Raw genomic sequence first — 56056 nt, forward strand, 5'->3', positions numbered from 1 at the left:
TCGACCAGATAGAACTCGATTTCCGGCGCGACGATGGGCTTGAGCCCATGCTTCGCATATTCGGCGACGACGCGCTTCAAAACGTTGCGCGGGCTGAAGGCGACATCGCGCCCGTCCTGATGGACGAGGTCGCAGATGACCTGCGCCGTCGGGTCGCTTTCCCACGGAACGGAAGAGAGCGTGGAGAGATCGGGCAGAAGCTTCAGGTCGCCGTCATCCTCCGGGTAGACGAAGTCACCGCCATCTTCGGGATATTCGCCAGAGATCGTTGTCATGAAGACAGCCGAAGGCAGCGCCAGTGAGGTGTTGGACGTGAACTTCTTCGACGGCATCATCTTGCCGCGCGCAACACCGGCCTGATCGGGCGTGATGCACTCGATGTCTTCGATGCCGCGCCATTCCAGCCAGGCGGAAACCTGCTTCCAGTCCTTCACACCGCGAAGGTTTTTCAGAAATGCGGGCGCACGAACGGAGTTACCTCGACCGTTGCGGCGGGTTAGCTTTTTCCTGTCAGGCATCAAACACCAGGGATCGTTGGTTGGATGCGTGAGTATAGACGTGGGCGTGAAGGGAAGGGAAGGCCCCGCGTCAGGATTGCACACCCGCAACAAGACGGTCGATGACCGGCTGCAATGCCTCCGGCGTGACCGGGCGCACGACCCGGGCGTCCACGGGTGATTCGGCCAGCGTGTCCTTGTGGCGCGAGGCGACAATGGTGATGACGAGCGGCAGGCCGCGCGGGGAGGCGCGGCGGTGGCTTTCCAGATGGGTGAACAGTTCGCTGGTGGCGCGTGTCTGCGCGTCGATGTCGACAATCACCACGCCGGGCCGGGAGAGCGGTGTCGGGGCAGACAGGATGCGCGTTGCCTCGGCGGGTTCGAGCGCATTGGCCTTCAGATAGGCACGCTGCGCGATGCGCGAGAGCACAATCCTGTTCACCGGAGATGAGGCGACAACCAGTGCCTGGGACAGATCTGCAACGCAGCTGTTGGAGACCGCCTCGCATGCATCGATGGTCGGCTGATCGGTTACAGGTCTGTCTGCCATCATGTCTTCGCCCACGGTTAGAATAAGAAATTCAATGCCCGGTTGAAATCTGACGGGAATGAATGTCACCGCGGTTGAAATGTCAAGTTACAAATAAGTCAGAATTGTTATGTGCCTGTTTCTTGTTGGTGAAACCGGTTTTTTCAAGAAAGAACCGGAAATTAGGTCGGGATTTCAGATATTTGTATTGTTTGATCACAAGATCGAATGACCGTTTTCTGTTCAAGAAAAAACGCCCGCGCAGGAGACAGTGCGCGGGCGCTTGACGGGAGATCAATCAGGCTGGTGTCAGGAGCCAGCCAGACGGTTGGTGACGATGACAGGCACCAACAGATCTCCCCAGTTGCCTTCTCCACCATGATGACGCGCCGAGCGGACCAGTTCGACGGACACACCGGAATCGACCGCTTTCATGACCGACTGGTTGAGGCGGTGCAGGTCGTTTGCCACCATGCGGATGATGGCCTGCTGGTCGGAAGACATGGCGCTTGCCTGCTCTTCTGCACGTTCCTTGACGCGGGTGTTCGGTGTCATTTCCGTTCTCCTTTCCCGGCGATTTGCCGTTGGTGTTATTCCGCTGCTGGGCGGAACTGGTCAGATTCGGTGGATTCCTTCATGGCGGTGGTCGAAGACTGGCCGCCAGTGATGGCCATGGACACGGCGTCGAAATAGCCGGTGCCGACTTCGCGCTGGTGCTTTGTGGCCGTGTAGCCGTTGGCCTCTGCGGCGAACTCCGCTTCCTGCAACTCCGAATAGGCCGCCATCTGCCGGTCCTTGTAGCCACGGGCCAGCTCGAACATGCCGAAGTTGAGCTGATGGAACCCGGCCAGCGTGATGAACTGGAACTTGTAGCCCATGGCGCCCAGCTCGCGCTGGAACTTGGCAATGGTTGCGTCGTCCAGGTTCTTCTTCCAGTTGAAGGACGGCGAGCAGTTGTAGGCGAGCAGCTTGCCCGGATGCGCCTTGTGCACGCCCTCGGCGAATTTGCGCGCCTGCTCCAGATCCGGCTTCGACGTTTCGCACCAGATCAAATCCGTGTGCGGCGCATAGGCGACAGCGCGGGCAATGCAGGCGTCGAGCCCGTTCTTCACCCGGTAGAAGCCCTCGACCGTGCGGCCTGCCTCGTAATCGACGAAGGGCTGGTCGCGCTCGTCGATATCGGAGGTGAGCAGCTTGGCGGCCTCCGCATCCGTGCGGGCGATGACCAGGCTCGGCACGCCCATGACGTCGGCTGCAAGACGCGCGGCATCCAGATTGCGGATATGCTGCGCCGTGGGGATCAGAACCTTGCCGCCCAGATGGCCGCACTTCTTTTCCGATGCGAGCTGGTCCTCGAAGTGGACGCCGGCAGCGCCCGCCTCGATATAGGCCTTCATCAGCTCGAAGGCGTTGAGCGGGCCGCCGAAGCCGGCTTCCGCATCCGCCACGATCGGAGCGAACCATGTGTCGACCGAAAGGCCATTGCCTTCCGCAGTCTCGATCTGGTCAGCGCGCTGAAGCGTGCGGTTGATGCGCTTGGCGAGCTCCGGGCCGGCATTGGCCGGGTAGAGCGACTGGTCCGGATACATGGCCGAAGCGGTGTTGGCGTCGGCGGCGACCTGCCAGCCGGAGAGGTAGATCGCCTTCAGACCGGCGCGGACCATCTGCATGGCCTGGTTGCCCGAGAGCGCGCCGAGCGCGTTGACGAAGTCCTCTTCGTGGATGAGCTTCCAGAGGCGCTTTGCGCCTTCCTCGGCCAGCGTGTGACGGACGGTAACCGAGCCGCGCAGCCGCTGCACATCCTGCGGCGTGTAGGGGCGTTCGATGCCATCGAAGCGACCTTCCGCAGCGCTGGGAACAAGGTTGTAAAAATCCGTCATTATTGCCTCCGTACAGGATCTGTTTCGCGGTAGGGGCTGTCTGGCGTGATGCTTCTGTGCCCCGCTTTCGTTACAGGATTTACATTGCGCCGCAGCGAAAGCGGAGAGAAAACCGGGTTTTGTGGGATATTTTCGTGTCAGCATGTCTGGATTTTGACAGGGCGGGCGTGTAAATTTGTAAAAGATGTAAGGGCGAGTTTGCGGGGTCGTTTTGTAAAGGTGTGTAAAGTGGTGGCCGTTCAGGCATGGATCCTTGGGTCAGGCCCAAGGATGACGATGGGGACCACGGACACGACGGGGGCGGCTCAGGCTCAGGCTCAGGCTCAGGCTCAGGCTCAGGCTCAGGCACAGACACGGGCGCAGACGCAGACGCAGACGCAGACGCAGACAAGGGCACAGGCACAGGCACAGGCGTTGATCCAGTCGGCTATGGTTCTCATGATCCACCGTCGGTGCTGGTTGGCTTCATAGCGGTCCCGCTTCGTCATCCTCGGGCTTGACCCGGGGATCCATGCCGGAACGGCCGCGCCTCGCCGGGGACGCAGAAAACAAGGGGGCCGACCATGGCCAATCAGAAGATATTCGCCGGAGCCCGTATCAGGCGGGTACGCACCGCCAAGGGTCTGACCCAGACGGCTATGGCCGAGGGGCTGGGCATTTCGCCCTCCTATCTGAACCTGATCGAGCGCAACCAGCGGCCGCTCACCGTGTCGCTCATTCTCAAGCTGGCCTCGGTCTACAAGGTCGATCCCGACGAGTTGCAGGGCGAGACCGGCCTGTCGCTTGCCGCGCTTCGCGAAGTGTTTTCCGATCCGCTTCTGGTGGGCGAGCTGCCGGGCGAGCAGGAGCTTGTGGATGTGGCGGAAGCCGCCCCCAATGCGGCTGCGGCGCTGGTCAAGCTCTACCGCGCCTATCGCGAACAGGCCGACCGCATGTCCGACCTCTCCGAAATGCTGGCGCGGGAAGGGCGCACCACCGCCATTTCGGCAACGCGTCTGCCGATGGACGAGGTGCGCGAGACCTTTGAGCGGCATGGCAACCATTTCCCGGCCATCGAGGAGGAGGCGGAGAGCTTTCACAAGCTCATGGGGCAGATGGGGCTTATGGGGCCGGGGGATGATCTTTCCGGCGCGATCCGGGGCTGGCTGAAACAGGAGCACGGCATCGTGGTGCGGGTGCTGCCGGTGGCGACCATGCCGAACTGGCGGCGGCGCTATGACCGGCATTCGCAGCGTCTCTTCATCTCGGAGCGGCTTTCGCCGGCCGATCAGTTGCGCGAGATCGCCATGGAGGCGTGTCTTCTGCGTATGTCGGTGGCGATTGCGGCGGAGATCGAGGCGCTCAAGCTCTCAAGCAATGAGGCGCGCCGGCTGGCCCGGTTCGAACTCGGGCGCTATGCGGCGCATGCGCTGATGATGCCCTATCAGGCGTTTCTGTCGGCAGCCGAGCGCGCGCGCTACGATGTGGACGTGTTGAAATCGCGTTTCGGGGTTTCGTTCGAACAGGCGGCCAACCGGCTCACCACGCTGGCCCGCCCGGGCGCATCGGGTGTGCCGTTCTTCATGCTCGAAGTGGATCATGCGGGAAACCGCTTCCGCAAGGCAGGCGCGCAGGGCTTTCCGCAGGCGCGTTTCGGCGGCGGCTGCCCAAAGCTTGCCGTTCACGCTGCCTTTGCCCAGCCGGGCCAGATCCTCGTCGAGGCGGTGGAGATGCCCGACGGCGCGGAATTTCTGACGATGGCGCGCACGCTGGAAGGGCCGCAGGGCTCGTTTGCGGAGCGTCCGCGCCGCACGGCGCTTCTGCTGGGGTGCGATCTCGGCTTTCGTGACGGTGTCGTCTATGGCGATGCGCTGCCGGGTGCGCCGGGCAAGGCAGGGGCTGCGCCCACGCATGCGCTCACACCGGTCGGGCCGGCGTGCCGCCTGTGCGAGCGCGCCGGCTGTCTCGCCCGCGCCGAACCACCGGTCACGCGGCCGCTGGGGCTCGACGAGATGGTGACGGGGCTGAGCGCTTTCGATTTTCAGTAGAGCGCGATGCGTGTCATGCGATGTCGAGGATCACATTGCCAATGATGTCGCCGCGTTCCACCGCTTCGTGGGCGGCAACGATGTCGCGCAGGGCGAAGCGTTCGCCGATCGCGTGTTTCAGGCTGTTTTTCTCAAGCATCGTGGTGAGCTGGGCGATGGCTGTTTCCCGGTCTTTGGAAAGTAGCTCGTAGACCACGAAGACCTGCAATGTGAGGCTGTTCCATAACAGGGTCGGGAAGGAAACCGGGATGTCGCCCTGCATGCTGGAGCCGTAGCACACGATCTTGCCGTGCGGCGCGAGCGCGCCATTGGAGATGATCGAGGTGGTGGAATAGAGATCCATGTCGATCAGGCCGTCCGCGCCCTTGCCGGCGGTGAGGCCCTTCACGGTGGCGGCCACGTCCTTGGCCTTGTAGTCGATCACGAAGTCCGCGCCGGCAGCGCGTGCATGGGCGGCGCGGGAGGCAGATGCGGTGGCGATGACACGCGCGCCGCGCGCCTTGGCGATCTGGGTGACATAATGGCCGACCGAAGCGCCGGCGCCGATGACGATCAGCGTCTTGCCACGCACATCGCCGAACAGATTGACGGCATGAATGGCAGTGAGGGCGGGAATGCCGAGACATGCGCCGGCGGCGAAATCCACATTGGCTGGAAGCGGCACGGCCTGCGCTTCCGGCAGCGTGATCATCTCGGCGGCGGTGCCGAAGGGGCGTCGCCACTGGCCGTTCCAGATCCAGACGCGCTGGCCGACCCGGCCATGGTCCACGCCGGGGCCGACGGCGTCGATCTCGCCAGCGCCATCGCTGTGGGGGATGATGCGTTCGGCATTGAGCGGCCGGCCGCGCCGCGCCTTCACGTCCGACGGGTTCACGCCGGAGGTGGCAAGCCGCACGCGCACTTCGCCGGGACCGGGCGTGGGCGTCGGCATGTCGCCCAGTTCGAGCACGTCGCGGGCTGCGCCATTGCGCTCATACCATGCTGCTTTCATTGCCTTCTCCCCTCGATCAGATGCCCTGCAAGCGTGCCGACCGGCGCTCTCCCGCCATTGACAAGGCCCAAATTTGCGGCGCACGCTTCGTCATCCGCAACGAAGATGCAGGTCAATCTTGAATCGTCCCGAAAGCGTCACCGACCACGACCGTAAGCACAGTTCTCCCGTAGCGCCAGCGTCCGGGGGAGGAATTTCAACAGACGGAGCGGAGGCGATGGGGGATTTCATCTCGCCCGAGCACGAGGCCGAATATCGCTCCTTCGTGGAGGAGTATCCCGACCTTGAGGCCGTGGAATTCCTGATTGTCGATCCCAATGGCGTCATTCGCGGCAAGTGGGCGCCGGGCGACAGCCTCAAAAAGGCGTTTCAGGAGGGCGTGAATTTTCCCATGTCGCTGCACGGGCTCGATGTCTGGGGGCGCGAGGTGGAGGAGACGGGCCTGCACATCGAAACCGGCGACAAGGACGGCTATTGCCGCGCAACGCGCGGATCGCTTTCCATCGTGCCATGGGCGAGGCGCAAGACGGCGCAGGTGCTCCTGCAGACATTCACCCCCGAGGGTGAGCCTTTCATGGCGGATTCGCGCCAGGTGCTGAAGCACAAGGTGGCCGAGGCCAATGCGCGCGGCTTCTTCCCCGTGGCGGCCTTCGAGCTCGAATTCTATCTGCTCGACCCCGAGAAGCAGGATGCCGCCGGCATGTCGACGCCGCTTGGGGCGGGCGAGGGGCCGGATCGTCTGCGCATGTACGGGCTCGACGATCTCGCCGAGAACGCCGCGCTGTTCGACATGATCCGCGATGCGGCGGACGCGCAGAACCTGCCCATCGACACGATCATCAAGGAGGCGGCGCCCGGCCAGTTCGAGGTCAATCTCAAGCATCGCTCCGATCCGCTCCGGGCCGCTGACGATGTGATCCTCCTGCGGCGGATCGTGATGGGCTGCGCACGTGCGCACGGGCTGACGGCCACCTTCATGGCCAAGCCCTTCATCGATTATGCGGGCAATGGCATGCATGTGCACACCTCCATGCTGGATGGTGAGGGGCGAAACGTGTTTGCGGGGGATGAGGGGCAGGCGCGGCTGCTTTCGGCGGTGGCGGGGCTCATCGACACCATGCCGGAATCGCTCATTCTCTACATCAACACCTGGAACGGGTTCCGCCGGATCACACCCGGCTCCTACGCGCCGACCCATGCGGTGTGGGCGGAGAACAACCGCTCGGTGGCGCTGCGCATTCCGGTTTCCAATGATGAGAACCGCCGGGTGGAGCATCGCATATCCGGCGCGGACGCCAATCCCTATCTGGTGATGGCCGCCATCATTCAGGGCATGATGGAGGGCATGGAGAGCGGCGCGAAGCCGCCGCCGCCGGTCGAGGGAAGCGCCTATGACGAGACGGCGGATCTTGGCCGTGAGCTGCCCGACGACATGGATGACGCGTTGCAGCTCGCCTCCAGAAGCGGCTTCATGGAGCGCGCGCTGGGGCCGCTTCTGGCAAAGGTCTATCGTGATTTGAAGCGGGCGGAAATCATCGCCTTCTGGAGCGAGATCACGCCCCTCGAACGCACCACTTATCTTTGAGCTGAAACAGAAAAATCCCGCTTGTCGCAGTTTGGAAACGACAATAGGGTTGAACCCAAATATGCGGGTGCCGGCGGTGATTTGAACCGCGGCAAACACAGTCCCCAAGGGAGAGATTTCATGCTTCGTAAGACCCTTCTTGCTTCCTGCGTCTCACTCGCCGCGATTGCCGTTTCCACGGCTGCCGGCGCGCAGGACCGCGTCGTCAATGTCTACAACTGGTCGGACTATATCGACGATTCCATCCTTGAGGATTTCACCAAGGAAACGGGCATCAAGGTCGTCTACGACGTCTATGATTCCAACGAAATTCTTGAGACCAAGCTGCTGGCTGGCGGTTCGGGCTATGACGTTGTGGTGCCGTCGGGCGAGTTCCTCGGACGCCAGATCAGCGCCGGCGTGTTCCAGAAGCTCGACAAGGACAAGCTGCCCAACCTCTCCAACATGTGGGACATGATCAACGAGCAGGTTGCGGTCTACGATCCGGGCAACGAGTACTCCATCAACTATATGTGGGGCACCACCGGCGTCGGCTACAATGTCGGCAAGGCCGAAGAAATCCTTGGCACTTCCAAGATCGACACCTGGGATGTGATGTTCACGCCGGAACTGGCAGCGAAGTTCAAGGACTGCGGCATCTACATGCTCGATTCCGCCAGTGAAGTCGTGCGCTCCGCACTGATCTATCTGGGTCTTGAGCCGAACACGCCTTCGGCTGAAGAACTCGCAAAGGCCGAGGAACTGCTGATGGCGGTTCGCCCCTTTGTGCGCAAGTTCCATTCGTCGGAATACATCAACGGTCTGGCCAATGGCGACATCTGCCTGGCGCTTGGCTATTCGGGTGATGTGTTCCAGGCCCGTGACCGTGCGGCGGAGGCCGATCAGGGCGTCGAGGTCGGCTATGCGATCCCGAAAGAGGGCGCGATGCTGTGGTTCGACCAGATGGCCATTCCCGCCGATGCCAAGCATGTCGACGAGGCGCATGAATTCCTCAACTACATCATGCGTCCCGACGTGATCGCCAAGGCTTCCAATTATGTCGTCTACGCCAATGGCAACAAGGCTGCCCAGGCGGAAATGGACGAAGAGGTGGTCGGCGATCCGGCTGTCTATCCGGATGAGGCTACCATGGCCAAGCTCAAGGCTCCGCTGCCCTACGACATGCGCACGCAGCGTCAGGTCACGCGCATGTGGACCAAGGTTGTGACCGGCCAGTAAGGCGCTACAGGGCAGGGGACCGCCGATGAAGTCGCTCGGCAGCACACGTCGCAGCTTCGCGCCCTGGGCCGACCCCCAGGCGAAGCCCTATATCTCTTTCGAGAACGTGACCAAGACGTTCGGTGACTTCACGGCGGTCGATGACCTGTCGCTAAACACCTATGAGCGCGAGTTCTTCGCGCTCCTGGGCGCGTCGGGGTGTGGCAAGACCACGCTCCTGCGCATGCTTGCGGGGTTCGAGCAGCCCACTTCGGGCCGCATCCTGCTCGACGGGCAGGACCTTTCCGGCATTCCGCCGCACAAGCGGCCGGTCAACATGATGTTCCAGTCCTATGCGCTGTTCCCCCACATGACGGTGGAGAAGAACATCGCCTTCGGTCTGAAGCAGGACCGGATGCCGGCGGACGAGATCGCCGACCGCGTGGCCGCGATGCTCAAACTGGTCAAGCTGGAGCCCTTCGCCAAGCGCAAGCCGCATCAGCTTTCCGGCGGTCAGCGGCAGCGCGTGGCGCTTGCCCGCTCGCTTGCGAAACGGCCAAAGCTCCTGCTTCTGGATGAGCCGCTGGGCGCGCTCGACAAGAAGCTGCGCGAGGAAACCCAGTTCGAGCTGATCGATCTGCAATATGATCTCGGCCTCACCTTCATGGTCGTCACGCACGATCAGGAAGAGGCGATGACCATGGCCGACCGCATCGCGGTGATGGACAAGGGCAAGGTCATCCAGGTGGCAACGCCGGCTGAAATCTATGAAGCGCCGAATTCGCGCTTCGTTGCCGACTTCGTCGGCTCGATCAACATGTTCGAGGGAACGGTGACGGCGGCCGACCGGGAGAAGGTGCGGATCGCCGACGCATCCGGCTTCGAACTTTCCGTCATGAACGGGGCGGGCGCCGAACAGGGGGCGACCGTCTGGTTCGCCGTCCGGCCCGAAAAGATCGACATTTCGCGCAATCGCCCGGATGGCGCGGTGAACGCGGTGGAAGGCGAGGTCTGGGACATCGCCTATCTCGGCGACATGACCATCCACCATGTGAAGCTCGATGACGGGCGCATCGTCAAGGCCAGCAGCATCAACCGGCGGCGTGCGGTGGAAGACGTTCTGACCTGGCATGACCGGGCTTGGGTGTCCTTCCCGGCGGATGCCGGTGTGGTGCTGACGCGGTAGGCGGCGATGGCTCGTTTCCTCTCCGCCATCGCGGCCCGTCTGGTCATTGCCGTTCCCTATCTGTGGCTGCTCGTCTTCTTCCTTGCGCCGTTCCTGATCGTCTTCAAGATCTCGCTGTCGGAACCGGCGCTCTCCATGCCGCCCTATATGCCGGCCTTCGATCTGGCGGACGGTATTTCGGGGTTGATCGAGAAGATCCGCACACTGTCCTTCGGCAACTATTTCTGGCTGCTGGACGATCCGCTCTACACGAACGCCTATCTGTCGAGCATCTGGATCGCCGGCGTCTCGACGTTGATCACGCTGGCCGTGGGCTATCCCATTGCCTACGGCATGGCGCGCGCGCCGGCCGCGATCCGCCCGACGCTTCTGATGCTGGTGATCCTGCCATTCTGGACCAGCTTCCTGATCCGCGTCTATGCGTGGATCGGCATTCTGAAGCCCGAGGGGTTGCTCAACCAGTTCCTGATGTTCACCGGCCTTATCGACGAGCCCCTGATCATCCTCAACACCACGACCGCCATCTATATCGGCATCGTCTATTCCTACCTGCCGTTCATGGTGCTGCCGCTCTATTCGACGCTGGAGAAAATGGACGAATCGCTGATCGAGGCTGCGCGCGACCTTGGCTGCTCGCGCACATCGGCGTTCTGGAAGGTGACGTTCCCGCTCTCGCTGCCGGGCGTCGTTGCCGGCTGCATGCTGGTGTTCATTCCGGCGGTGGGCGAGTTCGTCATTCCCGATCTTCTGGGCGGTTCGCAGACGCTGATGATCGGCAAGACGCTGTGGACCGAGTTCTTCAACAATCGCGACTGGCCCGTATCGTCGGCGGTGGCGGTGATCCTGCTTCTGATCCTGATCGTGCCGATCATGCTGTTCCAGCGGTCGCAGGCGCGCTCGCGTGAGGCGGGGAGGTAGAGATGGCTGGAAGCTGGGGACGTTTCAACATCGTGTCGCTGGTGCTGGGCTTTGCCTTTCTGTACCTGCCGATCGTGCTTCTGGTGGTCTACTCGTTCAACGAGTCGCGGCTTGTCACCGTCTGGTCCGGCTTCTCGACCAAATGGTATGTGGAGCTGTTTTCCAATCGCGGCCTGATGGACGCGGCATGGGTGACGGCGCGTGTCGCCTTCCTTTCGGCCACGGTCGCCACCGTGCTCGGCACGATGGGGGCCATCGCGCTCACCCGCTACACGCGCTTTCGCGGCCGGCTGCTCTTCTCGGGCATGGTGTTCGCGCCGCTGGTGATGCCCGAAGTCATCACCGGCCTGTCGCTGCTGCTGCTCTTCGTGGCGATCAATTTCGACCGTGGATTCTTCACCGTCACCATCGCGCATATCACCTTTTCCATGTGTTTCGTGGCGGTGGTGGTGCAGTCGCGGCTGATGAGCTTCGACCAGTCTCTGGAAGAGGCCGCGCTCGATCTCGGCGCAACGCCGCTCAAGGCGTTCTTTCAGGTCACGCTGCCGGTCATCATGCCGGCTGTGGTTTCCGGCTGGATGCTGGCGTTCACCCTGTCGCTCGACGATCTGGTGATCGCAAGCTTCACCTCCGGTCCGGGTGCAACCACGCTGCCAATGAAGATCTATAGCCAGGTCAGGCTGGGCGTGACGCCTGAAATCAATGCGGTCTGCACCATCCTGATCGGCATTGTGGCGACCGGCGTGATCATCGCCTCCGTCATCACCAAGCGGCAGGAAGTGCAGCGCCGCCGCGACGAACAGGCCGCCGCGCGCATCACAGCCTAGGCACGCGTAGAGTTGGCCGGATGGGGCGGGCCTGTCTCTTTCATGTGAGATGATCAGTCGAGCGGGAAGATATCCCCGCTCGCTACGCAGGGCCACCGCAGCAGATGCGTCGGGAGCCTTTGTCCTCTGCGATCTACTCGATCAGAAACGGTGCGATGAACGGGGCGTTCCACGAGCCGCCGATGAAGAAGGTCTCGCGGGGATCACTTTCCTCAGAAGCCTCTTCGCCGTTCTCATCAACCGGCTTGTCGCTGTCGGGAGGCAAGATGCTGCCGGAAAGGGCGATGCCGCGACCGGCGAAGGGAATGAGCCCGCCCAGAGTGATGGTCTCGCCCGTCTCCAGCTTCGCCTCGGCGGTGTCGATCCATGCGATGCCGCCGGCAAGGGTTGCCTTGAGTTCCGCCCCGTCGATGGCCAGTTCGCCATCGGCGATCTCGGTCAGTGGGAAGAAGGAGCCCTTGTCATTGTGCTCGCGGAAGGATTCCAGGTTGAGACCGGGCACGGTGCCTTCGCCGAAACTGGCTGAAATGGAGCCGTCGGAGGTCTCAAGGATTTCATCCAGCGTCTCGCCTTTCCCTTTGAGGAAAACGGAGAAGGAGCCAGGGGCCCTGGGCATGAAGCTGGTGAGGTGCAGCTTCTCGGCCATTGCCCCGCCATTGAGGTTTTCAGCCGTGATGCGAAGCTCTGCCTGATCGTGGCCTTCCACCCTGTCGAGGCGAATGCCAAGCTGCAGCATGCCGCCAAAGGCGGTGGCGTCGGAAATGTCGAGGCTCACCAGCCCGTCGCGAACCTGCGCGGTGGCGGCAATATCGGTCATCGAGACGGAACCTGCCGTGGCTTCATTTGCCGAAAGGCGCAGGTCAAAGTTCAGGTCACGCGCCCACGGAGCGGCCGGTGGGGCGGCCGGTGGGGCGGCTGTGTCTGGCTCCGGCGCCAGCGTGTTCAGAAGCACGCCCAGATCCAGCGCATTGAAAGCCAGCGTGCCGGAAACGGTGGGGTGCGGGTCGGTGAAGGCGATGTCGAACACACCCCGGGCGCTGCTGTCGCCGAGATTGAATTCGGCATTCTCGAACTTTACGCGCGTGGCGTCGCCGGTAATGGTGCTTTTCAGTTTGGCTGCCTTGATGGTGCTGCCGGGCCAGTCCTCAAGCAGCGTCCATTCGAGAACGCGCTGCAGGGAAGGGGCCGCGCTTTCCAGCGTGCCATGCAGGAAGGCGTTGCCGACAATGTCCGCCTGTCCCTTGAAGGAGAGCGTCAGTGGCGCGCTGTTGACCGAGAGGGAAACATTGGTCTTGCCGCCGGCGAGCATGATCAGCGGTTCTTCGCTGGAGGCTTCCACGGCGATGCTCTCGCCATGCCAGATGCCCTTGGCGGAGAGCGTTGCGGAGCGGTCGAGGGCTGGCCAGTTGAGCGTTCCCGTGACGCTGCTCAAGACCGGCGGGCGATTGACGCCGTTGAGCACGATGACGCGCCCGTCCACGATTTCCACCGTTGCGAAACTGTCGTTCGGCAGGGCGCTTGTGTCGGGTTCAGCCGGATTGGCCTGGATCAGGCCGCGCGTTGCCTCGACCGATTGAGCAAGCTTGCCCCACTTCGGAATGGCCGGAATGCGCATGACGCCGCCACTCTCATCGAGCCGCACCACGGGGCGCACGAGGCGGATCTTGGTGAACACCACTTCGCCGCGCAGGGCGGCCAGCGCCGAAAGGTCGATCTCGACCCGCTCTGCTTCCATGACGGCGGGTTGCCCGTCGCCATTCCAGTTGGACAGGACGACATCGTTCAGAACGGCCTTGAAGGAGGGCCAGACGCGGATTTCAGGCGCATCGTCGAGCCGCACGCGGTATCCACTCCACGCGCTCACCTGCTGGGCGACGCTGTCGCGGACGATCTGGGTTGAGGCCAGGATTGGCAGGCACAGGATCACCACCACCGCGATCAAAGCGGCAATGGCCAGTGCCCAAATGCTTTTCTTTACTGCCGGCGAGGGCATGGAACCTCATCCCTGGCGCTTTGCGCACCGGTTTGAAACGCCCGATGCCAGTGCAAAACGCTGTTATCACAGGTTGGCGTCAAGCACGACGCAATCAGGCCGACAAACCGCGACCTCACAACTCCTTACGGGTTTAAACATGGCGTATGGCAATTCAAGGATTTGTCGCGCGTCTGCCGGATATTGCACCGCTTTCTGCCGGTTTATGCCGCAAACGGAAGGAAACGGCCGGGTCGCCTCGCTGTTTCAAACGAGACCATTGCCGCAGGACGAGCGGAAATGCATAAGGGGTGCGATTGCCGAAAAGGCCTTTAGGAGGAAAGCATGAGTGCAGCCGAGCCGCTTTGGACGCCATCCGAAACCCGCACGAAGGAAGCTCCGATTACGGCTTTCGCGGAGCGCGCCGAAGCGCTGACCGGAAAGCGCCTGCCCGACTATGCGGCCCTGCATGCCTGGTCGGTCGAGGATCGTGAGGGGTTCTGGTCGCTGCTGTGGGATTTCTGCGGCGTGATCGGCGACAGGGGCAAGCGTGTACTGGTCGATGGCGACCGGATGCCGGGGGCTTCCTTCTTTCCCGACGCGACGCTGAACTTTGCCGAAAATCTCCTGCGCAAGAGCGGTGACGGTGATGCGGTGGTGTTTCGCGGCGAAGACAAGGACGAGCGCCGTCTCTCCTGGGACGAGCTGCGCAATCTGGTCTCAAAGCTCCAGCAGCTCTTCCGGGATCGCGGCCTGAAAGCCGGAGACCGTGTGGCGGCGATGATGCCGAACATGCCCGAGACGCTGGCAGCCATGCTGGCGGCAAGCTCTCTGGGTGCGGTGTGGTCTTCGTGCTCTCCTGATTTCGGTGCGCAGGGCGTTCTCGACCGGTTCGGCCAGATCGAGCCGACGATCTTCATCGCGCCGGACGGCTACTGGTATGGCGGAAAGTCGTTCGACGTGTCGGAAAAGACGGCTGCCGTGCTCGAAAAACTGCCGAGCGTGAAGCAGGCGCTGATCGTGGACTATCTGGGCAACGCCACGGAAGCCGCCGCAAAAATCGACCGGGCGGACGCGTTCAGCGATGCGATTGCAGCCTATGAAGCTGCGCCGGTTTCATTCGAGCGTCTGCCCTTCTCGCATCCGCTCTACATCCTGTTTTCGTCGGGCACGACGGGCATTCCCAAATGCATCGTGCATTCGGCTGGCGGCACGCTGCTTCAGCACATGAAGGAGCATCGTCTTCATGCCGGTCTGGCGCCGGGCGACCGGCTTTTCTACTTCACCACCTGCGGCTGGATGATGTGGAACTGGCTGATGAGCGGCCTGGCCTCGGAAGTCACGCTTCTGCTCTATGACGGCTCGCCCTTCCATCCCGATGGCAATGTCCTGTTCGACTATGCCGATGCCGAGGGCATGACCTATTTCGGCACGTCGGCCAAATTCATCGATGCGGTCCGCAAGGCGGATCTGAAGCCGATGGAAAGCCACGACCTGTCCACCGTTCGCACGGTCTCCTCGACCGGCTCGCCGCTGGCGCCGGAGAACTTCTCCTTCGTCTATGAGGGGATCAAGAAGGACGTGCATCTGGCGTCGATCTCCGGCGGCACCGACATTGTGTCCTGTTTTGTGCTCGGCGTGCCGACGCTCCCGGTCTGGGTTGGCGAGATCCAGGCTGCCGGCCTTGGCATGGCTGTCGAGGTCTGGGACGACGAGGGCAAGCCACTTGTCGAAGGCAAGGGCGAGCTTGTCTGCACGCGCGCCTTTCCGGCCATGCCCCTCGGTTTCTGGAACGATCCGAAGGATGAGAAATATCACGCAGCCTATTTCGACCGGTTCGACAATGTGTGGTGCCATGGCGACTTCGCCGAATGGACGGAGCATGGCGGCATCGTGATCCATGGCCGTTCCGACGCAACGCTCAATCCGGGCGGCGTGCGCATCGGCACGGCGGAGATCTACAATCAGGTGGAGCAGCTGCCAGAAATCCTCGAGGCGATCTGCATCGGCCAGGACTGGGAAGACGATGTGCGCGTCGTGCTGTTCGTGCGGCTGGCAGAGGGCGTGGAGCTGGACGCGGCGCTGGAAAAGACGATCCGCACCAAGATCCGGACCGGCGCAAGCCCGCGCCACGTGCCGGCGCGCATCGTGGCCGTGAGCGACATTCCGCGCACCAAGTCGGGCAAGATCACCGAGCTCGCGGTGCGGGACATCGTGCATGGCCGCGAGGTGAAGAACAAGGAGGCGCTCGCCAATCCCGAGGCGCTCGATCTCTACCGGGATATTCCCGCTCTTCGCAGCTGAAGGGCGGGGCGTATGGTTAAGGATCGGTAAAGCCGATATTTACCGAGAATTCACAGGTGGTACAGAAGCGTAAACTTGTCGGTAACCAGGTAAGGTTCTGTTAAGAGATAGCCGCGATAGTGTCGGCTAACTTGACGAGCCGGACACAGGGTCCGACTGTTAGACAGATGTTCGCCAAGCCCCGTTTTTGACAGCATACAAGATCCTTCAAGCGCCCTTTCGGGCGCTTTTTTTTGGCCTGTGTTTCGTGATTTTTTGCGGTCAGGCGTTGCGGTCGCGCATGAGCGGGCCGGACAGAAGAATGACTGGAACGATTGCCGTTGCGATGATCAGCAGCGCGGCCACCGCGCCATCTTCCACCGCGCCGCGCGAGGCGTTTTCATAAACATGGGTGGCCAGCGTGTGAAAGCCGAAGGGCCGCAGCAGGATGGTCGCCGAAAGCTCCTTCACCGTGTCGACAAAGACAAGAATGGCGGCGGTCAGGATGGCCGGCTTCAGGAGCGGCAGGAGCACGGTGAAGGCGCTCTGGTTTGCCGTCTTGCCAAGGCTGCGGGCAGCCTGATCCAGATTGGGCGGCAGCTTTTCAAGGCCGGATCGGATCGCGCTTTCGGCGAGCGCCAGAAAGCGGATCGTGCAGGCAATCACGATGGAGGCGGCGGTGCCGGTGAGCAGGAGCCCGGTCGAAAGACCGGTATAGCTGCGCACAACGCCGTCGACCGTGTTGTCGATGGCGGCGAGAGAGAGGAGCAGGCCGAGACCGAGGATCGTGCCCGGCAGGGCGTAGCCGACGGAGGCAAGACGCACCAGAACCATCGTGTAGCCCGAGCGGGAGAGGCGCATCGCATTGAGCAGAAGAAGCGCGATGAAGACCGTGAGGAGGGCCGTCACGCCTGCAACCGCAATGCTGGTGAGGAAAGCCTGAAGGATCTGCGGTTCGGCGAACTGGTAGAGGCGGCGGGAGACATAACCGCCGAAAATGAAGAGCGGCACGCCGAAGCCGGACAGGATGGGAAGCGACAGCGCGAAGGTTGCCAGCCAGCCCCGTGCGCCGGCGAGCGGAACACGCGGCGGGCGCACATGCATCTGTGTGGCGCGGGCGCTGTGGAAGCGCTGTTTGCGCCGCGCCCACTGCTCTGCCGTCAGCAGCAGAAAGACGATGATCAGCATGACAGCCGCAATCTGGGCTGCGCCCTCCAGGCTGCCCCGGTTGAGCCAGGTGGAATAGACGGAGAGGGTGAGCGTGCGCACACCCAGATATTCCACCGCGCCGATATCGTTCAGCGTTTCCATCATGACCAGAGCCAGGCCGGCGATGATGGCGGGGCGCGCCACCGGCAGGAGAACGCGGAAGAACACGCGCGAGGGCCGCGCGCCGAGCGTGCGCGCCACATCGGCGATGTTGCGCCCCTGCATGAGGAACACGACGCGGGCTGTCAGATAGACGTAGGGAAAGGTGACGGAGGTCACCACCAGCGCCGCGCCCCAGGTGGAGCGGATGTCCGGAAACCAGTAATCACGTGCGCTCGTGAAGCCGAAAATGCTGCGCACGGCCGTCTGCAGCGGCCCGACATAATGGAAGAACTCGCCGAAGGCGTAGGCCGCCAGATAGGTGGGAACGGCGAGCGGCAGGACCAGCGCCCAGGCAAGAAGCCGGCGCAGCGGGAAATCATAGCCGACCACCAGCCATGCGGACCCGACGCCGATGACGGACGTGCCAAGCGCCACGAGCCCGAGCAGCGCAAGCGTGGTGCCGAGCGACTGGGGAAGCACATAGCGCAGAAGATGCGGCCACGCCTCGCCGGAGCCGGTCAGAGCCACATAGAGGATCGTGGCGATCGGCAGGAGAACGGCAAGCGCGATGACAACGCTGCCTGCAAGCGCAAAGCCGTGACGCTCGCCCCGGATGCGGGGGAAGCGGCGTTCGCGAAGCGGGGCTGTCGGTGTGTGATAGGATGTCATGACGCCGTGTACCGGAACTCGAATATGCTACTCGTTCCGGCAGAAAGCAAAAAGCCGGGCCTCGAACAAGGCCCGGCTTTGCGGTTCATGGAAAGATCAGCTGGCCGGGCCATCGTCGAGGCCGACGCGGTCGACCATCTCGGAGGCTGCCTTGCGGTGCTTGGCGATCTCTGCGAGCGGCAGGCTATCCGGCTTGATTTCGCCGAAAGACTGGACCGTTTCAGAGACTTCCGCGCCCGGCAGGACCGGATATTCATAGTTGGTCTCGGCGTAGATCGCCTGTGCCTCGGCGCTGCCCAGGAAGCGCATCAGCTCAAGAGCCTGCTCGCGGTTCGGTGCGTGCTTGGCCATGGCCATGCCGGAAATGTTCACATGCGTGCCGCGGTCACCGGAATTGGGGAACAGGACCTTGAGCGAATCGGCCCATTCCTTCTGCTCCGGCTCCTTGTCGTTGTTCATCATGATGCCGACATAGTAGGTGTTGCCGATGCCGAGATCGCACTCGCCGGCAAAGATGGCCTGCGCCTGTCCGCGATCATTGCCGTTCGGCTTGCGGGCCAGATTGGCCTTCAGGCCCTTCATCCACTCCTCGGCCTTCTCCTCGCCGTGATGGGCGATCATCGAGGCGAACAGCGCGATGTTGTAGTTGTGCTGGCCACTGCGCATGCAGATCTTGCCCTTCCACTTGGGATCGGCGAGCTCTTCATAGGTGATCGTGTCCTGCTCGACGCGGTCCTTGGAAGCATAGATCACGCGGCCGCGCGTGGTGACGCCGAACCAGTGGCCTTCCGGATCACGGAACTCGGAGGGAATCTCGGAATTCACCGTCTCGTCCTCGACGGACTGGGTGATGCCCTTTTCCTTGGCGTTCATCAGGCGGCCGATATCCACGGTGAGGATCACGTCGGCGGGGGAGTTGGAACCCTCGGCTGCGATGCGGTCTTCAAGCCCCTTGTTGAGGAACAGGACTTCGGTGTCGATGCCGGTCTTCTCGGTGAAGGCGTCGAGCAGCGGCTGAATGAGGAAGGGCTGGCGGTAGGAATAGATGTTCACCGTGCCTTCGGCCTGTGCGGCAGGAAGCGTGGCGGCGAGCGATCCGGCAGCAACAAGCGCGGCGAGACCTGCGCGGGCTGCGAGTAATTTCTTGGTCAGCATTTCTGTCTCCTAGCCTGTGGGGTTCAAGGTCCCATGGAAAGTGCTGGGTTTGACCATCCAGCGAGGAGGCTTGTCGTAAAAATTTTCGCGACCGTCAAGGAAAATGCAAGCAATATCATAAGTTTAGAAGTATTCTAAACTGCGATTATCATGTTTTCCGTATTTTCCGGGCGGGCAGGCCTAATCGGCAAGAACGCGCGTCGGCGGAAACGAAACCTCGACAAGCGTGCCTTCGCCGGGAACCGAATGGATCGCAAAGGCGGCGCGGTTGGCTTCCACCATGGCGCGGGTCAGTGGCAGGCCGAGCCCGGTTCCGTCACCGCGCTTGCGCTTCAAGCTGTTGATTTGCTTGAAGGGTTTCAGCGCTTCCTCGACTTCCGCCGGGTTCATGCCTATGCCGGTGTCGCGCACCCGCATGACGACGGCTCCATCCGCGCTGTAGGCGGTGGAAACGATCACCTGGCCGCCGGCAGCGGTGTAGCGAACCGCGTTGGAGAGCAGGTTCAGGGCGATCTGACGCACGCTGCGCGGATCGGCCACCACATCGGGCAGGTTGGAGGCGAAGCTCGAACGGATGATGACGCGCTCGCGGTTGGCCTGCGGCTGCATCATGGCGACGGTCTCGCCCAGAATGTCGTTCAGCGAGACGGCCTCATAGTGCATTTCCTGCTCGCCGGCCTCGATCTTGGAGATGTCCAGCAGATCGTTGACCAGATCAAGCACGTGATTGCCGGACCGGTTGATGTCCCGAAGATAGTCGCGATAGCGGTCATTGCCGATGGGGCCGAACTTCTCGTCCATCATCAGCTCGGAAAAGCCGATAATGGCGTTGAGCGGCGTGCGGATCTCATGGCTGACGCGGGCAAGAAACTCGGTCTTCTGGGAGGAGGCGCGTTCGGCCTCGGCGCGCGCCTGGGTCAGTTCCTCGGCGGCGCGCTTCCACTGGGTGATGTCGCGCAGAACCGCGCAGAAACCGCTTTCGTGCGGCAGGCGGCCAATGGTCATGAACAGCGGGATGAAGCGTCCCTGCGCTTCACGGCCGATGACTTCCAGCCCGTCGTTCAGAACGCTCGCAACGCCATTGTCGGAAAGGCTTTCCAGATGCGCGCGCACGGCGTTCTGGCTCTCGATGGCAAAGAGGGCCGTGAAGGGCTTGCCCGCCACATCCTCACCATCGAAGCCGAACAGCGCTTCGGCCGGTTGGTTCGTGGAGCGCACATGGCCGTCATTGTCGATGATGACAACGCCGTCGGTCGCCGTGTCGACGATGGCGCGCATTTCGGCCAGATGCATCTGCAATTCAGCAGTCTGTCCGGTCTCCGCCGGAGCTTCACTCAAAAGCGGTGCGGCGAAGGCTTCCTGCGCAGGCTCTGCCGTTTCGGCTTCCACCGGTTGCAGGGCGAGCAGAAGGGCCTTGCCCGTGCGCCATGGCACGGATTGCAGATGCGCATGCACATCATGCTCGACGCCCTGCGCCGTCTTGAGCGTGAGTGCCTGCGCGTCTGCCGGCGTGTGTGAAACCTCGTAGCTCTCGGGGAAGAGAGCTCCAATGCCGCCGTTTTCTTCAAGCGCGTCCAGATCGGCATAGCCGGTCAGGTCGAAGAAGGCGCGATTGGCAAAGTGCAGCGTGTCGCCGGCATGGATGAGGATCGGCAACGGGAGACCGGCCAGAAGGCTGGTCTCTTCCCGGTCATCGGCGGATTTCTCGAAGAAGGCCGAGGGGACAGCCGGGGCGGTGGAAACGGGCGTCGCCGCTTCTTCTGCCGCCGCCCGGGCTTCGGCTCCTTCGACTGCTTCCACTGCTTCGGTCGTCTCGGGATGCGCGGCTTCGCCTGAAGACGATGCCCCGTCGTCTGCCGTCAGTTCAGGCTCAGGCGCGTGAACGTCCTCAACCGGCGTTTCGTCCTCAGCGGCGCTTTCCGCTACCGGCTCGTTTGTTTCTGCAGAGATATCGTCGGGTGCTGCCTCTTCGGCTTCGTGTGACGGCGCTTCTGCTTCTGCTTCTGGTGCGCTGTCTTCCGTTACCGTGCCTTTGACGGCGGGGGCGGCGGGCTGGTCTTCAACAGGTGCTTCGTCTGTCGTCTCAGATGCCGCGACCTTGTCGGCATCGGAAGTCTGCCCGCTGTTTTCGCGCAGACGTGCGCCGATCTCGCGGAAGGCCGTTGCTTCGCTCGGCGAAAGTCCGTTTTCCTTCGCAGGCGCGGTGCGGTGCTCCGAGAGATTGATGATCTTGACGGGTGCTTCCGGCTCGCCTTCGGTTTCCGCAGCGGTGGGCTCTTCCGCCTCGTCCGCAGGGGCGTCGTGCAAGTCAGCGTCAAAGGGTGCTCCAACGACTGGCTCTTCCTCGGCTTCCGGTGCAGGCGGCGTTTCGGCACTCTCCACAGGACGGGTCGGAAGCGGCGCGCCGGGAATGAGCACTAGCCCGATGCCCTCGGGATCGGTTACGGCGTCGCTCATGCGGGCAAGGCCAAATCCGTGAAAGCCTTCGAACACGCGGCCGCGGCCATAGATCGGCAGGGCTGCAAGGTCGACGGGAACTTTCAGGTCCGTGCCTTCCAGCGGCCACATGACGGTGCGGCCGGACCAGGTGTCGCGGCGCTCCAGAAGGGTCGCGATGCGGCCATCGGGATCGAGGCCAAAGGCATTCGAAACATCGCGGAAGCGTCGCCCCATCACGTCGGCTGCCGCTGGCCCGATGGCCTCGGCAAAGGCGTCGGACAGGGCGGTGAAGCGGCCTTCCGAATCGGTGCGCCAGGCAAAACGCACGGTCCCCTTCGGGCGCTCGCGCTGCGGCGTCTTTGTGGGCTCCTGCGCTTCGGGCTCTACCATCTCCATGGTGGAGGCGACGTTGTTTACCTGCGCGGCAGAGGGCGCAATCGGTGCAGACGCGACGTCCGCTTCGGTCGCCTGTGTCTCTGCCGGCGCATCGTCATACGCTGTGGTCTGCGCCGCCGGAGCATCCGCAGCCGGTTCTTCCACGAGCGGGGAGGGGGCGTCGTCGGGCGTGGTCGTCACAGTCGGAGCAGCAGGCGCTTCCTGAAGCGGCGCGTTCTGTTCGTCCACCACGACCAGAAGGTGCCATGCCGGCTCGTCGGTCAGCTTGGCAATGGCGGCGGGGCGCTGGCGCGCGCCGCCTTCGACCATGCGCTTGACCAGGCGATCCGTCTCGTCGCGCACTTCGTCAACGAGCGCGCGCAGGGTCTCGCGCTCGATGCCGAGTTTCTGGAAGCCGCTGGAGGAGGCTGCGACGAGGCCGTTCTCATCGACGAGCGCCGCAAACTGGTCTGCCGCATCGAAGCCCTCAACCGCCGCCGTGGCGCGGAAGGCATCGTCGCGCATGCGCATGGATGTGGCCTTGAGGGCCAGAAGAATGGCCTGCTCGCCGCCGGGCAGGGAAATCGTGGATGCTTCCAGATTGACGACCGGCGCGCGCATGCCGCGGCCAAGCCGTGTGCCAACCGTGCGTTCTCCTGAAATGCGGGGGAAGCCGGGCGTGGCGGAGATCTGCCGGCGGGTCGTTGCCGAAAGATTGCTCTCGGCCCCGATGGCCTCTTCGATGTTGCGATAGCCGATCAGGGCCGCGCCGGGGCCGTTCGCCCAGATCACGGTGTCGAGCGTGCGCGACAGAACGAGCAGCGCATCGCCCGCTGCGAAGCGCTCACGCACCCGGTCCAGCACCGCAATGTCAACGAAGGAGTATGAGACAGACGCCATTCAAACGAGCCAACAATTATCCTGTATGCGCCCGGCCGGGAATCGCTGGCCGGGAGAACCGCATCGTTTCAAACAGCATCGGGCTGCCATCCTCAACCGCAGAACGCGGCATCCCGATAACGATGTTAACGCCTTATTAATAAAAGCATGTGGCCGCGAGGTCCACAAACTCTAAGGCCCCGATGCTGCGAATTCTCCGCGATTGGTTAATTGCAGCGACGGTTATAGCGATGGCTATGTTGCAGTGCAGCAAAGATGTTGCAATGCACAAAGATCGATGCTATATACTGGTCATGAATTATCGGTGAGCGCCATCCAAGGAGAGGCCACCATGAACGAGAACCAAAGGATCGCGGATATGACCAAGACCACGCAGAAGGACACTGGGACCGTTGAATTCCCGACGTTTGATGCGACGCAGGCGAGCGAGCAGTTCCGCGCTTTCGCCGAAAAGAGCGCCGAGCAGACGAAAGAGGCCTATTCCCGCATGAAGTCGAGCGCGGAAGAGACCCAGAAGGCTTTCGAAGCCACTTTCGAGAGCGCCAAGACCGCCGGCAACGAGCTGACCTCCAAGTCGATTGCCGCGCTGCGCGAGGGCACGGAAGCCAATCTCGCCCATCTTGAGGCGCTGGCTGGCGTGCGCTCCTTCGCCGAGCTGATCGAAATGCAGAGCAACTTCATGCGCAAGCGCATGGAAGTGGCCGTCGACCAGATGAAGGACTTCCAGACCACGTCGCAGAAATCTGCTGAAACCATGGCGAAGCCCATGAAGGACGTGTTCGAGAAGGCCGTCAAGGAACTGCGCGTCGCCTGAGGCGTTAGCGCTCTGAGTAGTCCGGCAGAAAGCACCTCCTCCCGCTTGCTGCCGAGTGGGACCGAAACCTCCTCCCTTCGGTCTCTTGTGAAAAAAGACCGGGATCCTCCCCCCGGTCTTTTTTTCTTTTGTTCTTTTGGCTTGAAAAAGCGATCAATTGCCCGTATTGACGCGAACGCCGGTCACCGGTCACGTGTGCGGTTGTAGCTCAGTTGGTTAGAGCGCAGGATTGTGGCTCCTGAGGTCGGTGGTTCGAATCCACCCAACCGTACCATTTCTCTTCATCTCACAGCATTGCCCGAAACCACGCATTCCGCTATTGCGGATGGCGGCGTTGCGCGCGTCAGGCGCACCATTGAACGCCTCCAGACCCGGTTTCGGTGTCGCATGCGCCCGGTTTCTATGGATTTCCCGGCCATGGCGCGATACATAACGCTTCATGAGAAGGTTTCTGGCCGTCCTGCTTCTGTTCGTTTTCGCCTTTGCGGGCGCGCTTCCCGCAATGCAGACGGCGTTTGCGGCTGATTCGGTCGCCGCCACGGAAACGGTCGCGCATCCCGCTGATTCTGCGATGATGGATTGCTGCGGGCCGGCCAGCGATGGCGCGATGTCCTTCGAGATGAATTGCGCAATGGATTGCCATTACATCGCGCCCTTCCAGGTGCAGCAGTTCCACGCCACGGTCTCTCCGCTTGCCAGCATGCCGACCGTCACGCTTCATCAGCCCGTCCCCTTACGTCTCTTTCGACCGCCCATCCTCGCCTGATCGCTTTCAGCGCCGGTATCCGGCGCATTTCAATCAGTCGAGAGAGGATATCGGTCTCCAGAAAGGTGTGCGCCTTGGCGCCTCCTTCGGGCATGAGCCCGCCACCTGAACCCGGTCGCGCAGGAGCGGCCCCGGTGGCGCGCATTCTGGCCCTCTGGACGATTTCAGTTCCTGTCGCGGCTCTCCCCGAGATCATTCGAAAGAGAACCACAATGAAGAACGCCATCCTGAAGCAGATGCCTGCCGCCGCACTTGCCCTTTCAACGCTTCTTGGCGCGGCCCATGCCGCCCCGGCAGACAGCGACAAGACCATCACCGTCTACAAGACGCCGTGGTGCGGCTGCTGTGAAGTGTGGGTCGAGGCCATGGAAGAGGCCGGCTACACGATGAAGGTGACCGACCTTGAAGACCTCTCCAACGTCAAGAAACAGGCCGGTGTGCCTGACGCCATGGGGGCCTGTCACACGGCGGTGATCGGCGACGAGCGCAAATATGTGCTTGAAGGTCACGTGCCGATCGAGGCGGTGGAAAAGCTCATGTCCGAGAAGCCGGATGTGAAGGGTATCGCCGTTCCGGGCATGCCGATGGGCTCGCTTGGCATGGGATATGACCCGGAGGCCGAATACACGGTCTACACATTCGACGGATATGCCGACACCCAGCCGGGCGTCTTCCTCGAAACCGGTAAGAAATGACCCTGCCGGGCATTCGGGCCGGGGCGCATTGCGCTCCGGCAGCAGGCATGACCGTCGTCGTGGCGGTCCTGTCTTCGCGGGCTTCGTCTGATGGCGGCGGCTCCGGATTTCCCGTTCAGGCGAGGCAGGCATGCGTGCAGGCTCGGTCTTAGTCGTTCTGGGCGTCGCTTTCGCGGTCGCACTATCGGCGGCGCTCTGGCTGGTGCTGGTGGAGGGGGCGGCGGAGGATGCTGCTCTCCTGAAGCCCGATGACCGGCAGCTCGTTGCGCGCGGCAGGGAAATCTACGCGGCCAATTGCGCCTCGTGCCATGGCGCAGACCTTGAAGGTGAGACCGCGGACTGGCGCACGCCCGGGCCGGATGGCTCCATGCCCGCGCCGCCCCATGACGAAACCGGGCACACCTGGCACCACAATGACACGCTGCTTTTCGCGATAACGAAATACGGTGTGGCTGCGGCAGCCAATCTCGACGATTATGTTTCGGCAATGCCGGTCTATGATGGCATTCTGTCGGATGAGGAGATCGTTGCGGTGCTGTCCTACATCAAGAGCACCTGGCCCGATGAGATACGCGAGGGCCACGACGAACTGAACGCGCGTTCCGCGCAGGAGCGAACACGATGAAACGACGTCACTTTCTCACAGGTGCAACCGCGCTGGCTGCGATAGGCGCTGCCGGCATCGTGCTGCGACCCTCATTGCCCCCCGCCGCAGCCCTTGCCGCAGACCGCGCGCCGCTGCGCATGCCGACGCTGATCGACACGACTGAGACCGGTCGTTTCGAGGTGGTGGCGCAGACCGGGCAGACGGATTTCGGCGGCGGGCTGAGCGCCCAGACCATCGGCTTCAACCAGTCCTATCTCGGACCCGTCGTGCGCATGAAGAAGGGGCCGCTGGAGGCCAGGGTGGGCAACACGCTACCGATCCCCGTCAGTGCGCACTGGCATGGCCTTCTTGTACCCGGAGAGCATGATGGCGGCCCGCATCTGCCCGTGGAGCCCGGTGGCGAGTGGGTTCCCGACATGGAGATCGACCAGTCGCCCTGCACCGCGTTCTTCCACACCCATGTCCATGGCCGCACGGCGCGTGATGTCTATGCCGGGCTTGCCGGCGCAATCCACGTCACCGATGGTCTGGATGACGAGCGCGGCCTGCCGTCCACCTATGGCGTCGATGATCTGACGCTCCTTTTGCAGGACCGGCGCTTCACGCAGGATGGCGAACTCGCCTATGCAAGCTCCATGATGGACATCATGCATGGCATGACAGGCGACACGATGCTCATAAACGGGCAGCTCGATCCGGTGGCCGTTGTGCCGAAATCCATCGTCCGCCTGCGGCTGATCAATGCGTCGAATGCGCGGATCTATTCGCTCTTCTGTGATGACGGGCGGCCCATGCATCTGGTTGCGACGGATGGCGGCTATCTGCCGGTACCCGTGGCTTTGGAGACACTGCGCCTGTCGCCGGGCGAACGGGCCGAGATCCTTGTCGATTTCTCCGACGGTCGGGCGATGACGCTTGCGAGCGATGGCGATCCCAATTCAGGCATGGGCGGCATGATGGGACGCGCGCTTGGCATGGTGGACAGGGTCACGGGGCTGCGGCAGTTCCCGGTTCTTCCGTTCACTGTCGATGAGCGTCTTGAAGGCTCGATCAAGCGTCTGCCAGACAATCTCGGCGGCATCCGTCCGGATCATGACCCGGCAAAAACTGCCGCAACGCGCCGCTTCTCGCTCGATATGGGTATGGGCGGCGGCATGGGCGGTGGCATGGGCGGTGGCATGGGCGGCAGAGGCATGGGGGGCGGAGGCATGATGGGGGGCTTCTCCATCAATGGCCGCCCCTTCGAGATGGGCGTGATCAACGAAGAAGTGGAACGCGGTGCGACGGAACGCTGGATCGTGACCACGAACATGCTCACGCACCCGTTTCACATCCATGGCGTGTCGTTTCAGGTGGTCAGCGTCAACGGACGCGAACCGGGGCCGGAAGACCAGGGCTGGAAAGACACGGTTCTTGTCGATGGCGAAACGGAGCTGCTGGTGCGGTTCGATCACCCGGCGAGCAGAGACACGCCCTTCATGTATCATTGCCACATTCTCGAACACGAGGACGCCGGCATGATGGGGCAGTTTACCGTGAGCTGAGCGGCCCCGGGGCAGGACCCGTTAATATGGCCGCGCTGGCTATTTCATCAGATATTTGACCAGCGCGGCGATTGCGAGAATGACCAGAATTCCGATCAGCAGCATCCAGAGACCGCCGAACCCCATCATTCCCGTTCCCATGAAGTCGTTCATCATGATGTCTTCTCCTGTATCGGCCTTTGCAGGGTAGAGGTTCCATCTGCTGGAAGGTCAAGCGTGAGGGCGAAAGGCGATTGACCTTCCGGTTACTGGAAGGATTAGCTTTGTCGAATCGAGACGATCTTCACCTGAAGGAGCAGCAAATGGTGACGTTGAATGTGCCTGACATGACGTGCGGGCATTGCGCAAAAGCGGTGACCGAAGCGGTCAAGAGCGTGGATTCGAATGCAGCGGTCAATGTCGACCTGGAAACGAAGACGGTTCAGATCGACAGCCAGAGCGCCGATGCCGCCGTCATTCAGGCGCTCGACGCGGCCGGCTATCCCTCGGATGTGAAATCCGCCTGAGGGCGGGGCGCTCGCGGGCGCGCAAGATTGGTGAAATCACGAAGGGCGGCGAGCATTTGTTCGCCGCCCTTTTGCATGGACGGCGGTTGAGCGGGCGGGCTTGCGCATCGGGTTCGAGCGCCTATCCTTGAAACATGGTTTCACGCCCATGTTCTGCCTGAGGCAACAATGCGCCTCTCGCAGGGGCGCTGGGGGAAGTCGAATGAGAGATCTGTTTCGACTGTCACGCTATCACTGGCTGTTTCTGTTCATGGTCATGGCGCTGTGCGCCTTCCTGACGGCGTTTCTGTCGTTTCAGCTCATCAATGTGGCCATGGCCAATCTGGATTTTCTGCTCAGGCACGGCCTGATGGGGATCGCCGATGGCGGTCTCCTGCAGTTCCTTTCCATTCTCGCGAAAGGGTTTTTGATCGTGCTCTTCTATTTCGGCTTCAAGGGCATTGAGGCCGAACTCCTGCAGCGCTGGCGCAATCCGCGTCAGAAGTGAAGCGGCTCCGGTCCTATGCCGCGATGGCGATTTCAACGCGGTTGCGGCCGGCAGATTTTGCCCGGTAGAGCGCCATGTCGGCGCGCTTGAATGCGGCTGAAAATGGCTCGGCAGCATCTTCGCCATTGTTGGCGTAGACGCCAATGCTAACGCTGATCCGGATTTCCGCGCCGTCCTCGTGCAGATAGGGCGTGGCTTCGACGGCCTTGCGCAGGCGCTCACCGAGGTTGAAACCGCGATTGGCGTCATGCATCGGCAGGACGAGCGCAATCTCTTCGCCGCCGAAACGCGCCACAAGGTCGCTCTGGCGCACATTGGCGCGCACCAGCGCGGCCAGATGCTTGAGCACCTTGTCGCCCACATCATGGCCGTGGACATCGTTGATCTGCTTGAAGTGATCGATGTCGATCAGCATCAATGTGCAGGCCTCGCCCCGTCGCATGGCGGAATCCATGATGTTGGGGCCGCGCATGTCGAACACGCGCCGGTTGGCGAGGCGGGTCAGTGCGTCGGTGGATGCTTCGCGCGTCAGCGTGTTCTCGCGCTCATATTGCTGGCGCTGGCGCTCGACAATGCCGCCGACGAGCATGGTGCCGAGCACGTTCATGAGCAGCATGACCGGGCCGACATTGGAGAGAAGCGCGATTGCCGTCTCGTATGGCAGAACGAACATGGAGAGCAGCGACAGGCCGGAGACCGCGCCGAGAAGGCCGAATGTCGGAAGGCTGATGCGCTCGCGCTTGAAAAGCATGGCGAAGGCAAGGCCTGCGCCTGCGCAAACCAGAATGCCGATCGCGCCGGCGATCGCACCCGCCCCGCCGATCCACAGGCGGAAAGCGATGGCTGCAACGGTGGTGAGACCGAGCGTGAGCCAGCCGCCGAAGCTCATGGCGAGAATTACGAAGGAGTTGCGCAGATCGAAGATGAGGCCGGGCGCCACCTGAACCGGCAGCGACATGGAGCCCACCGCACCGGCGGCAAACACCACGGCGATCAATGCGTGGCGCGTTGCGTCATTGGGGCTGCGACGCAGAACGATGTCGTAAAACAGCGCGGCAATTGCGGCGATACCCAAATTCTGCAAGACGCCGGAAATCAGAAGCGCTGTACTCATTGCATTATCCTTGCTCTCTCGGGACGCTAGGTAGACAAGGTTTCAATGCGGTAAAAGAGGTGGTGTGCCAGAAGCACCCGTCACCGATTTTAAACCGCGCACCAGAGCATTCCCCGTGCGTCCGAATGAACGCAGGGCGAACTAGAAGAGGCTCCCCTGATCCTTCGGACCTTTGTCCGAGGGTTTGGGTTTCTTCGGGCTGGCTGCGACCTTGCGGCCGTCGCTGGCGGCAACCGCGCGGGTGGTCCCGTCGGCAAACTGTATCTGGAGCTCAAGGCCGGGCTGGATGTTGCGCGCCCGCTTGATGGGAAGGTCGTCAGGCCCGCGAACCAGCGCAAACCCGCGCTCCAGAACGCCTTCGTGCGACAGGGACTTCGCCAGACGCATGGCCTGATCGGCGCTTGCGTGACCCTGTTTGAGCTGCATGGCGACCTGTGTGTCCGCCCGGCGTTCGGCCTGTGCAAGGCGGTCGCGCCAATGCACGATGCGCTGCCGGAGCGCCATCGGGGAGACGCGCGCGGCATCGCGGTCGAAGCGCGTGCGCTGGGCGCGCACAAGGGCGAGGAAGACGCCTGGCAGGCGTTCGCCGGAGGCTGCGGTGCGTCGTCGCACCTCGCTCAGACGGCGCTCCAGCGTGGCTGGTGACAGCCGCACGCCATTGAAGGTCAGTCGCTTGCGCTGCGTCGCGGCGGTGAGCGCGCGGCCGAGCCGGCCAGCGGCCTCATCAAAACGACGGCGCGGCAGGGCCAGAAGCTGGTCGGGCGAGGGCAGGGCGCGTGAAAGCGCCTGCAGCGTCTGCCGCTTGCGGTCGCCTTCCCGCGAGACCGCGCCTTTCAGCCGGGCGGAAAGCCGGGCGACGGAGGCTTCCAGATCGGCCTTCACCGGCACGGCCATCTCGGCAGCACCCGTCGGTGTGGGCGCGCGGCGGTCCGCCACGAGATCGATCAGCGTCCAGTCGGTTTCATGGCCGACGGCGGAGATGACCGGAATGTCCGAGGCCGCGACAGCGCGCACCACGGATTCGTCGTTGAAGCCCCACAGGTCTTCCAGACTGCCGCCGCCGCGCGCAACGATCACGAGGTCGGGGCGCGGCAGTGGTCCGCCTTCGGGCAGAGCGTTGAAGCCGGCCACGGCGTTGGACACTTCATCGCCCGTGGTCTCGCCCTGCACACGAACGGGCCAGACGAGCACATGAACCGGAAACCGGTCGGAGATGCGGTGGATGATGTCGCGGATCACCGCGCCCGTGGGGGACGTGACGACGCCGATGACACGCGGCATGAAGGGGATGGGCTTCTTGCGGCTGTCCTCGAAGAGCCCTTCTGCGGCGAGCTTCTTCTTGCGTTCTTCCAGAAGCGCCATCAGCGCGCCGGCGCCGGCCGGCTCCACGCTTTCGATGACGATCTGGTATTTCGACGAGCCCGGATAGGTGGTGAGCTTGCCGGTGACGATGATCTCAAGCCCTTCCTGCGGCAGGAATTTGAGCTTGGAGAAGACGCCGCGCCAGATCACGGCTTCAAGCCGGGAGCGGTCGTCCTTGAGCGCGAAATAGGCGTGGCCGGATGAATGAGGCCCGCGATAGCCGGACACCTCGCCGCGCACGCGCACATGCCCGAACCTGTCTTCCACGGTGCGCTTCAGCGCACCCGAAATCTCACTGACGGAGAATTCCGCAACATTGCTCTGCGAATCGGCTGGGCGTATCTTTTCCATAATTTCCGATTGAGACGTTCCGGCACCACGGGGTCAAGCCCGCGCCATCTGCCGTGCCCCGTCGCCCGCCTCACCAGCCATTCAGCAAATGGCCGGGGCGCAGGCGTTTGTTGCGTGAATTCAGGAACGCAGCGTTGAAATCATAGCTGCCGTTTTCTTCCAGAAAGGCGGGGACAGAGAGATTGTCCAGGCTCTCGGAGATGTGGCGCGCCAGCGCGTCGATGATCTCGGCCTGACCGGTGTGGCCGCGCATAAGACCGATATGGCAGTCGGGCAGCGCCTTGAAGCCATCGGCCTCTCCCAGAACGCGCATGCCGGGGCGCAGGGCGCATTCGGGCAGAACCGAGATGGCGAGCCCCGACAGAACCGCCGTGGCGATGACGGTGGCCGAGAAGCTGGTGAAGAGGACGCGATAGTCGCGGCCTTCCTCTTCGAGGGCTGCGCAGGCCGTGCGCCGCCACAGGCAGTTCGGCCGGCCAAACGCCATGGGCAGAACCTCGCGTTCATGGACCGTGTGATTGGCCGAGCTGACCCACAGGATCGGTTCGCGGCGCACCGGCTCCGATCCGCCTCTGGAATCATCATGCGTGACAAGCGCCAGATCGAGCGTTCCCTTGCGGATGTGCTCGACCAGATTGGATGTCGGTTCGCAGGCGACCGAGAGCTCGACACGCGGGTTGGAACGCGAAAAACGCGCCATGATCTCCGGCAGGAAGCGGTCGGCGTAATCATCGGGTGTGCCGATGCGGATATGGCCTTCCAGGCTGGCATCATCAAAAGCGGCCAGCGTCTCGCGGTTCAGCCGCAGCATGCGGCGCGCATAGGCCAGAAGGCGCTCGCCATCCTCCGTCAGACGATTGGTTCTGCCGTCCTTCTGAAACAGCGTCTTGCCGATCCGTTCTTCCAGCCGGCGCATCTGCATGGACACGGCAGACTGGGTGCGGTGCACCTCTTCGGCGGCCCGCGTAAAACTTCCCGTATCGGCAATCGCGATGAAGGTTGCGAGCTGGTCGAGGTCGAGTGGGGCGGCCATGGATCAATCCATCATTGAAGCTGATGATAAAGATTAGAAACATTCGTTCGACTAATCAATAAGCCTTTGACACTATCGCGCTGTCTTCGGAAATGGCCCGTCTATCCCTTCTCAACCCCCTGGCCAAACCCTGTCAGGGCGAGCCGTTTCCCAGTGTCACCGCCGATATGAAGGATTTGTTCGATGCCACGCGCACACACCGATGCTCTCGCCGTAACCGCTGTCCCGCAGCCGGCTGGCGTGGTGCGTGCGCTCACGGTGTCGCTATGCGCCAAACTCACGCACCTCTTGAGCGCGCGCCGCGCCGCGCGTCAGCTCTCGGAAATGTCCGACTGGCAGCTTGCCGATATCGGGCTGACGCGTTGTGATGTTGATACCGCCGCGCTCAGTGTGCCACGCGCCCAGGTGACGCGACGGCTACAGGCCGTCGCTCACGAGCGGGCGCGCATGGCGGCCATACATGGCGCAGCCTGACACAAATCGTGAGTTTCGAGCGTTTTTCTGATCCCAAGCAGGCCTGACTCCCGCATGCCGGTTCCCCCCCGGCAGCCTGCCACTTGCCCGGTCCTCTGGACCGGGCTTTTTTATGCGTGGAGACTTCAGGCGGTGTCGTCGTCGTCCTGATCGAGAGGGCGACCCGGAAGGACATAGCTTCCCGACAGCCAGCGATTGAGGTCGACGTTCTTGCAGCGCTTGGAGCAGAAGGGATAGTGCGCGCGCAGCGATTCCTTGCCGCATTCCGGGCAGGGGCGCTTGGGGCGTAGCGGCGTGACCTTTTCTTTCTGGTCCTGATCCATCTCAGCGCGCTCCCAGTCCGGACAGCCAGTTGAAGTGTACCTTGTAGCCCTCGGCGACCAGAAGGTTGACCGTTTCATAGAGGGGCAGGCCGACCACATTGGTGTAGGAGCCGACCAGTTTGACGACAAACGTGCCTGCGAGCCCCTGAATGGCGTAGCCGCCGGCCTTGCCGCGCCACTCGCCCGAAGCGAGATAGCTTTCCAGCTCCTCATGCGACAGGCGCTTGAAGCGTACGCGCGTCTCGACGATGCGCTGGCGCACCTTTCCCGAAGGCGTGATGAGGCAAAGCCCGGTGTAGACCCGGTGGGCGCGGCCCGAGAGCAGCTGCAGGCAGTTGGATGCCTCGTCCACCATTTCGGCCTTGGGCAGGATCCGGCGGCCAACCGACACGACCGTGTCTGCGGCCAGCAGGTAGTGGCCTTCCGCCTCGCCATCCTGCGTCAGGCGCTCATGCGCCTTCTCCGCCTTGCCAAGCGCCAGACGGCGGGCAAGCGAGCGGGGATGTTCGCTCTTCAGCGGCGTTTCGTCGATATCGGCAGGCGCAAGGCGGTCCGGCTCGATGCCTGCCTGCTGCAGGAGTTCGACGCGGCGGGGCGAGCCAGAGGCCAGCACGAGTTTCTGCAGTGCGCTCATTGCAATGTCACCGACCGCGTCAGACGGCTTACTTGAAGCGGTAGGTGATGCGGCCCTTGGTCAGGTCGTAGGGCGTCATCTCGACGAGCACCTTGTCACCTGTCAGAACGCGGATGCGGTTCTTGCGCATGCGTCCAGCGGTGTGGGCGATGATCTCGTGTTCATTTTCCAGCTTCACGCGAAACATTGCGTTGGGCAGCAGTTCTGTGACAACGCCTGGAAACTCCAGGACTTCTTCCTTTGGCATCCGTTACCTTCGGCTCTTTTAGGATATTTCCGGCCGACGACCGGAATTTGGCGCGGAACCTAGCCCATTCATCACCCTTTGTGAACAAGCCAAACCCCGGCAAACGTGAATTTGTGTCGGAATTGTTTCACGTTTCGAAGCGCTGGGCGATGGATGCGGCCAGACGGTCGCGCACATCGCGGTAGGCGGCGACGATCTGGTCGCGTGTGCCGCTGACCACGGTGGGGTCCATCGTCGGCCAGTATTCCACGTCAGCCGCGATGGTTCGCGTCATGTCGAGAGCGCGGTGATGCGCCTCGGGCGACAGGGTGATGATCAGATCGAAATTGGTGTCCGCCAGCTCTTCGATGGACTGCGGCTGGCGCGCGCCCAGCGAAAGGCCCTTCTCGTCCAGCACAGCATCGACAAAGGGGTCGCGCTCGCCGGCGCGAAGGCCGGCAGACGCCAGAAACACGCCGGCTGGCAGGCTTTGCCGCGCCAGCGCCTCGGCCATGGGGGAGCGAATGGCGTTCATGCCGCACAGAAACAATACCGATTGCGGCGCACGCTGTTTCTCCGCGACGCCGGGGCTCATGACTGCACCCTGCCGTGGCAGGTGCACATGACGCGCCTCAGCCCCGCCAATGCAGCACGCAAACCAGGGTGAAGAGCCGCCGGGCGGTGTCGAAGTCGACCTCGATCTTGTCTTTCAGGCGATCCATCAGGGTTTGCGATCCCTCATTGTGCAGACCGCGCCGGCCCATGTCGATTGCCTCAATCTGGCTGGGCGTGGCGCTGCGAATGGCATCGTAATAGCTTTCGCAGATCATGAAATAGTCTTTCACGATGCGCCGGAAGGGGGTGAGCGACAGAATATGCGTCACCACGGCCTCGTCATTTTCACGGGAGATCGCGAAGACCAGGCGGGAATCGACAAGCGAGAGTTTCAGTTTGTAGGGGCCGTCCTTCTTGTCGCCGACGGGCCGGAAGCAGTTTTCCTCGACCAGGTCGAAGATCGCGACCGCCCGTTCATGCTCGACATCGGGCGTTCCGCGGCCAACGGACTCATCGAGTTCGACATCGATCAGACGTGCCGTATCGGAGTCCGGACAAGCCATGTCAGACGTCGTGGCTTGGTCGGCTTGGCGTTTCCCACGCCGCGCCGAGATCGGTGAGCCGCGCCTCGATACACTCGACATTGAGGCGCAGCGCGGCATCGCCGGAGAAGATCAGTTCAACCACCCCCGACGGTTCCTGCGCAGGAATGAAGTTGATCGCCAGAAGCGAGAGAACGTCGTTCGGCCGGTTGCGGTCGATCCCTGCCGTGCGCACGGACTGGACCCGGTCGAAGTGAAGAACGCTGCGGCGGCGCTCATGCGGGGACTGTCTCAGGAAGCTGCGCTTGGTCTCGTTTTCCCAGACAAAGCGGTTGAAGGCCGCTGCAAAGCGCCGGTTCGACGGCTCGAATGCAAGATCGCCAACCTTGACGACCGCGTCCTGCAGGTGCGCCGAAAGTATGCCGAGATCGACATCATCGAGCGCTACGAGCTTGAGAAAATCCATGTTAACGCGCCACTCAGGTTCAGCTTGAAATACGCTCGATCACTGCGCCACAGGCGGAGAGTTTTTCTTCCAGCCGCTCAAAGCCGCGATCCAGATGATAGACGCGGTTTACCTCTGTCTGGCCCTGTGCCGCAAGGGCAGCGATGACCAGCGATACCGAAGCGCGCAGATCGGTGGCCATCACCGGTGCGCCGCGCAGCTCCGAAACGCCGTCCACTACCGCGGTCTGGCCCGAAAGCGAGATATTCGCGCCCAGGCGCGCCAGCTCCTGCACGTGCATGAAGCGGTTTTCGAAAATCGTCTCGGTGATGTGCGAGCGCCCTTTGGCCATGGTCATCAGGCCCATGAACTGCGCCTGCAGATCGGTGGGGAAGCCGGGGAAGGGCTGTGTGGTGATGTCGACCGGGTTGATGCCGGCGCCATTGCGACGCACGCGGATGCCGCTGTTGGTGCGGGTGATCTCTGCGCCGGTCTGTTCCAGCGTGTCGAGGACGGCTTCCAGAAGGTCTGCCTGCGCGCCTTCGAGCATCACGTCGCCGCCGGTCATGGCAACGGCCATGGCGTAGGTGCCGGTCTCGATGCGGTCGGGGATCACGCGATGGCGCGCACCCGAAAGGCTGGTCACGCCTTCAATGGTGATGGTGTCCGTGCCGGCGCCAGAAATCTTCGCGCCCATTGCGTTGAGGCAGTCGGCCAGATTGACGATTTCTGGCTCGCGCGCGGAATTCTCCAGCACCGTCTCGCCCTTGGCGAGTGCTGCGGCCATCATCAGCACATGCGTTGCGCCGACCGAAATCTTTGGAAACACATAGCGGTTGCCGATGAGGCCGTTCTTGGCCTTCGCGTTCACGTAACCCTGCTCGATCTCGATCTCCGCGCCCAGCGCGCGCAGTCCGTCGATGAAGAGGTCAACAGGGCGGGTGCCGATGGCGCAGCCGCCGGGCAGGGAGACGCGGGCCACGCCCATGCGCGCCAGAAGCGGTCCGATCACCCAGAAGCTCGCGCGCATCTTCGAGACGAGTTCGTAGGGAGCCGTGGTGTCAACGATGCTGCGGGCGGTGAAATGGATGGTGCGCGAATAGCCCTTTTGCTGGTTCTCGCGGCGGCCATTCACCGAATAGTCGACGCCGTGATTGCCGAGAATGCGGATCAGGCTTTCGACGTCGGCCAGATGCGGAACATTGTCCAGCGTGAGCGTGTCGTCTGTCAAAAGCGACGCGATCATCAGCGGCAGCGCTGCGTTCTTGGCGCCCGAAATCGGCAACGTGCCATTCAGCTCGTTACCACCGGTTATGCGTATGCGGTCCATCCGTTCTCACTTTCCGGGCGCTTGTTCCGACATGGTCTGATCGTGGGCTGTCCCCGATTTGCCGGCAGCGATCTGCCAGCCCCGACTTGCCTGAATACGCCGATTGCCTTGCGGTATCGTAAAAGAATGCTTCATGCGCGGCGGAAATGGAGCATGCGACGCCGCGAAGCGTTTGCCGCAAGACGTATTCGTTTAAATTGGTCCTAAAACATGGCCGCGCGCTGCGCAAGGCGGGGAATGCGTCGTGAAACGCCGTTATTCTTCCGATTCCGCCGGGCTCGATTGCAGGCCTTCGGGGCGCTGGTCTGCCTCGCCCTGACGGCGCGAGCGCGCCTGGGCCTTGCGGCGGGCAAGGTTGGCGCGCAATTGCGCTGCGAGGCGATTCTTGCGTTCTTCATCACCCTTGCTGCCGACGACGGGCGGATTCTGTTTATCGGCTTTGCTCACATGAGGCTCCATGTCAGTTAAAACCGCCTTTCTACAGCCTTGTCAGGGCGCGCAGAGAGCGCCGTTTGGGCCGGCTTTGGCGGCAAATTTCACAAGCTTCTATCAAACTGTGCAATTGAATGCGAATGTGCGCTTGCGCAATGCTTTTCATTGTGGCAGAAGTCCGCCGCATCACAGAGACAGACGCAGTTCTGTTCGTGGTGAGCGAAACGCAGACGCATCATCCGTCACCCCGGCGTTTTCGTCTTCTGGCAATGCTGCCGTAGCTCAGGGGTAGAGCACTCCCTTGGTAAGGGAGAGGTCGAGAGTTCGAATCTCTCCGGCAGCACCAGTCATCATCCAATCCATAAATGCAGTATACCTAACGGTTTCCACAGGAACACCGTAAGCGCACGCTGCCTTACGGCGTAGCGTTCGCGTGTGGTGGCTTACTTGTTCATAAGCCGCGCGGTGCGGATTTTGAGAATCATCGGCGACGGGCGAGCCATGGCGGTGTTTTGTTACCGCACAGCTTTGCGTGTCGGAGTTCGGTCCAGTCTCCGGGGCTTAATTCGAGGTGTTCATGATCCGGGCAGGCCATTGGGAGAGTCCCGAAGACTCTCACGGTGGCAGGCGTCGAATGCGTAGTGCGTTTTCCAATGCGTAGCACTGCTGGCCAGCGCATGAATTGCCATGCCTGCCACGGCAACTCGAACAGTCATGCCAACTTTGTGGCACGCAGCACGCCGATATCGATACGCACCGTTTACGCCGGGCAGCCCTGCTGCCTGTTTGTCGCGACGGTTGAAACAATGACAGGAGAGGATGGTGCCTGGCTCAGACGCCGGCGCCGCAATTGCTCTCGAAACTTGCGAAAAGCGAGAGATGATGCTGCAGAAAAAAAATACCAATGAAGCTGGGGCTCGGGCGACAGGAAAAGAGGTGGCGCTGACCAGGGAGACTTCGAGCGAAAAGCAGGCGAATGACGAGCGCCTTCTCGCCCTGGAGCGCCTTCTTGAGAATCCGGAGTTTCGAGCGTCCGACCGCAACAAGCGGTTTCTGCGTTTCGTGGTCGAGGAAACGGTGGCAGGGCGCGCCGACAGGATCAAGGCTTTCACCATTGCAGTCGATGTGTTCGGGCGCGACGCCAATTTCGATGCAACCGTCGATCCCATCGTCCGCATTGCCGCCGGGCAATTGCGCAAGTCGCTCAGGGAGTATTATGCCGAGGCCGGGCAGGGCGATGTCGTCCAGATTGCCATTCCGCTCGGCGCCTATGTTCCAACATTCGACAAGCGCTCATCGACATCCGCCTTCATGAGCAATCTGTCCCGGGGCTTCAACAAAGGCCCCTCTCTGGTCGCCGGTGCAGCACTGCTTGCCGCAGCGGCTCTAGCCGTGTCGACATATGCACCGGTCTGGCTCGGGCAGCCGGGCAAATCCGGAGGTGGCGGCGCTGTTCTGTTGCTCGACAGCGCTCGTGCAAATCCTTCCAGTGCGGACGCCACCCAACTCGCGAACATGCTGAACGACGCGCTGTGGCTGAAGGTCGGCCGGGAGGAGGGAATTCGCTCGGTCGGGGTGCGTCCGGAGGAAAAGCTCGATGCGGTGAGCGCCCGCGTTCGCGAGACATATGGAGCAGGCAGCAATGTTTATGAGCTGCTGACCAGTGTGCAGGTCGAGTCCGATGAAGTTCGGATCTACTGGCACCTGCTGGATTCGGACTCGCGTGAAGTGCAGGTTTCCTCCCTGATGGAAGAAATGCTGGTTCCCAACGCAAAGGGAGATCTGGCCGAATCCATCGCGTCGCGGGTCGCGGCATCTCTGTTTGGGTATGAAGGTGTGCTCGCCCATTATCAGGCAGGGGCGAGGGTGGCTTCACACAGATCAGAAGAATAGGCGGAGCAGATCAGGCCGCGTCTCTCTTGCGGACTTGCAGAGAGGCGCGGCCGCTTTGTATCGCGTCCTTTTCTTTTCACTGGCTCCTGCGGAGTGGCGTGAGACTGTTCAGCAAAAGCGAGCCTCTCGAACGCAAAGAACGCACCGGAAGGAGCCTGATCCTTCGGCGCGATGCCCGCGTTCGTGTCGGCAAGGCAGAAGAGTGCGCCAGGGTCCTGACCCTAGCCCTGAAGTTTCAGCCGGAGTCGCTTGATGCGCTCTTTCATGACGAGCTTCGGTCCGAAAAAGGGGTGATTGCGTTTGCAGTCCTGGAGAAGGTCGAGGTCAACCGGTCCCTGCCGCACCATCAGGATATCCACTTCCGCACTGGAGTGGCCCTGTTGCGCCATCTCATCGAGAAGCACTTCTATGGAATAGTGGTCGGTTAGCGGTTTTGCGGGCACTTTCGGACCCCTGGATCAGGCAGCCGTACGAGGCGGTTGCGCTCGTGAGAAATTGGGTCCCAAAGCCTCGCCGACACTTACAAGAAGTGAGGCAAGACTTTGGGAGAGGCCGGCCCGGGGGGCGGGAGGGCCGGCTTTGGCGGTACACTTCGCACCCGGTGCGAAGTGAATTCTCAAGGCTGATTTACGGAGGTGGCGCGGGCGTTGCCGCGTGGGAGGTCAGAAAGGGTATTTCGTGCTGAAAGAGCTGCATCGCCCCGTCCATTCCGTGTATTCATCTTGTGATTGAAATATGCGACGAAGTGCAGCTTATGCGGAAATCACAGAGTGCATTTTTTCCGGAAAAACGCATTTTGGGGCCAGGAATCCCCGATTGACAGCCGGCTGAGGTCAAGCCATAAACTTGCGTCTATTTAGATAAACAAATGTTCTTTCCGGGAATGGTTATGAACAGTGTTTCAGGGGGAGGAAAATGGACGCATTTCTGAGCGGCCTCAAAACGGCCGTGGACACACTCGGCGCAACGGTTCTGTTGCCCATCGTCATCTTTGTCATCGCCGTTGTTCTGGGGGCCAAGGTCGGCAAGGCGTTTCGCGCTGCCGTCACCATCGGCGTGGCATTCATCGGCATCAATCTCGTGCTCGGCCTCATGCTGGGCTCCATCGGCGACGTGGCGCAGGCCATCGTCACCAACACGGGTATCCAGCGCGATATCGTTGATGTGGGCTGGCCTTCGGCTGCCGCAATCGCGTTTGGTTCGTCGGTCGGTCTCTGGGTCATTCCCATCGGCATCGCCGTCAACATCGTGCTGCTTCTCACGCGCATGACCCGCACGCTGAATGTCGACGTCTGGAATTTCTGGCACTTCGCGTTCATCGGTTCGCTCGCCGTCGCCGCCACGGGCAGCCTCGGCTACGGCCTGGTCATCACCGCGCTGATGGCCGCCCTGTCGCTGCTCTTCGCCGACTGGTCGGCGCGTGCGGTGCAGAAATTCTACGGCATTCCCGGCGTTTCGGTGCCGCATCTGGCATCCGCGCAGATCCTGCCGATCGCCATCGTCGTGAACTGGATCATCGAGCGCATTCCGGGTGTCAACAAGATCAACATCTCGACCGAAACCATCGAGCGCCGCTTCGGCGTGTTCGGCGAGCCGGTCGTTCTGGGTCTGGTCATCGGCCTCGTGCTCGGCGCCATCGGTTATTACAATGCCGGCGATTTCGGCACGGTTCTCTCCAAGGTTCTGCAGACGGGCATGACGCTCGCCGCCGTGATGCTGCTTCTGCCGCGCATGGTGAAGATCCTGATGGAAGGCCTGCTGCCGGTTTCGGAAGCCGCACAGGAATTCGTGCGCAAGCGCACGGGCGACCGCGAGCTGCTGGTCGGTCTCGATTCGGCGATCCTCATCGGCCATCCGGCCGCGATCTCGTCGTCGCTCATCCTGGTGCCCATCGCCATCGCCCTTTCGGTGATCCTGCCGGGCAACCGCGTGATCCTGTTCGCCGACCTTGCGGTCATTCCGTTCATCGTCGCGATGGCGGCGCCGCTCATGCGCGGCAATGTGTTCCGCATGGTCATCGTCGGCACGGTCACGCTGGCCGTCGGTTTCTACGTGGCCAACGCGCTTGCGCCGCTGTTCACCAGCGCTGCAATCGATTCCGGCTTCGAGATGCCCGAGAACGCGGTTCAGATCACCTCGGTGGTCGATGGCTTCCTGTGGATCTCCTACGTGGTCATCGCAGCGATCCGCGATCTCGGCGTTGCCGGGCTGGGTCTGCTTGCCGCGCTCATCGCGGCGTGCTTCTGGCTCTACCGCCGCAACACGCAGGCCTGGGAACGGGCTGCTGGTGCGGAAGACGACACTGCACAGGAAGGCTAATAGGTTAGTGAATGGCTGAAGCCCTTATGAACCACATCGATCCCGAGGCGATTGTCCTCGGGGTCGACACCGACAGCCGCGAGGCTGTCATCCGACTGCTGGCGGAAAAACTTCAGGCTGCCGGTTATGTGAAGGACAGTTTTGCCGATGCGGTTCTCGCCCGCGAAGCCTCGATGCCGACCGGTCTGCCGCTCGGCCACGCGGTGAATGTCGCGGTGCCGCACACGGATCCGGAGCATGTTCTGAAGCCGGGCATCGCACTGGCGACGCTCAAGAAGCCGGTTGCCTTCGCCAATATGGAAGATCCGGACGAGCCGGTCGAGGTGGGCCTGGTTTTCCTGATGGCGCTCAACGACAAGGATCGCCAGATCGAGATGCTTCAGGAAATCATGGCGACGATCCAGAGCGAAGAGGCTATTTCTGGCCTCATGCAGGCATCGTCGGTCGATGATGTCGCTGCGGTTTTGAAGTAAGGCAGTTCCAGGAGAACGGGAACCGGTTTCCCTTCCGGAACTGTTTTGAGAAAAAGTCCCTGAACCGCATCATCGTCTCCATGACGCGATGATGCGGTTCAGACTCCATTGGTAGGGAGAAGTCCATGAGCAAGAAAACCGTTCTTTTCGCCTGCGGCACCGGCATCGCCACCTCCACGGTGGTCGCGAATGCCGTGACCGAGGCCATGAAGGAGCGCGGCATCACCATCGAGCCGCGCCAGTGCAAGGCAACGGAAGTCCGTTCGGAACTTACCGGCGTCGATCTGATCGTTTCCACCACGCAGTTACCGTCGGATCTCGACGTGCCGTCCATCGTGACGCTCGCCTTCCTGACGGGCATGGGCAAGGCCGAGGCGCTCGACAAGATCGAAGGCGAGCTGCGCAAGTAAAGCGCGCGCGCTTCCAGAATATGAAGAAGGCCCGCAGCCGATCCGGTTGCGGGCCTTTTTCATTTGTGTCGCAAGAAGGCAGAGCGCCTTAGCTGTTTTCCTCGACGAAACGGCGCAGCCATGCCACGTCATCGCCCGACAGCGTGTCGATCAGGCGCTCGGCAAAGGCGGTCTTCAGCGTTTCGGTCCAGTCGAGACCTTCGTGCAACGCTGCCTCGAATTTCTTCGGCGCATAGGCGTGGCAGCGAATGGCGATGCCTTCCGCCTTCAGGCGGCGCGCATCGTCCAGATCGAAGACGGCCAGGTCGATGCAAAGCTCGTCGAGATTGGCAGACTTCACCACGGCAAGCGGGTCGCCATAGCGCTCATGGGCGATGCCGCCGGTCAGGATGCCCGGAATCTCTTCCTTGATGCGCTTGAGGCTCGCATGGTCGAAGGAGATCATCATCATGCGTTCGAGGTTTGCCGGGTCGGCGGCGATCTTCTTCAGTTCGCGGATATAGCCGTCGAGGTCGACCTTCTCCTTGACCTCGATTTCCAGACCCATGTCGAGCTCACGGGCAAGCATCAGGAAATCGGTCAGGGTGGGAATGCGCTCACCGGCAAACTCCGGTCCGAACCAGGAACCGGCGTCGAGTTTTGCGATTTCCGCCGCCGTCAGGGTGCGGGCCGGGCCTGTGCCGTCGCTGGTGCGGTCGACCGAGAGATCGTGCAGCACGATGATCTCGCCATCGCTGGTCAGAACCGTGTCGATCTCGCAGCTGCGGCCGCCCTCGGCGTGGCAGGAGCGCAATGCTGCGAAGGTGTTTTCGGGCGCGGCGATGGAGTTGCCGCGATGGCCGCAAAGGTGCAGCGGGCCGGTTTCACCGATGTGGAAGGAGAATGCCATGATTGAATGTCCTTGTTGGCGTTCGAGCATCGGACCGAAAAGTGGAATCCGGTTTTCGGCTTGTTCCGATGCTCCATAAGAAGCCCAGATCGTCATTTGTGCGTCCGGTGGGATGCGTGGCGATCTAGAGTTTTCCGAGGCCCGCAGCCATCACGTCTTCCTTCATCAGCCGTTCGGCGATGAAGAAGATGATCAGCATGGGCACCAGAAGCAGGAAGGTGACGGCAGCGGCGGTCGGCAGAACCAGGATCTCGCCGCCCAGATAACTCCACAGGCGCACGGCCAGTGTCTGCACCTTGGGCGCACCGACCATGAAGCTTTTCTCGAACTCCTCGAACGAGGCGATGAAGTTCAAGAGGCCGCCGGCAAGAAAGCCGGGCCAGGCGAGCGGCAGCGCAATCCGCATCACCGCAACGCGGGGTGCCGCACCCAGCGTGCGGGCCGCGAGGATCAGCTCGTTGGGAATGCCCTCGAGCGTCGCCGTAAGAATGCGGATCATCAGTGGCAGCGTGCCGACGGTCTGCACCAGAATGATGCCCTGCACCGTGCCGGCAAGCCCCATGCCGAAGAAGATCTCGCCAAGGCTGACGGCCACGACGATGCCGGGCACGATCATCGGGGCCAGCACGAACACCTCGACCGCGCGCTTCAGGCGGAAGGGAAACTGCGCCAGCGCCCAGGCCGTGGGAAAGGCCAGCGTGGCGGTGAGCAGCGTCACCACGGTCGAGACGAAGAAGCTGAGCAGGGCGGAGGGCAGGATGTGCCGGTCCGACAGCACGTCGCCCCACGCCGAAAGCGAGAAGGAACGGGGAATGATGTCGGGCGGAAACCAGCCCACTGCCGGGTCATAGAAGGCCCAGAGCGCAATCACGCCGAGCGGCAGGAACAGCGTCAGGAAAAGATAGCCGTAAAGGCCGAGGGAAACCCAGAGCTGGGTGCGTTGGGAATGTCTCATGCTGATCGCCATGGTTCAGGCTCCCGCGCGCTTTTGCGCGTCCGACTGGCTGAGCGAGCCGATGATTGCGTAGTAGGTGAGGAGCACGCCCACGGCGACGATGCTGAGCAGCGTTCCCATCGCGTAGACGAGCGGCCAGTTCCCCTTGGTGAAGCCCTCCGTGTACATGTGCACGCTGAGCGGCAGCGGATAGCTGGGGCCAAGCAGGTTCGGCACGACAAAGGAGCCGAGCGAACTGATGAAGGTCAGGAGAACGGCGGCGGTGATGCCGGGTTGCGCCAGCGGCAGCTGGATGCGCCACAGAATGGTGAGGCGGCTTGCGCCAAGGGTGCGGGCGGCGGAGAGCACATCCTTGCTGATCGCGGCCATGGAGCCGGAAATGATCAGCGTCATGAACGGGATGTTCTTCCACGACGAGGCGATGATCGCGCCAAGGCCCCATTCGTCGCGCACCAGCCGCGGCAGGGTGATGCCGAGCGGGGTCAGGATGCGGCTTGCCATGCCGCCACGGTCCAGCATGACGAGCACGAGAAACGCGGCCACGATGCCGGGAACCACCAGCGGAATGCGGTAGAGCGAGCCGAAGAATTTGCGGCTCGTCTCATTGGCCTGCATCAGGGCCGAAAGCGGCAACGCGATGAGCAGGCTGAGCGCGGTCGGCGCGATGGCGAGCCAGACGGAAAAGCGCAGGCCATCCAGATAGACCGGCGTGGTCAAAAGCGTGATCCACGGGTCGAGCGTGAAACCTGCCGCATCGGCCCCGCGCCCGGAAAAGCTGTTCACCACCACGCGTACGAGCGGCATGCCGAAGAACACGAGGAGATAGCCAACGCCCGGCAGCAGGCACAGGAGGATCGTTGTCAGGCGAACCGGCTTCATGCCATCGCCTCCACGGGCTCGAACGTCTTCAGAAGGTGAAGGGCCGGCGGCGGGGTGAGCTTGACCGGCTGGCCGGTGGCCAGAATGTCGGACTGCCCGCCTGCGGTGATGACGCGCAGTTCCTGCCCGGCGGCAGACACCCAGTAATGGGTGGATGCGCCCAGGAACATGGACTGTTCGACCACGCCATCGGCCTCGCCGCTGGCGGCGTCGATGCCGATGTCCTCGGGGCGGATCGCGATGCCTTCCGAGGCGCGTTCGGCCGGGTTTTCGATCTTGCGCACCGCGCCCCAGGGCAGGCGGCACTCGCTGCCGGAAATGTCGGCCTCGATGACATTGGTGAGGCCGAGAAACTCGGCGGTGAAGCGGAAGCGCGGGCGGCGGTAGAGGTCGACTGGCGTGCCGCGTTCGACAATCTCGCCATCCTTCATCACCACGATCTCGTCGGCCAGAGCCATGGCTTCCGACTGGTCGTGCGTGACGTAGATCGACGTGGTGCCCAGCTTGCGCTGCATGGTGCGCAGGTCTTCGCGCAGACTGTCGCGCAGCTTGGCGTCGAGATTGGAAAGCGGCTCGTCGAACAGGAGCACATCCGGCTCGATGACGATGGCGCGCGCCAGCGCCACACGCTGCTGCTGGCCGCCGGAAAGCTGGCGCGGCAGTCGGCGGGCATGCTGGCCAAGGCCGACCAGCTCAAGCGCGGCAGCCACGCGGGTGGCGATTTCGGGCTTTGCGACATTGCGCATTTCGAGCCCGAACGCGACGTTCTTTTCCACGCTCATATGCGGGAACAGGGCGTAGGTCTGGAAGACCATGCCGAAATTGCGGTTCTCCGGCGCAAGCGCGTCGATGCGCTTGTCGGCGAGCCAGATTTCGCCCGTGGTCGGGTCGGTGATGCCCGCAATGGAACGCAAGAGAGTGGTCTTGCCGCAGCCCGATGGGCCCAGAAGCGTGACGAAGCGGCCGGCCGGCACTTCAAGGTCGATCCCTTTCAGTGCGCGGGTGTTGTCGAACTGCTTGGTCAAGCGGCGAATGGAAAGTGTCGTGTCCATGACGATGCATCCTGACGCATGGGCGGCGCCGCGAGGCAGCGCCGCCCGAATGGTGTGCGAAGGTTAGTTGGTGGCGCGCAGCAGGTTGGCGACGATGTAGTCGCGCATGGCTGCACGAAGCGGCGCGGGCAGGCTGGGAAGCGCGCGCTCGGCGAACTCGTTGGTCGGGATCAGGCGTGCGGCCTGCTCTTCGGTGAAGCTCTTGCCCGGATCGATGTCCGTGCGTGCCGAACGCGAACCGTTGACGCCAAGCTTCTCGAGCTGGATGTCATGCTGGCTCATGAAGTCGAGGAACAGCAGGGCCGCCGCCGGATGCTCGCTGCCGACCGGCAGGAACATGCCGTCGCCGCCGCCCACCTGGCCGGATTCGATGATCTGCTGACGCACGGTCGGCGGCAGGAGGCCGCGGCCGATGAAGTCATAGGCCATGTCTTCCCATGCGGTGCCGATCGCGCCCGCGCCATTGGCGACGAGGTTCAGCGTGTCGGAGTTGCCATTGGTGATCTCGGCAACCGGGATGAGCTTCTTGTAGTAATCCCAGACCGGGTTCAGGCACGCGCCCTCGACATAGGCCTTGGCTTCGTCCTCGGTCATGGAGAAGTTGGAGAACTCGGCGCGGCAGTCATCGCCTTCCACCTTGGCGTAGGCGACGGACTGCATGAAGCCGTTGCCCGAACCGCCGCCGGCCGGCGAGGTGACGACGAACTTGCCCGGATTTGCTTCCGCCCAGGCGAGCAGAGCGTCGGCGGTCGTCGGCACGTCATCGCCCGAAACGGTGCGCGTGTCATAGATGATGCTGGTCTGGTTGCGGTGGAAAGGCACATAGGAGCCGCCGTGGTCCACGCCGCCGGAAACCCGCGCGATGTCCTGATTGAAGCCATCCGCATTCGGCAGAAGATCGGCGAGCGGCACGTTGGCCATGACATTCTCGCGCATGAGCAGGCCGGTCGTGCTGGAGCCGACGAAGTAGACGTCAGCCGGCGCGGCCACGCCAGAATTGTTGGCGGCGATGAGCTGCTGCACGGCAGCTTCGTTGTTGCCGCGAATGTAGTTCACCGTGATGCCGTATTCTTCCTCGAACGCCGGCAGAAGGCGGTCGGTGAAGAGCGGGCCGAAAGAGTTGGTGAAGTCGAAGAAAGTCAGCTTGCCTTCTTCCTTGGCCTGGGGAACGATGACGTCATAGAAATTTTCAGACGTCAGCTCGGCCAGTTTGAAGCCCGGCTGGATGTTGAATTCTTCCGACCCGATGGGCGTGACCGCATAGGCGGCGGTGCTCATGAGGGTGGCGGCGATTGCAGCAGTGAGAGCCTTCATTGGTGTCTTCTCCGCAAGGGGTTGAGGGCGCGACCTAGGTCGCGGCTTCTCCGGCACTCCGCGTGTCATTTTGCCGATGCTGCGGGGTGCCGGATTCCATCGCTGGCAGGATTGCCAGCAATCTTTCTGCCGTTGCCGGCGAGGCGGCGAAGACCGGAGCGCCATGCTCCAGACCATTCGCGCCCAGATAATCTTTTGTGACAGCGCCGGCCGTGGCGGCGATGAACAGGCCGCCCACGGCATCCCACGGGTTCATGTGCGGCTCGACATAGGCGTCGAGGCGACCGGCGGCGACATGGGCCAGGCACAGCGCGCCCGCGCCGAGGCGACGGAACTCCACATCGTGGTCGCTGAGCGCTGCGACGCAGTTCCGGTAAAGCTCCGGCTCGTGCCGGCCCGAAAAGCCGAGGCCGACCACCGCATCCACCATGCTGTCATTGCGCGAGCAGGCGATGGGCGTGTCGCCAAGGCGCGCGCCATGTTCTTCGTCTGCCCAGAAAAGCTCGTCCGTTACCGGATCGAACACCCAGGCGGCGATGGGCTGGCCGTCCTTCAAAAGCGCGAGCGAGACGCAGAAATAGGAAAGGCGACGGGCGAAGTTCACCGTGCCGTCGATGGGGTCGGCAAGCCAGGTGTAGCCCTTGGCCACGGCCTTGCCGCCCAGCTCCTCGCCGATGATCGCGTCTTCCGGAAACGCTTCGAGAATGGCCGCGCGCAGCATGCGCTCGACCGCGAAATCGGCTTCCGTCACCACGTCGCCCGGGCCCTTGCTGTCTGTTTTCAGATCGGGCGCGCGGAAATAGTCGAGCGCGATGCGGCCCGCCTTTTCTGCAAGCGTCTTACCAAGGGCGAGGCGGGAGGGGGCATTCAGGGTCATTCTGTCTTTCCGGCAGTCATGCGTGTGATGAGTTTGGGTTTGCAGTGGATGAGGCGAGCGCGCGGCTCGCTCTCTTCCTGTGGTTGCTGGTCTTCCGCCTGACCGCCCAAATGCCCATCGCCATGGACGTCCACATGGGCGATCAGGCGGCGCATCATTTCCTCGAGCGGCTGCTCAAAGGTGGTGAGGCGATAGGGCGGCCAGTCGGCGGCGGGCAGGTTGTCAAAGCCGATGAGCGCGATGTCGTCGGGGATCGAACGGTGGCCGCGCAGGCCATCCAGAAACCCGAGCGCCATGGCGTCGTTGGTGGCGAAGACGGCGTCGGGCTGTTCGCTGCCCGGCAGGGCAAGCAGACGCTCTGCGCAGGCGCGGCCTGCCTCGGTGGACATGGCGTCATTGTTCCAGATGGCGGCGTGCAGCCCCGCTTCGCGCGCTGCCTCGGAAAATCCTTCGGCGCGCAGCGAGGGCGCCCAGCTTCCCTGCGGACCGCCCAGAACCAGAAGCCGCCTGCGGCCTTCTTCCAGAAAGAGCCCGGCTGCCATGCGCCCGCCAAGCGGATTGTCGGTGGCGACGGAAAAGCCCTTTTCATGATTGGCCGGGCGGTTGAGCGCGACCAGAAACTGGCCTTTCTCGATGATCGCGGCGGCGCGGTTTTCGCGCACGACACCGGCGGTCACGATGACGCCGCGCGCCCGCCAGCTCAGCGCCTCTTCAAGCAGCCGGTCAACTTCTGCGTCGCTTTCGGCATAAAAGAGAAGCGGTTTCAGATGCCATTCCTGAATGGCCTTCAGAAGCCGGGAGAGAACCTGCGCGCGCCAGTCGAAATTGAGGCGGGTGGTGATGACGGCGACCAGCGGGGCGTCGCCCGTGACCATGGAGCGGGCAAGCGCATTGGGCTGCCAGCCAACCTGTTCAGCCGCCTTCAGGATGCGTTCGCGGGTTTCAGGCGCAATGCGGCCATTGCCGGTGAAGGCGCGGCTGACCAGCGCCTGCGAAACATTCGCCACGCGCGCCACGTCATGGGAGGTTGCCGTGCCGGATTTGCGCCGCGACATCGCTCAGCCCTCCACCGGTGTGGAGGCGGTACTACGTATTACCAGGGCTGAAATGAAGAACGCGCTGACCATGGGGGCGGACCGTCGTTTGAGTGAACGCGATCCGAATAGCCGGCTCAGATGACAGCCACGCTACGCAAGCATGTCAGTTTGCTGACAGCGCTGTGCAAAACGGGAAAGAGGGATGGAGGAGGGTTTTAAAGCCGCTGCTCGACTTCCTGTGAAGTTAATACCTCCTTGGCTCACGGGCGCCTATTTCCATGACTTTGAGGCTTGGGAGCCTCACAGTCTTAGTCGCCGTTTCAAGCACGAACAGGTGCAATCAGCATTCATTACCCACTTGGTTGCAGGCGCTGTGAAGGTCAGTGCTATCAAGGCGCTTGCAGCAAAGCGCCTTGATTAGCGGTGACGGGCTCAAGCGGTTCGATTGCCGCGAAACCCTTCGTTTTTGAAAACTTCATGGCGTGCCGGAAATTCCGCATTGAGTCGGACGGGTCAATAGAGGAGAGGTTGAGGCGCATGAAACTGTCACGCACGAACTGAACGGAAAGAATTGGCGTCCACTCTTGGTGCCCTGTTTGCGAATTCAGCATATTCGCTGTGCAGGTGACGTAGATTTCTTTGAGGGGCAGGATATGGAACAAGTCTCCTGCTGTTTTGAGAGCGGCGCTTGCTACGTAGTCCTGATATAGCTCGTTAAACTGACCGACAGGCATCTTGGTTTCTGAAAGCCGTCCACTCGCCAATTGCTTGCGGCGCATGCTGGGGACGATGTCATCACCATGGACTTTCGGCTTGGCGTGAACGAAATTGCGATCGATGGAGAACTCGATTGCAGTGCCTACCAGAGCCGTTTCGGAAAGCGATTGCATTTCTTCAATCACTTGCCGGATGGCGGTGGCTTCCCCGGTTACTAGTCGTTTGGCGAGTGCGGTGTCATCTTCCCATTCTGCAACCGCCTTAGCGTGAGCGGTAAGAGCATCCTCATACTGCTTTCGGTCGCGGACCGCAGCCTCTTCAATCTGCGCTTCTAGTCGGGAGCGGAGTTTTGCCGAACCGCCTCTGAGCGCGTGAAAAAAACTGGGCTTGAACTTAGCCAGAGCCATTGCAGCGCGATCACTGTTATCATTTCGCTTAAACGGCTCGCTTGGGCGCGGTTGCCCGGCAATCGTATGCCAGTCGATCATGTCAGCCATATCGGTGTGGATCGACACCAGATTATCGATGTAGTTCTCCCAGTCTTCGACAGCCGATGTTGAATCGGCAATCATCTGCTCCTTTTGATTTTGTTTATGCCTGCGTTGTGCATCGCGCTCTGCCGCACGAGCCGCAGCAGCAATCGAACGCACTGTTCCCCTCCAGCCCATATCCCCCTCCAGTAAAAATGGCCTTTGAAAATTCTAATTGATTATCAATGCCGATTTAAATGCTTTTTCGATGTTTTGGAGAAAATTTCTGTCTCGATTTTGTTTTGATGTTTCGAGAGATTTGCTAGGTAATATTTATGATTGGCTGCATGGATGATCGGGAATAAAAAAGTTAGGGCCTGCGCCCCACGATGAAGGGGCGGGCGTCGCGGCCGCTCGATGCATGATAGGCGCATTCGATGACCTCGAAGCCGGCCTTTTCCAGCATCTTCTCCAGATCGGCAGCAGACAGGAAGTCCACATGCGGAGCCTTGCCAACCATCTGCATGAGCGGCACGACAACGCGAAAGACCGGGTTCATGTCTTTGAGGCACGGCGTCTTGGTGATGAGAAGCCCGCCCGGTTTCAGCGCATGGCGGATGGTGCCCAGCGCGCGGCCGCTGTCTTCCAGAAGATGCAGGACATTGAAGCCAAGCACGGCGTCGAAGCTTTCCGCCGGCCAGTCCGCGCTTTCAGGTGCGGCCACCTCGAATGTCACATTCCCGATGCCTTCGCTGTGGGCCTTCTCACGCGCAATCGCGATCATCTCGCTGGAAATGTCGGTCGCCAGCAGGCTTTCAACCGAAGGCGCGAGTTTGAGCGCCGTGGTGCCCGTGCCGCAACCGAATTCCAGCACCCGGTCGCCAGGCCGCAGATAATGGCGCACACGCTCCAGCGTCCGTTCATATCCACCCATGTCTGAAATGGGGTCGCTGGTGTATTTGCGTGCGATGCGATCCCAAAAACGCGCATTGTCGGCAGTGCGAAACATGATCGTCTCCTTTGGCGCGTTCCCTATCATATGCGTAAAAATTGAAAATTGCGGAACACTGCAGATCCAATATACATATTTGCATGACGAATATTGACTGGAACCGCGCCCGCGCCTTTCTCGCCACGGCACAGGCCGGCTCTCTTTCCGCTGCCGCCCGTGAATTGGGGCTCACGCAGCCCACGCTTTCCAGGCAGGTTGCGCAGCTTGAGGCGGATCTGGGCGTCACCCTGTTCGAGCGGGTCGGCAAGAAGCTGGTTCTGACGGAGACGGGCGAAAGCCTGCTGGAGCATGCGCGCGCCATGGGTGAGGCCGCGCTCGCCATGTGTGTCGCCGCCTCGGGGCGGGCGGAAGAGGTGGCCGGGCGTGTCAGCATTTCAGCGACCGACACCTATGCCGCCTATATCCTGCCCGAAATCATGGAGCGCATTCGCCGCGAAGCGCCGCAGATCACGATTGCCGTCATCTCAAGCGACAGTCTGAGCGATCTGCGGCGGCGGGAGGCAGATATTGCGATCCGCCATGTGCGGCCGCAAGAGGATGGCCTGATCGGGCGGCTCGTCTGTGAAAGCACGGCGCATTTTTATGCCTCCGAGAGCTGGGTTGCCGCACATGGTCATCCCGGTGCGGTGCCCGGCATCGCGCCCCACGAATTCGTCGGCTACGAAGATGCAGAGCGTTTCGCCGCATTTCTGAGGGACATGGGGGCCGAGATTGGCGCGGAGGATTTTCGGCTGGTCTCAAAGAACTCGGTGGTCATCTGGGAGCTGGTGCGGCGCGGGCAGGGTGTCAGCCTGATGAGCCGCGAGATCGCCGCGCGCGCCGCCGGCATCGTCGAGCTGTTCCCTGCACTTGAGGCCGTGCGCTTTCCGGTCTGGCTCGTCACCCACCGCGAACTGCGCACCAGCAAACGCATCCGGCTTGTCTATGACATTCTGGCGCAGGAACTGGAGCGCATCACGCGCGAAGCCAGAAAATCAGCCGGTTAAACGCCTGCCGGGAACGCCTGCCGAAAACGCCTGAAAGCCGGTGGTCCCAGGGTGATTTTCGGGGAAATCAGTGCGCCGGCTGTTACTCTCCCATGGAATTCACTTGAAATTCTTATTCTATGAATAATAACATATAGATGGGTTATATTGATGGTTGTATTTTAATATAAGGTATTTCAATCCATGGTTTTTGATTTTACGGTCGGTTTTATCGTCAGCCTCATTTCGATGTTCATCCATCTTTTGGCGACGATCATCATCGCCAAGGTGGTTTATGCGCTGAAGTCGGATTTTGATGAAAAAGGGAACCTGTTTTTATCGTTCTCCCTGACGATCATGTATTTGATTCTTTCGGTCGCGCTGTTTGCATCCGTCACGGTTTGGGGGCTGCTCTTCTATTGGCTCGGCCTGGTCGATAATTTCGGCAATGGCTTCTATTCCGCGCTGGTCAGCTACACCACGCTCGGCTTCGGCGACGCCTCCCAGATGAGCGAAACCCGGCTTGTCGGTCCGATGGCGGCGGCCAGCGGCATTCTCATGTTCAGCTGGGCTGCGGCCGTGCTGATCTACGTCCTCCAGGCGCATCTGCCCTATTTCATCACCAAGAAAGACACGACGCCTTCAAAGAGCTGAGGCGATCTTCGCTTGAACTGTCTCCGCTGCAGGAAGGGCGTCGTCTTCGGTTTTTATCCCGCGCGCCTTCGCTGCCAAATGCATTGAAACGCACGGGAATCCAGAAATGTCGACACGATCGCACGCGGCGCAGACCCGGCCAAACTCCTGGCTTCGTGAGTTGACGCGCCTGAAGCCGGCGCACTGGCCCATCGGGCGCTGCCTGAGGGCCGCCCTGTCCGTGGCCCTGCCAATTCTGGCGGGGATCATGTCGGGCTCCGCCGGCTCCTTCATGGTCATGTCGCTTGGCGCTCTAGGCCTGTGTCTGGGAGAGAAGGACAGCCCCTATATCGAACGGTTCCGCGAGGTCGCGATCATCGCGCCGATCGGAGCGCTTGGCTTTTTTCTGGGCTATGTGGGGCATCTCGACTGGGCCTTTGTCGTCGCCGCAATGACCGTGGTGGCGTTTGTGGTCGGGCTCATCGGCTCTTACGGATCGGTTCTCGCTTCCGCTCTGGTTCAGGCGCTTCTCATGGGCTGTATCGCTATCGCGCTTCCCGCGATTGCGCCTTTCTGGAAGCCGGCTGCCTATTTCCTCGCGGGCTGCGGCTTCTACGCCGTTCTGCTCGGCGTGGAGGCACTTTTCTTCCGCAAGCGTCCCTTCATCGTTCTGGTCGCCAGCCTGCTTGAAGGGCTTTCGAAGCTTGCGCTGGCGCGTTCCAAAAATGCCGAAGCCGCCGAAGAGGAAACCATTCGCCGGGCGATCACGGACAAGATGTCCACGGGCTTCGCCAGCCTGCTTTCCGGCCGCTATCATCAGCACGGGCGGCCTTCAGCGCATCTCGATTGGGAGTCGTCCGTTCTTCAGGGGCTCAGCCGCATTTTCACCGCAACGCTGGCGTCGAACAAGCCGGATAACCTTGAGCAGGCTGCGCATGAACTCAAGCGTCTCGCAGCGCTGGTGCGCGATGAAAAACCTGCACCGGCCGCCGACGGCGCATTCGCCGATACGCTGCTAAGCCGTTCGGTGGAGCACTTCACCGCGATGTACTGGAGCGCAGGCTCTTCAGAAAAAATCGCGCCGCCGCACGTGGCTTCGGGTGCGGTTTCCGCGTCGAAGTGCGTCGGGTTTGCGGAGGCTTTGAAGTTCGACCGCGAGGCCATCAGGTCCGCCGCCGTTCTGGCGCTGTGCGTCTGCATCGCGTTTGCCACCCGCTGGGTGAACGATGGCAATCACTGGTACTGGACGCCGCTTACGGTCATCATCGTTCTGAGGCCCGATCTGGGTTCCATCTTCGTCCGGTCCGTCCACCGTGTCATCGGCACGGTTCTGGGCGTACTGGTCGGGGTTGCTGCCTTTGCCCTGTTCCCGAAAGGCATCGCGCTGGTCTGCGTTCTGGCGGTTCTTGCAGGCATTCTTCCGTGGGCGGCGCAGCGCGCCTACTGGATGGCGACATTTGTGGCCACGCCGATGGTGCTGATCCTCATCGACATCACGTCGCCGGGCGCTGGCACAACCGATTACGGTCTGCAGCGGCTGGTAGACACGCTGATTGGCGGAGCGATCATTCTTGTGTTCGGCTACTTCATCTGGCCGCGCACGCATTCGCATGAGCTGGAGCGCAGCTTCCAGAGCGCGCGGGAAAAGATCGCCGCCTATCTTCTCGCCCTGAAGCCCGTGAACGCTTCGCAGCCCGATGCCCAGATCGGCGCAAAAAAGCGGCAGGCCTATGTGGCGCTGGCGGCGATGCGCAAAAAGATCAATGCAGCCATGCTCGAGCCCGCGCCGGCAGGTCCCGAGGCCGCTGCATGGTACCCGCTCGTAACGGGCGCGGAGCGCGTCTGCGACGATATCGGCGCATGGTCAGCCAGATATACGGTGGCCGAGAATCAGGAAGCCATTGTCGATGCGCTCGCAGCCAGAATCGCCGGAAACAAACCGGACGGCTGCGCCGGCATCGTGAAGGATGAAGTGAATGGCGACCCGTTCATGGCCTTCGCTTCGAACATCTGCGCGGCCTTCGACCAGATCGATGGCTTCATGGAGAAGAAAGACGTGGGTGCGAAGGGACAGGCAGTCCCCGCAGCCGCGTAACGCCCGCACAGGGCGCCTCTGAGAGCCGGTGAGGGGAGTGGCGTGGCTTTGTCGCACGCTCCCCTGATTGCGCGCTGTAGGGCGGTAAGAGCGCCTTGTTTCCAGTGTCAAAAGACAGGCCGTGCTTTCGCGATGCGAAGCGGGGTGTGATGCGAAGCGGGGTGTTTTGTGCGGATTGGGGAGGGGGTAACCGAACAGACGGACTGTCCAGCGCAATGCTGCGCGGCACTTAGTCATCCATCGATTTTTCAAGGAAATGGCGCGCCCGAAAGGATTCGAACCTCTGACCCCCAGATTCGTAGTCTGGTGCTCTATCCAGCTGAGCTACGGGCGCGTGCCGCCTTGGCGACTGTCGAAGCAGTGTTCGCTGCCGCCGACCGCGGTTAACTAGCGAGTGCGGCGTAGAATTGCAAGCGCTATCGAAGGAATTTTCTGGATATCTGCACAGCTTGTCCAATTAGCGTCATTTAAGGTCAGCCCAGACGCGGCTGATCGGGGATGCTGATCGCGAAAACCGTATGTCCGCCAGTGCTTTCCACAAGCTCCAGCGCGCCGCCATGCGCCCGCACCAATTCCTGTGCAATTGCCAGGCCAAGCCCGGTTCCCCCGCTTTTTGCGGAGCCGCGGAAGGGCGCAAACAGGTTTTCGCGTGCTTTTTGCGGCAGGCCGGGGCCGGTGTCGGTCACATGGATTCGCGCCGTGTGGTCTTCCCGGTCGGCAGCCACCGTCAGGCGCTTGATGACGGAGGGTTCGCTGTCGCCCGCCATCGCCTGAATGGCGTTGCGGCAGAGATTCGCCAGCACACGGAAGAGATGTTCCGAATCGGCGTTGATCTCGAAATCCTCCGGCACCGCATTCACGAATTCGATTCGGTCATCGGTTTCGAGCGGCAGCACGCTCTGCACTTCGTCCACCAGCGCATGCAGCCGCAGGCGGCGGCGGGTGGGCGGGGCTTCCTGCGTGCGGCCATAGTTGAGAACGCCTTCGGTGTAGATCACGGCGCGGTCGAGCGTGCGCAGCAGGCGCGGCGTCAGCATCTTTACAGCCGGGTCGTCCACCGTGCTCAGCCTGTCAGACATCAGATG

53 protein-coding genes and 3 tRNA genes (2 of these 56 cut by a window edge) are annotated in these 56056 nt (G+C 62.1%); 25 read left to right on the forward strand and 31 right to left on the reverse strand.

All coding sequences use genetic code 11. The features are described from left to right. From DEJ54_RS08765 to aceA, 4 genes are all read right to left on the reverse strand, one after another. Positions 1–518, reverse strand: the beginning of a protein-coding gene (locus tag DEJ54_RS08765) for a glutamine synthetase family protein (RefSeq protein ID WP_113154224.1). 916 nt of this gene lie to the left of the window's left edge; only the first 518 of its 1434 coding nucleotides appear in the window; it begins with the start codon at positions 516–518; its stop codon lies beyond the left edge, outside the window. A gap of 70 nt (positions 519–588) precedes the next feature. Continuing rightward, complete coding sequence (locus tag DEJ54_RS08770) at positions 589–1047, reverse strand: response regulator (protein ID WP_210344126.1); 459 nt, start codon at positions 1045–1047, stop codon at positions 589–591. A 288-nt stretch (positions 1048–1335) separates the two neighbouring features. Beyond that, positions 1336–1581, reverse strand: a complete 246-nt coding sequence (locus tag DEJ54_RS08775; protein WP_113154226.1) for a hypothetical protein — start codon at positions 1579–1581, stop codon at positions 1336–1338. Between the two features lie 35 nt (positions 1582–1616). Further along, positions 1617–2906, reverse strand: coding sequence for an isocitrate lyase (gene aceA / locus DEJ54_RS08780; protein WP_113154227.1), 1290 nt, complete (start codon positions 2904–2906; stop codon positions 1617–1619). Between the two features lie 563 nt (positions 2907–3469). On the opposite strand from aceA, the gene DEJ54_RS08790 reads away from it, so the two are divergent. Beyond that, the gene (locus tag DEJ54_RS08790; protein ID WP_113154228.1) at positions 3470–4933 is read left to right on the forward strand and encodes a short-chain fatty acyl-CoA regulator family protein; all 1464 of its coding nucleotides are present in this window, start codon (positions 3470–3472) and stop codon (positions 4931–4933) included. Between the two features lie 13 nt (positions 4934–4946). Here the strand turns inward: DEJ54_RS08790 and DEJ54_RS08795 are convergent, their stop codons facing one another. Continuing rightward, the gene (locus DEJ54_RS08795; RefSeq protein ID WP_113154229.1) at positions 4947–5924 is read right to left on the reverse strand and encodes an NADPH:quinone reductase; all 978 of its coding nucleotides are present in this window, start codon (positions 5922–5924) and stop codon (positions 4947–4949) included. 217 nt (positions 5925–6141) lie between these two features. On the opposite strand from DEJ54_RS08795, the gene DEJ54_RS08800 reads away from it, so the two are divergent. The 5 genes from DEJ54_RS08800 to DEJ54_RS08820 all read left to right on the forward strand — a co-directional run bounded on the left by DEJ54_RS08800 (position 6142) and on the right by DEJ54_RS08820 (position 11637). After that, positions 6142–7509 carry a glutamine synthetase family protein gene (locus DEJ54_RS08800; RefSeq protein ID WP_245447760.1) on the forward strand — a complete coding sequence of 456 codons (1368 nt, stop codon included), beginning with the start codon at positions 6142–6144 and terminating at the stop codon, positions 7507–7509. Positions 7510–7629: 120 nt separating this feature from the next. Beyond that, on the forward strand, positions 7630–8727 hold the full coding sequence (locus DEJ54_RS08805; RefSeq protein WP_113154231.1) for a polyamine ABC transporter substrate-binding protein: 1098 nt from the start codon (positions 7630–7632) through the stop codon (positions 8725–8727). Positions 8728–8752: 25 nt separating this feature from the next. Further along, positions 8753–9892: an ABC transporter ATP-binding protein gene (locus DEJ54_RS08810; RefSeq protein WP_113154232.1), complete on the forward strand. Its 1140-nt coding sequence runs from the start codon at positions 8753–8755 to the stop codon at positions 9890–9892. 6 nt (positions 9893–9898) lie between these two features. Beyond that, positions 9899–10810: an ABC transporter permease subunit gene (locus DEJ54_RS08815; protein ID WP_113154233.1), complete on the forward strand. Its 912-nt coding sequence runs from the start codon at positions 9899–9901 to the stop codon at positions 10808–10810. 2 nt (positions 10811–10812) lie between these two features. Continuing rightward, positions 10813–11637, forward strand: coding sequence for an ABC transporter permease (locus DEJ54_RS08820; RefSeq protein WP_113154234.1), 825 nt, complete (start codon positions 10813–10815; stop codon positions 11635–11637). A 133-nt stretch (positions 11638–11770) separates the two neighbouring features. Here the strand turns inward: DEJ54_RS08820 and DEJ54_RS08825 are convergent, their stop codons facing one another. Then, positions 11771–13630 (reverse strand): AsmA family protein, encoded by a 1860-nt coding sequence (locus DEJ54_RS08825; RefSeq protein ID WP_113154235.1) that lies wholly within the window; start codon positions 13628–13630, stop codon positions 11771–11773. Positions 13631–13954: 324 nt separating this feature from the next. Here DEJ54_RS08825 and DEJ54_RS08830 point away from each other — a divergent pair, with 324 nt between their 5' ends. Continuing rightward, positions 13955–15913, forward strand: coding sequence for an acetoacetate--CoA ligase (locus tag DEJ54_RS08830; RefSeq protein ID WP_113154236.1), 1959 nt, complete (start codon positions 13955–13957; stop codon positions 15911–15913). A 261-nt stretch (positions 15914–16174) separates the two neighbouring features. Here the strand turns inward: DEJ54_RS08830 and DEJ54_RS08835 are convergent, their stop codons facing one another. From DEJ54_RS08835 to DEJ54_RS08845, 3 genes are all read right to left on the reverse strand, one after another. After that, positions 16175–17872 carry an iron ABC transporter permease gene (locus DEJ54_RS08835; RefSeq protein ID WP_113154237.1) on the reverse strand — a complete coding sequence of 566 codons (1698 nt, stop codon included), beginning with the start codon at positions 17870–17872 and terminating at the stop codon, positions 16175–16177. Positions 17873–17968: 96 nt separating this feature from the next. After that, on the reverse strand, positions 17969–19027 hold the full coding sequence (locus tag DEJ54_RS08840) for a Fe(3+) ABC transporter substrate-binding protein (protein WP_113154238.1): 1059 nt from the start codon (positions 19025–19027) through the stop codon (positions 17969–17971). Between the two features lie 180 nt (positions 19028–19207). Beyond that, a complete protein-coding gene (locus tag DEJ54_RS08845) occupies positions 19208–22741 on the reverse strand; it encodes a histidine kinase dimerization/phospho-acceptor domain-containing protein (protein WP_113154239.1) in 3534 nt (1177 codons plus the stop codon). A 358-nt stretch (positions 22742–23099) separates the two neighbouring features. Here DEJ54_RS08845 and DEJ54_RS08850 point away from each other — a divergent pair, with 358 nt between their 5' ends. The 8 genes from DEJ54_RS08850 to DEJ54_RS08885 all read left to right on the forward strand — a co-directional run bounded on the left by DEJ54_RS08850 (position 23100) and on the right by DEJ54_RS08885 (position 28160). Next, positions 23100–23555, forward strand: coding sequence for a phasin (locus DEJ54_RS08850; RefSeq protein ID WP_113156180.1), 456 nt, complete (start codon positions 23100–23102; stop codon positions 23553–23555). A 197-nt stretch (positions 23556–23752) separates the two neighbouring features. Further along, positions 23753–23829, forward strand: a tRNA-His gene (locus DEJ54_RS08855). Between the two features lie 165 nt (positions 23830–23994). After that, on the forward strand, positions 23995–24321 hold the full coding sequence (locus DEJ54_RS08860) for a hypothetical protein (RefSeq protein WP_113154240.1): 327 nt from the start codon (positions 23995–23997) through the stop codon (positions 24319–24321). 212 nt (positions 24322–24533) lie between these two features. Next, positions 24534–25016, forward strand: coding sequence for a DUF411 domain-containing protein (locus DEJ54_RS08865; RefSeq protein WP_113154241.1), 483 nt, complete (start codon positions 24534–24536; stop codon positions 25014–25016). 130 nt (positions 25017–25146) lie between these two features. Beyond that, positions 25147–25641 carry a cytochrome c gene (locus DEJ54_RS08870; protein ID WP_204360870.1) on the forward strand — a complete coding sequence of 165 codons (495 nt, stop codon included), beginning with the start codon at positions 25147–25149 and terminating at the stop codon, positions 25639–25641. Continuing rightward, entirely contained in the window at positions 25638–27167 is a 1530-nt protein-coding gene (locus DEJ54_RS08875) for a multicopper oxidase family protein (protein ID WP_113154243.1), read from the forward strand. Before DEJ54_RS08870 ends, DEJ54_RS08875 begins: the two co-directional genes overlap by 4 nt. A 233-nt stretch (positions 27168–27400) precedes the next feature. Next, positions 27401–27673 (forward strand): heavy-metal-associated domain-containing protein, encoded by a 273-nt coding sequence (locus DEJ54_RS08880; protein WP_371685969.1) that lies wholly within the window; start codon positions 27401–27403, stop codon positions 27671–27673. Between the two features lie 202 nt (positions 27674–27875). Continuing rightward, on the forward strand, positions 27876–28160 hold the full coding sequence (locus DEJ54_RS08885; RefSeq protein ID WP_113154245.1) for a hypothetical protein: 285 nt from the start codon (positions 27876–27878) through the stop codon (positions 28158–28160). Between the two features lie 13 nt (positions 28161–28173). Here DEJ54_RS08885 and DEJ54_RS08890 read toward each other — a convergent pair whose 3' ends face one another. The 3 genes from DEJ54_RS08890 to DEJ54_RS08900 all read right to left on the reverse strand — a co-directional run bounded on the left by DEJ54_RS08890 (position 28174) and on the right by DEJ54_RS08900 (position 32020). Beyond that, the gene (locus DEJ54_RS08890) at positions 28174–29274 is read right to left on the reverse strand and encodes a diguanylate cyclase (RefSeq protein ID WP_113154246.1); all 1101 of its coding nucleotides are present in this window, start codon (positions 29272–29274) and stop codon (positions 28174–28176) included. Positions 29275–29415: 141 nt separating this feature from the next. After that, positions 29416–30987, reverse strand: coding sequence for an exodeoxyribonuclease VII large subunit (gene xseA / locus DEJ54_RS08895; protein ID WP_113154247.1), 1572 nt, complete (start codon positions 30985–30987; stop codon positions 29416–29418). 70 nt (positions 30988–31057) lie between these two features. Then, positions 31058–32020 carry a LysR substrate-binding domain-containing protein gene (locus DEJ54_RS08900; protein WP_113154248.1) on the reverse strand — a complete coding sequence of 321 codons (963 nt, stop codon included), beginning with the start codon at positions 32018–32020 and terminating at the stop codon, positions 31058–31060. Positions 32021–32203: 183 nt separating this feature from the next. On the opposite strand from DEJ54_RS08900, the gene DEJ54_RS08905 reads away from it, so the two are divergent. Then, positions 32204–32494, forward strand: a complete 291-nt coding sequence (locus tag DEJ54_RS08905; RefSeq protein ID WP_113154249.1) for a DUF1127 domain-containing protein — start codon at positions 32204–32206, stop codon at positions 32492–32494. 125 nt (positions 32495–32619) lie between these two features. On the opposite strand, the gene yacG is transcribed toward DEJ54_RS08905, so the two are convergent. The 8 genes from yacG to DEJ54_RS08945 all read right to left on the reverse strand — a co-directional run bounded on the left by yacG (position 32620) and on the right by DEJ54_RS08945 (position 37008). After that, positions 32620–32817: a DNA gyrase inhibitor YacG gene (yacG, locus tag DEJ54_RS08910; protein ID WP_113154250.1), complete on the reverse strand. Its 198-nt coding sequence runs from the start codon at positions 32815–32817 to the stop codon at positions 32620–32622. 1 nt (position 32818) lies between these two features. Further along, a complete protein-coding gene (locus DEJ54_RS08915) occupies positions 32819–33451 on the reverse strand; it encodes a Maf-like protein (RefSeq protein WP_113154251.1) in 633 nt (210 codons plus the stop codon). Positions 33452–33479: 28 nt separating this feature from the next. Next, positions 33480–33698: a translation initiation factor IF-1 gene (infA, locus tag DEJ54_RS08920; RefSeq protein WP_006200926.1), complete on the reverse strand. Its 219-nt coding sequence runs from the start codon at positions 33696–33698 to the stop codon at positions 33480–33482. Between the two features lie 127 nt (positions 33699–33825). Beyond that, entirely contained in the window at positions 33826–34272 is a 447-nt protein-coding gene (locus DEJ54_RS08925; protein ID WP_113154252.1) for a low molecular weight phosphatase family protein, read from the reverse strand. 37 nt (positions 34273–34309) lie between these two features. Next, positions 34310–34795, reverse strand: a complete 486-nt coding sequence (locus tag DEJ54_RS08930; RefSeq protein ID WP_113154253.1) for a UPF0262 family protein — start codon at positions 34793–34795, stop codon at positions 34310–34312. Between the two features lies 1 nt (position 34796). After that, positions 34797–35240, reverse strand: coding sequence for a DUF2948 family protein (locus DEJ54_RS08935; protein ID WP_113154254.1), 444 nt, complete (start codon positions 35238–35240; stop codon positions 34797–34799). A 19-nt stretch (positions 35241–35259) separates the two neighbouring features. Beyond that, positions 35260–36549: a UDP-N-acetylglucosamine 1-carboxyvinyltransferase gene (gene murA, locus DEJ54_RS08940; protein WP_113154255.1), complete on the reverse strand. Its 1290-nt coding sequence runs from the start codon at positions 36547–36549 to the stop codon at positions 35260–35262. Between the two features lie 255 nt (positions 36550–36804). Next, a complete protein-coding gene (locus tag DEJ54_RS08945; protein WP_113154256.1) occupies positions 36805–37008 on the reverse strand; it encodes a hypothetical protein in 204 nt (67 codons plus the stop codon). Between the two features lie 244 nt (positions 37009–37252). Here DEJ54_RS08945 and DEJ54_RS08950 point away from each other — a divergent pair. From DEJ54_RS08950 to DEJ54_RS08975, 6 genes are all read left to right on the forward strand, one after another. Continuing rightward, a tRNA-Thr gene (locus tag DEJ54_RS08950) sits at positions 37253–37327 on the forward strand. A gap of 590 nt (positions 37328–37917) precedes the next feature. Then, positions 37918–38874: a hypothetical protein gene (locus DEJ54_RS08955; RefSeq protein ID WP_162742245.1), complete on the forward strand. Its 957-nt coding sequence runs from the start codon at positions 37918–37920 to the stop codon at positions 38872–38874. Positions 38875–38972: 98 nt separating this feature from the next. Further along, the gene (locus DEJ54_RS08960; protein ID WP_113154258.1) at positions 38973–39302 is read left to right on the forward strand and encodes a hypothetical protein; all 330 of its coding nucleotides are present in this window, start codon (positions 38973–38975) and stop codon (positions 39300–39302) included. Positions 39303–39789: 487 nt separating this feature from the next. Then, positions 39790–41193 (forward strand): PTS galactitol transporter subunit IIC, encoded by a 1404-nt coding sequence (locus DEJ54_RS08965; protein WP_113154259.1) that lies wholly within the window; start codon positions 39790–39792, stop codon positions 41191–41193. Between the two features lie 11 nt (positions 41194–41204). Beyond that, entirely contained in the window at positions 41205–41666 is a 462-nt protein-coding gene (locus tag DEJ54_RS08970; RefSeq protein WP_113154260.1) for a PTS sugar transporter subunit IIA, read from the forward strand. Between the two features lie 125 nt (positions 41667–41791). Continuing rightward, the gene (locus DEJ54_RS08975; RefSeq protein ID WP_113154261.1) at positions 41792–42076 is read left to right on the forward strand and encodes a PTS sugar transporter subunit IIB; all 285 of its coding nucleotides are present in this window, start codon (positions 41792–41794) and stop codon (positions 42074–42076) included. A gap of 88 nt (positions 42077–42164) precedes the next feature. On the opposite strand, the gene DEJ54_RS08980 is transcribed toward DEJ54_RS08975, so the two are convergent. The 9 genes from DEJ54_RS08980 to DEJ54_RS09020 form a co-directional block, all read right to left on the reverse strand. Beyond that, complete coding sequence (locus DEJ54_RS08980; protein WP_162742246.1) at positions 42165–42965, reverse strand: glycerophosphodiester phosphodiesterase family protein; 801 nt, start codon at positions 42963–42965, stop codon at positions 42165–42167. A gap of 124 nt (positions 42966–43089) precedes the next feature. After that, entirely contained in the window at positions 43090–43920 is an 831-nt protein-coding gene (locus DEJ54_RS08985; RefSeq protein WP_204360872.1) for an ABC transporter permease, read from the reverse strand. 15 nt (positions 43921–43935) lie between these two features. After that, positions 43936–44799 carry an ABC transporter permease gene (locus DEJ54_RS08990; RefSeq protein ID WP_113154263.1) on the reverse strand — a complete coding sequence of 288 codons (864 nt, stop codon included), beginning with the start codon at positions 44797–44799 and terminating at the stop codon, positions 43936–43938. Then, the gene (locus DEJ54_RS08995; protein ID WP_113154264.1) at positions 44796–45851 is read right to left on the reverse strand and encodes an ABC transporter ATP-binding protein; all 1056 of its coding nucleotides are present in this window, start codon (positions 45849–45851) and stop codon (positions 44796–44798) included. Before DEJ54_RS08995 ends, DEJ54_RS08990 begins: the two co-directional genes overlap by 4 nt. Positions 45852–45914: 63 nt before the next feature. Beyond that, a complete protein-coding gene (locus tag DEJ54_RS09000) occupies positions 45915–47165 on the reverse strand; it encodes an extracellular solute-binding protein (RefSeq protein WP_162742247.1) in 1251 nt (416 codons plus the stop codon). Positions 47166–47199: 34 nt separating this feature from the next. Then, on the reverse strand, positions 47200–48042 hold the full coding sequence (locus tag DEJ54_RS09005) for an inositol monophosphatase (protein WP_113154266.1): 843 nt from the start codon (positions 48040–48042) through the stop codon (positions 47200–47202). After that, positions 48039–49097 carry a LacI family DNA-binding transcriptional regulator gene (locus DEJ54_RS09010; protein WP_113154267.1) on the reverse strand — a complete coding sequence of 353 codons (1059 nt, stop codon included), beginning with the start codon at positions 49095–49097 and terminating at the stop codon, positions 48039–48041. Before DEJ54_RS09010 ends, DEJ54_RS09005 begins: the two co-directional genes overlap by 4 nt. 371 nt (positions 49098–49468) lie before the next feature. After that, on the reverse strand, positions 49469–50446 hold the full coding sequence (locus DEJ54_RS09015) for a hypothetical protein (protein ID WP_113156182.1): 978 nt from the start codon (positions 50444–50446) through the stop codon (positions 49469–49471). Positions 50447–50636: 190 nt separating this feature from the next. Next, positions 50637–51275, reverse strand: coding sequence for a class I SAM-dependent methyltransferase (locus tag DEJ54_RS09020; RefSeq protein ID WP_113154268.1), 639 nt, complete (start codon positions 51273–51275; stop codon positions 50637–50639). Positions 51276–51358: 83 nt separating this feature from the next. Between DEJ54_RS09020 and DEJ54_RS09025 the strand changes: the two genes are divergently transcribed. From DEJ54_RS09025 to DEJ54_RS09035, 3 genes are all read left to right on the forward strand, one after another. Further along, positions 51359–52264, forward strand: a complete 906-nt coding sequence (locus tag DEJ54_RS09025) for a LysR family transcriptional regulator (protein ID WP_113154269.1) — start codon at positions 51359–51361, stop codon at positions 52262–52264. 183 nt (positions 52265–52447) lie between these two features. Then, entirely contained in the window at positions 52448–52897 is a 450-nt protein-coding gene (locus DEJ54_RS09030) for an ion channel (protein ID WP_113154270.1), read from the forward strand. 106 nt (positions 52898–53003) lie between these two features. Beyond that, entirely contained in the window at positions 53004–54971 is a 1968-nt protein-coding gene (locus DEJ54_RS09035; RefSeq protein ID WP_113154271.1) for an FUSC family protein, read from the forward strand. Between the two features lie 257 nt (positions 54972–55228). On the opposite strand, the gene DEJ54_RS09040 is transcribed toward DEJ54_RS09035, so the two are convergent. Together DEJ54_RS09040 and DEJ54_RS09045 are read right to left on the reverse strand one after the other, a co-directional pair. Beyond that, positions 55229–55305, reverse strand: a tRNA-Arg gene (locus tag DEJ54_RS09040). A gap of 139 nt (positions 55306–55444) precedes the next feature. Beyond that, positions 55445–56056, reverse strand: the final stretch of a protein-coding gene (locus DEJ54_RS09045) for a HAMP domain-containing sensor histidine kinase (protein ID WP_113154272.1). It continues 843 nt past the right edge of the window; the window shows 612 of its 1455 coding nt (coding positions 844–1455); its start codon lies beyond the right edge, outside the window; the stop codon is at positions 55445–55447.

Origin of the sequence: Nitratireductor sp. OM-1 (assembly GCF_003296175.1) — a bacterium.
GTDB lineage: Bacteria > Pseudomonadota > Alphaproteobacteria > Rhizobiales > Rhizobiaceae > Nitratireductor > Nitratireductor aquimarinus.

Excerpts from the sequence above, each read along its gene's own strand:
- DEJ54_RS08845 (WP_113154239.1), bottom strand. The coding sequence starts at position 22,741 with ATGGCGTCTGTCTCATACTCCTTCGTTGACATTGCGGTGCTGGACCGG.
- DEJ54_RS08770 (WP_210344126.1), bottom strand. The coding sequence starts at position 1,047 with ATGGCAGACAGACCTGTAACCGATCAGCCGACCATCGATGCATGCGAG.
- DEJ54_RS08810 (WP_113154232.1), top strand. The coding sequence starts at position 8,753 with ATGAAGTCGCTCGGCAGCACACGTCGCAGCTTCGCGCCCTGGGCCGAC.
- aceA (WP_113154227.1), bottom strand. The coding sequence starts at position 2,906 with ATGACGGATTTTTACAACCTTGTTCCCAGCGCTGCGGAAGGTCGCTTC.
- DEJ54_RS08890 (WP_113154246.1), bottom strand. The coding sequence starts at position 29,274 with ATGAGTACAGCGCTTCTGATTTCCGGCGTCTTGCAGAATTTGGGTATC.
- DEJ54_RS08865 (WP_113154241.1), top strand. The coding sequence starts at position 24,534 with ATGAAGAACGCCATCCTGAAGCAGATGCCTGCCGCCGCACTTGCCCTT.
- DEJ54_RS08875 (WP_113154243.1), top strand. The coding sequence starts at position 25,638 with ATGAAACGACGTCACTTTCTCACAGGTGCAACCGCGCTGGCTGCGATA.
- DEJ54_RS09020 (WP_113154268.1), bottom strand. The coding sequence starts at position 51,275 with ATGTTTCGCACTGCCGACAATGCGCGTTTTTGGGATCGCATCGCACGC.
- DEJ54_RS08790 (WP_113154228.1), top strand. The coding sequence starts at position 3,470 with ATGGCCAATCAGAAGATATTCGCCGGAGCCCGTATCAGGCGGGTACGC.
- DEJ54_RS08870 (WP_204360870.1), top strand. The coding sequence starts at position 25,147 with ATGCGTGCAGGCTCGGTCTTAGTCGTTCTGGGCGTCGCTTTCGCGGTC.
- DEJ54_RS09000 (WP_162742247.1), bottom strand. The coding sequence starts at position 47,165 with ATGAAGGCTCTCACTGCTGCAATCGCCGCCACCCTCATGAGCACCGCC.
- murA (WP_113154255.1), bottom strand. The coding sequence starts at position 36,549 with ATGGACCGCATACGCATAACCGGTGGTAACGAGCTGAATGGCACGTTG.
- DEJ54_RS08980 (WP_162742246.1), bottom strand. The coding sequence starts at position 42,965 with ATGGCATTCTCCTTCCACATCGGTGAAACCGGCCCGCTGCACCTTTGC.
- DEJ54_RS08945 (WP_113154256.1), bottom strand. The coding sequence starts at position 37,008 with ATGGAGCCTCATGTGAGCAAAGCCGATAAACAGAATCCGCCCGTCGTC.
- DEJ54_RS08930 (WP_113154253.1), bottom strand. The coding sequence starts at position 34,795 with ATGGCTTGTCCGGACTCCGATACGGCACGTCTGATCGATGTCGAACTC.
- DEJ54_RS08995 (WP_113154264.1), bottom strand. The coding sequence starts at position 45,851 with ATGGACACGACACTTTCCATTCGCCGCTTGACCAAGCAGTTCGACAAC.
- DEJ54_RS08795 (WP_113154229.1), bottom strand. The coding sequence starts at position 5,924 with ATGAAAGCAGCATGGTATGAGCGCAATGGCGCAGCCCGCGACGTGCTC.
- DEJ54_RS08825 (WP_113154235.1), bottom strand. The coding sequence starts at position 13,630 with ATGCCCTCGCCGGCAGTAAAGAAAAGCATTTGGGCACTGGCCATTGCC.
- infA (WP_006200926.1), bottom strand. The coding sequence starts at position 33,698 with ATGCCAAAGGAAGAAGTCCTGGAGTTTCCAGGCGTTGTCACAGAACTG.
- DEJ54_RS08900 (WP_113154248.1), bottom strand. The coding sequence starts at position 32,020 with ATGGCCGCCCCACTCGACCTCGACCAGCTCGCAACCTTCATCGCGATT.
- DEJ54_RS08820 (WP_113154234.1), top strand. The coding sequence starts at position 10,813 with ATGGCTGGAAGCTGGGGACGTTTCAACATCGTGTCGCTGGTGCTGGGC.
- DEJ54_RS08965 (WP_113154259.1), top strand. The coding sequence starts at position 39,790 with ATGGACGCATTTCTGAGCGGCCTCAAAACGGCCGTGGACACACTCGGC.
- DEJ54_RS08885 (WP_113154245.1), top strand. The coding sequence starts at position 27,876 with ATGAGAGATCTGTTTCGACTGTCACGCTATCACTGGCTGTTTCTGTTC.
- DEJ54_RS08990 (WP_113154263.1), bottom strand. The coding sequence starts at position 44,799 with ATGAAGCCGGTTCGCCTGACAACGATCCTCCTGTGCCTGCTGCCGGGC.
- DEJ54_RS09005 (WP_113154266.1), bottom strand. The coding sequence starts at position 48,042 with ATGACCCTGAATGCCCCCTCCCGCCTCGCCCTTGGTAAGACGCTTGCA.
- DEJ54_RS08840 (WP_113154238.1), bottom strand. The coding sequence starts at position 19,027 with ATGCTGACCAAGAAATTACTCGCAGCCCGCGCAGGTCTCGCCGCGCTT.
- DEJ54_RS08830 (WP_113154236.1), top strand. The coding sequence starts at position 13,955 with ATGAGTGCAGCCGAGCCGCTTTGGACGCCATCCGAAACCCGCACGAAG.
- DEJ54_RS09030 (WP_113154270.1), top strand. The coding sequence starts at position 52,448 with ATGGTTTTTGATTTTACGGTCGGTTTTATCGTCAGCCTCATTTCGATG.
- DEJ54_RS08985 (WP_204360872.1), bottom strand. The coding sequence starts at position 43,920 with ATGAGACATTCCCAACGCACCCAGCTCTGGGTTTCCCTCGGCCTTTAC.
- DEJ54_RS08915 (WP_113154251.1), bottom strand. The coding sequence starts at position 33,451 with ATGAGCGCACTGCAGAAACTCGTGCTGGCCTCTGGCTCGCCCCGCCGC.
- xseA (WP_113154247.1), bottom strand. The coding sequence starts at position 30,987 with ATGGAAAAGATACGCCCAGCCGATTCGCAGAGCAATGTTGCGGAATTC.
- DEJ54_RS09010 (WP_113154267.1), bottom strand. The coding sequence starts at position 49,097 with ATGTCGCGGCGCAAATCCGGCACGGCAACCTCCCATGACGTGGCGCGC.
- DEJ54_RS08835 (WP_113154237.1), bottom strand. The coding sequence starts at position 17,872 with ATGACATCCTATCACACACCGACAGCCCCGCTTCGCGAACGCCGCTTC.
- DEJ54_RS08905 (WP_113154249.1), top strand. The coding sequence starts at position 32,204 with ATGCCACGCGCACACACCGATGCTCTCGCCGTAACCGCTGTCCCGCAG.
- yacG (WP_113154250.1), bottom strand. The coding sequence starts at position 32,817 with ATGGATCAGGACCAGAAAGAAAAGGTCACGCCGCTACGCCCCAAGCGC.
- DEJ54_RS08775 (WP_113154226.1), bottom strand. The coding sequence starts at position 1,581 with ATGACACCGAACACCCGCGTCAAGGAACGTGCAGAAGAGCAGGCAAGC.
- DEJ54_RS08975 (WP_113154261.1), top strand. The coding sequence starts at position 41,792 with ATGAGCAAGAAAACCGTTCTTTTCGCCTGCGGCACCGGCATCGCCACC.
- DEJ54_RS08850 (WP_113156180.1), top strand. The coding sequence starts at position 23,100 with ATGACCAAGACCACGCAGAAGGACACTGGGACCGTTGAATTCCCGACG.
- DEJ54_RS08935 (WP_113154254.1), bottom strand. The coding sequence starts at position 35,240 with ATGGATTTTCTCAAGCTCGTAGCGCTCGATGATGTCGATCTCGGCATA.
- DEJ54_RS08805 (WP_113154231.1), top strand. The coding sequence starts at position 7,630 with ATGCTTCGTAAGACCCTTCTTGCTTCCTGCGTCTCACTCGCCGCGATT.
- DEJ54_RS08800 (WP_245447760.1), top strand. The coding sequence starts at position 6,142 with ATGGGGGATTTCATCTCGCCCGAGCACGAGGCCGAATATCGCTCCTTC.
- DEJ54_RS09025 (WP_113154269.1), top strand. The coding sequence starts at position 51,359 with ATGACGAATATTGACTGGAACCGCGCCCGCGCCTTTCTCGCCACGGCA.
- DEJ54_RS09035 (WP_113154271.1), top strand. The coding sequence starts at position 53,004 with ATGTCGACACGATCGCACGCGGCGCAGACCCGGCCAAACTCCTGGCTT.
- DEJ54_RS08925 (WP_113154252.1), bottom strand. The coding sequence starts at position 34,272 with ATGAGCCCCGGCGTCGCGGAGAAACAGCGTGCGCCGCAATCGGTATTG.
- DEJ54_RS08815 (WP_113154233.1), top strand. The coding sequence starts at position 9,899 with ATGGCTCGTTTCCTCTCCGCCATCGCGGCCCGTCTGGTCATTGCCGTT.
- DEJ54_RS08970 (WP_113154260.1), top strand. The coding sequence starts at position 41,205 with ATGGCTGAAGCCCTTATGAACCACATCGATCCCGAGGCGATTGTCCTC.
- DEJ54_RS08860 (WP_113154240.1), top strand. The coding sequence starts at position 23,995 with ATGAGAAGGTTTCTGGCCGTCCTGCTTCTGTTCGTTTTCGCCTTTGCG.